The following is a 54,520-nucleotide window of genomic DNA, read 5'->3' on the forward strand; positions in this document are numbered from 1 at the left end:
GACCAGCGCGTAGCAAAGGCCCTAAAGACGTACGCCGACGCGGAGAGCATCGGCGGGTGGCCCCCCGGCCCTTCGTCCGACGTCCGCCGTCGGCTCACATCACGCTGCCGCCGAGCATCTTGCGGAGGGTCGGCCAGTCGGCGGTGCCGGTGGGCGTGAGGCCGACGGCCGTCTGGTACTGACGGATGTGGTCCTGGACGCTGCTGCCGTTCCGGGTGGCCGTCACCTTCCCGGTCCGGAGGTTGTCGATGCCTTGCTGGGCGCGGGTGCGCGCCTTGGCGAGGTCGTCGTCGGAGAAGCTGCGGTTGTACGCCCACCAGAAGGCCGCCATCAGCTGGGTGTTCTCCATGCTGCTGCTCCCCGGCTTCACCTCGTCGGGGGTGATCCCCTGCACCCAGAGGGAGGTGAGGGTGGCGCGCCCCAGGGTGCCCTCCGTGTCGACGTTCAGGATCTCGCCGGAGTTCTTGCCGTTCCCGGCGTCCTCGACGACGGCGCGCTGGTAGCAGGCGATCGCGTCACGGGTCGCCCTGTCGATGATCCCGCGGCTCCAGCTCCCCGTGAGCCTGCACGGGTTGGTGCTGCCCATGGCGGCGAGGCGCTCCTGGGCGTACTCGACGACGAGGTCCTTCGGGTCGCCCTGGACCCAGGGGGGAAGGGTCTTCGTGGAAGCGGGCGGGGGCGGCGGCTGGTTCCCGCCGTCGCCGGTGCCCGGCCCGGGGTCGGTCGGCACGGCGCCCCCGCCGGATCCGCCGCCGGTCGCCCCGCCGCCCGAGCCGTCACCGGTGTCCTCGCCCGCCCCGCCGTCTCCCCCGGCCGGCGGGGGTCCTCCGTCCACCGGCGGAGGCTCGTCGCCGGGCGGCTTCCCGCCGGGCGTGGGTCCGCCGGACGCGCCGGGCGGGGGCGCTTCGGGCAGCTCGTCCCCGTTGCCCTGCGCCGCGGGCCTGGGCGCGCCGGTGGCCTGGACCTCCTTGGCGGTGCTGACGACCTTCGGGGAGAAGCCGAACCAGAGCACGGCGAAGGCGATGGCGGCGGTCACCAGGAGTCCGCCGGCCACGACCAGCCAGTTCCCGAAGACGGGCCGCTGGTCGTACGTGGCCTCCAGGTCGAGGGCGGTGTCGTCGCCCGCGCGGCGGACGGCCACGGTGAACCGGTGCGACTCCTCGGCGCCGGTCCAGCGCACGGCCTGCGGCCGCACGACGAGTTCGCCGAAGGCGGCGCGGCCGGGGGCGATCTGCACGGCGTTCGGCCGTACGTCGAAGGTGAGCCGGCCGGCCTCGTCGCGGGCGATCAGGGACGCGGTCAGCGGGGTGTTGCCGAGGTTGTCGACGGCGATGCGGGCCCGGCCCCGGAAGCGGCCGGCGAGCGCGGGCGGCAGCAGCTCGGCGCGGGTCTCGGCGAAGGGCGTGACGGTCAGCCGGCCCTCCACCACGTCGCGGGCGGCGGCGTTCTCCCGGGGGTCGACGCGGACGCCGTACGCGTGGGGTCCGGCCTCCGCGTCCGAGGAGCGGGGCGGGGCGAAGGTGATCTCGGCGGTCCCCTCGCTGCCCGGGTAGAGGCGGAGGACGTCCGGCTCGACCCGGGACCAGCCCGAGGGTTTGCCGACGAGGGAGAGCCGGTACTCCTCGACGGTGTCCCCGGTGTTGCGCACCCGCAGCCGGGCGGAGGTCCGGGCCCCCGGCTCGACGGTGACGTCGGCCGGGTCCAGAGAGGTCCAGATGGTCATGACCGCAGGCTAGGGGGGCGGGGGCGGGTTCCGGCTGCCCGAAAGTGCCGGTGCGGGGGCAACACGGCCTGCCCCGACGCCCCTTGGGGCGGTGCGGGGCACGAGCCCGGAGCACGCCCCCGGTCGCGGCCGGGGGGGCCGTCTCCGGCCCTACCCTCGCACGCCGGGACGCCCTGTCAAGGGATGCGGGGAACCTCCCGTCGGCGTACGGCTCCGGAAGGCGTGACCGTACCGGCACCGGACTCGCGGTCCCGGGAGCGTGACCGTCGGGGCAGCCCCGACTGCCCTCGTGACCGCCCCTTCTTCCCTGGCCGGGCGGCCGGGGCTCGGCGAGAGTCGAAAGCGTTCGGCCGCCGTCCAGGAGCCCGGGAGAGGGGAAGCACGATGGAGTCGACACACCGCGACGAGCCGGGACCGGTCCGGGGCGACCGCCCGGTGCGCCGTCCCGCCCGGGAGCCCCTGCCGGAGGACACGGCGCGCCTCGCCGCCACCGGCGGGGCGGCAGGCCTGACCCCGGGAGCGGCGGCCGCGCTGCAACGGGCCGTGGGGAACGCGGCGTTCACGGCCGCGGTGCAGCGCGACACGCACGTCCACGGCGCGGGCTGCGGCCACGCCCCGGGGGACGGGCGGACCGTGCAGCGGTCCTCGGTCCCCGACGTGCTGCGCTCGGCGGGACGCCCGCTGGAGGACTCGGTCCGCGCGGACATGGAGTCCCGTCTCGGCGCGGACTTCTCCGACGTACGCGTGCACACGGACGCGGCGGCGAAGGCCTCGGCCGCCGAGGTGGGGGCCCGTGCGTACACCTCGGGTTCCCATGTGGTCATCGGCGAGGGCGGCGGCGACCGGCACACGCTCGCGCACGAACTGACGCACGTGATCCAGCAGCGCCGGGGCCCGGTGGCCGGCACGGACGACGGCTCCGGCCTGAAGGTCTCGGACCCCTCGGACCGCTTCGAGCGCGAGGCCGAGGCGAACGCGTCCCGGGCCATGTCCGGACGGCCCGGCCGGACGGGTCCCGTTCAGCGGGCCGTCCCCGCCGGACGGGCAGGAGAGCAGACCGTCCAGCGGTTCCACGACCCGGCCGGGGGCGCGGCCGACGCGCGGGACTACGTCGCCGCCAACTGGGCACGGATCCTCAGGTCGTACGCGGCCCTCCAGGAGGTCCGCGACTCCGTGGAGGGCTCCAACGGGCCCGTCAACAAACTCCTCGGCGCCCTCCTCACGGGCAACCCGGCCTGGGTCGAGAGCTTCGGGACCGGATCGGCCATGGCCCGGGGATTCAGACAGGTCGCGAACACCGAGACGGTCGGCGACCCCCAGGTGTCCGCCCTGGTCTCCTGTCTGAACGTCATGGAGCAGGAGGTCGCCACCCGGCAGACCTCGGCGCTCCAGGACCACGCGCAGCCCTTGCGCGAGACCCTGGTCGGCACGGAGTTCACGTTCACGGACGCCGTGCTCAACGGCACCGGCTCCACCACCGGCGCCCCTCTCCAGGTCGACACCACCGGCCTGAAGGGCGTGCCCCTCGCCAGGGCCCGCTCGACCATCACCTACGCGTTGACCAAGATGAACGCCTGGGCCGCCGCGGTGGTCGCGCGGCCCCTGCCGGGCACCAACCTCCAGGTCACCGTCTCCGACTTCGAGGTGAAGGGCCACCCGGCCAAGAGGTTCACCTACACGAACCCCGACGACAACGGCTTCTCGTGGTGGTGGGCCCTCAGCCTCGACGACGCGTGCCTGGAGACCCAGACCCGGCCCAGCCCGATCGGCGACTTCGCGAACGGCGGCGTCCTCAACCGGATCATCCACAACCACGTGTTCGGCATCGCCACCTCGGCGCCCCTCGATCTGTTCGTCGACAACTCCGTCCACGGAGGCGGCGGCCACATCTCCATGGACGCGTCCAGCGCGTTCGGCGGGAGCGTCGAACTCTTCCTCGAGTCCGTACGGGCCTGGGAGCAGGGCTGGGAGGCCTGGCAGACCCAGTTCGGCGGCACGCGCGGCGCCCCGGACCTCGAGAACGCCCCCTGGACGGGCTCCCTCCCCGACGGTGCGAACCTGCTCGCCGGACTGAACACGGAACTCGACGCGCTGAGCACACAGGCAGCGGCGGGCAGCACCGACCTGGCCGCCGCGGTGGCCCGGCTCCAGGAGCACGTCAAGGACTTCCCGCTCCACGCCACCGCCTCGCAGCGGCTGCGGGACAAGGTGGCCGCCCACCGCGACGACCGCCTGCACTACCAGGGGGTCAACCTGGAGCACATGGGCGCGGCCACCCCGGCTCACGAGCAGCGCATCGAGTTCCGCGACATCCAGGCCCAGCGCTCCTACGCCGACCTGATGGCCGACCTGATGTTCATCGGCGGCCTCGTCCAGGGAGTGCGCATGGACGTGGCCGTACGGCAGAACCAGCGCCTGACCGACCGGCACCCGCCCGCGGCCGCGTAGCGGCCCACGCCCCGCCCACGGGCTCCCGACCGGCCCTCCGGCACCAGAACCCACACCCCGGCACGCCCAAGGAGATCACCCTTCATGCCCACCTACCTGTCCCCCGGCGTCTACGTCGAGGAAGTCGCCAGTGGGTCCCGGCCCATCGAGGGCGTCGGGACCTCCGTCGCGGCCTTCGTCGGCCTGTCGCCGACCGGACCGCTGAACGAGCCGGTGCTCGTCACCAACTGGTCGCAGTACGTCGCGTCCTTCGGTGACTTCACGGACGGGTACTACCTCGCCCACTCCGTGTACGGCTTCTTCAACAACGGCGGCACCGCCGCGTACGTGGTGCGCGTGGGCGGCGGGGACGCCGAGGGCGCCGCGGAGCCCGTCGGGACGGCCGCCGCCGCCCCGCGCGAGCTCGTCGCCGGCGAGGCCGTCGCGCTCGGCACCTTCCGGGTCGCGGCCATCACCGCCGGGTCCGAGGCCGGCGGGGCGCTCACCGTCGAGGTGCAGGACGTCGAGGGCGAGGCCGAGCGGTTCAAGCTGGTCGTCAAGGACGGCGAGAAGGTCGTCGAGAGCTTCGACGCCTCCGCGAAGAAGAGCGCCCGCAACTACGTCGTCGCGCAGGTCAGGCAGCGCTCCAAGGCCATCGTCCTGGAGGAGGCCGCGGCCGGCGGGCAGCTCGCCAGGCCCGACGCCCAGACCGTCACCCTCGCCCCGCCCGCGCAGGTCCCGGCACCGGTCGCGGTGCGGGCCGACGCGCCCGCCGCGATGGAGCCGGGGCAGTTCATCGGCGACTCCGCCGACCGCACCGGCTTCGGCGGCCTGGAGGCCCTCGACGAGATCAACATGGTCGCCGTGCCGGACCTGATGGCGGCCTACCAGCAGGGGCTCGTCGACCTGGAGCAGGTCAAGGCCGTCCAGCTCGGCCTGATCGCGCACTGCGAGCTGATGGGCGACCGGATGGCGATCCTCGACCCGCCGCCGGGACTGGGCGCCCGGGACATCCGCAAGTGGCGCCAGGAGACCGCCGGTTACGACTCCCGGTACGCCGCGCTCTACTACCCGTGGATCAAGTCGTTCGACCCGGCCGGCGGCCAGACCCGCACGGTGCCGCCGTCCGGTCACATGGCCGGCGTCTGGGCCCGCAACGACGCGGAGCGCGGCGTCCACAAGGCGCCCGCCAACGAGATCGTGCGCGGCGCGGTCGACCTGGAGCTCCAGATCACGCGCGGCGAGCAGGACCTGCTCAACCCGGTCGGCGTCAACTGCATCCGCGCCTTCCAGGGCCGGGGCATCCGGGTGTGGGGCGCGCGGACGCTCGCCTCCGACCCGGCCTGGCGCTACCTGAACGTCCGCCGCTACTTCAACTACCTCGAGGAGTCGATCCTCGTCGGGACGCAGTGGGTGGTCTTCGAGCCCAACGACCCGTCGCTGTGGGCCCGCATCCGCCGCAACATCTCGGCGTTCCTGGTCAACGAGTGGCGCCAGGGCGCCCTGTTCGGCCAGCGCGCCGAGGACGCCTTCTACGTGAAGTGCGACGCGGAGACCAACCCCCCGGAGTCGGTCGACCTCGGCCGGGTGGTCTGCGAGATCGGCATCGCGCCCGTGAAGCCCGCGGAGTTCGTGGTCTTCCGCCTCGCGCAGTTCCAGGGGGGCGGCGGCGAGCTGGAGGAATGATCCCCCGCCCCGCCTCCCCCGTCCGTCCCCGACCCCCTCATGAACAGGAGTGACCCGCATGTCCCTCGACACCGGTGACGCCCTCACCACCCACAATTTCGGCCTGCAGATCGACGGCGTCATGGTCGAGACCCTGCAGGAGATCAGCGGCCTCACGATGGAGCAGGACGTCATCGAGTTCCAGCAGGTCTCGGCCGACGGCAAGCCCATCATCAAGAAGCTCCCCGGCGTGAAGAAGGCCGGCGAGTGCACGGTGACCCGCGGCGCCACGCAGTCCGCCGCCTTCACCGAGTGGATCTCCGCCTCCATCGCCGGCGACATGGGCTCCGCCCGCAAGGACGCGTCCATCATCTTCCTGGACTACCAGCTGACCGAGGTGAAGCGGTACAACCTCCGCAACGCCTGGTGCACGAAGGTCGAGCTGAGCTCCACCAAGGCCGGTGACGCGGCCGCCCTGACCGAGCAGGTCACCATCACCTTCGAAGAGCTGACGCTCGGCTGATGCGACGCGAAGGATCGGCGGGGCCGCAGCCCGACCGCCGGCAGGAGCCCCTGCGCACCGAGTTCGAGTTCGAGCTGCCCCGCGGCTTCGTCGACGAGGCGGGCACCGTGCACCGTCACGGGGCGATGCGGCTGGCCACGGCCCGGGACGAGCTGCTGCCGCTGCGGGACATCCGGGTCCGCGAGAACCCGGCGTACCTGTCCGTGGTGCTGCTCGGCCGGGTCATCACCCGGCTGGGCACGCTCCCGTCGGTCCACGACGGGACGGTGGAGAACATGTTCGCCTCCGACCTGGCGTTCCTCCAGGACTTCTACCGGCAGATCAACGCGGAGGGCCACACGCGGGCCGCCGTCGCCTGCCCCCACTGCGAGGAGTCCTTCGAGGTCGAGCTGGCCGGGAGCCGCCTGGGGGAATCGTGACGTACGCGGCCGACCGGATCGAGGAGGAGACCGCGTACCTCGCCTTCCACTTCCACTGGGGCGTGGACGACATCCTCGACCTGGAGCACGCGGACCGGCGCGGGTACGTGGCACAGGCGGCCTCGCTGGTGGAGCGGTCGCAGGCGTAAGCGAAGCACGGGGAAAGGAGGTTGGAGAAGATGGGCATGTTCGAGAGGTGGCGGACGCGGAAGCCGTCCGGAGCGGAGCCCGTCGCGCCCGCGACGGCGCCGGGGGACGCGTGGCGCGGGCTGCCGCCCGTGCGGCGAGTCCTTGACGAGGCTCCCCGCACCGTCACGGAGCACGGTTTCGCCGCGTCGCTCGCCACCCACTGGAACCCCTCCTTCCAGACCGACCTCGGCCACGGCGCGGTGCCGGACGCGCCCGGAGGCGTACTCCTCGACGCCGTGCGCCCCGTACGACGGCCGGCGGGCGCCCCCGCCGCGGAACTGCCGGGCCTGCGACTGCCGGTGGCGGTGACGGCCTCGCCGGGCCCCGAAGCCGCGGGCAGCACCGACGGGGCCGCGCCGCCGCCCAAGGCTGGGCCGAAGGAGACGGCTGCCCGGGTGGGCGCCCGACCCCGTGCCGCGGCTGCGGTACGGGCCGATGGCCCCGCGCGGGCACGGGGTGGGGCGACGGCTCCGCCGGAGGACGCGGCGACCACGCAGGCACGGGGCCACACGCCTGCTCCGGTACGGGGAGAAACACCTCTGCCGGTGCAACGGGCCACGACTTCCCCCGTACGGGCTGACGCACCCGCCCCGGTACCGGGCAAGGCGACCGCTCCGGCACAACGGACCGCGGCCTCCCCGGAACGAGCTGACACACCCACCCCCGTACGGAACCACGCGACCACGCCGGTACGGAGCAAGGCGGCCGCTCCGGCGCAACGGGCCACGACTTCCCCCGCACGAGCTGACACACCCACCCCGGTACGGAACGACGCGCCCACCCCGGTACGAGGCAAGGCAGCCGCCCCGGCGCAACGGACCACGACTTCCCCCGCCCAGGCCGACGCACCCACGCCGGTACAGGGCGAGGCGATCGCCCCGGTGCAAAGGGCCACGGCCTCGCCCGCCCAGGCCGACGCACCCGCGCCGGTACGAGGTACCGCGCCTGCTCCCGTACGGGGGGAAGCGGCCGCCCCGGTGAGGGGCGACGCGTCCGCTCCGGTACGCCGTACGCCGTCTGCTCCGGCACACGGCGGCCGCACCCTGCCCGTGGCCGTTCCCCCTCCTCGCGCGGTTCAGCGTGCCGTCGCGAGTGCCCAGGGACCGTCCCCCGAACCTGCCGGGCGCGCGGCCGTCGGCGCACCGCGCGCGGAGACGACGGCTGCGGGTGCCGCGTCCCCCGTGCCCGCCCGGCGCTCGCCCCTGGTCTCCGCCCGGCCCGTGCAGCCGCCGCGCCGGCTGGTTCCGGCCGGTGCCGCAAGGGCGGTCGGCGCGCCCGTGCCCGGCACCGCTGCCGTCCAGCGTGCGGCAGCTGCCCCTCGTACGACCGGGACGGCAGCCGTTCCGACGCCCACGGCCGCGTCCGACCACACCGCGCCGGAGCCCTCGCGCGCCGGGCGGCCCCAGAACGTCCCGGGCCCTGGTTCCCCCGCCAGGCCCGGGACTCCCGTCGGCGCGCCCGACGCGCCGGTGCAGCGCCGTCCCTCCGTACGGCGTTCACGGCGCGCCCCGGGCGGCGACTGGAGCACGGCGGCGGCCACGCCGTCGCCGGCCCAAGCTGCTCCGGGCGCTCCGGTCGCTCCCGCACCTGGAACGAATCCGGGACCCGGGAACCCCGTACCTCCGACTCCCCCGGCGCCCGAGCCGCCCCGGACCACGGCAACGCCCCCCGCCCGGCCGGGACTCGGCGCGCCCGTCCAGCGCTCCTCCACCGCCCCGCCCACGCCGCGCCCCGAGCCCGCACCGCGCCGGTCCCCGATCGGGGCGCCGATCACCCGTACCTCCGCTGCCGCACCCCGGCCGACGGCTTCCCTTCCTCCGGCCACCGCCCCGGCGCCCCGCACGGTCGAACCGGCCACCCCGCCGTCGGCTCCCGTACGGACCGAGCCGCGCGCCGGGAGCCCCACGGCCCCTGCGGCGGCGGCCGCAGGTGTCACCGCCGGACCGGCCGCCTCCGCGCCCCTCCCCGTGGTCACCGTCACCGACCTCCCCCGTGCCACCGCGCCTACCGTCCGGCGCCGTTCCGCCCGGCCGCTCGCCACCACCCGGCCGCTCACCCCGGGCCTCCCCGATGCCGCGAACGCGCCCGCCGGTCCGCGTACGGCTCCCGCGACTCCCCCGGCGGCCGTACCCGTCGTCACGCCCGCCACGCCCGGCGTCCCCACCGTCCAGCGCTCCGTCGCCGCACCGTCCACCGGCGCCGTCCGTCCCGTCGTCGTCCCCCTCGCTCCGCCGTCCGCCGCGCGGCCCGTCGCCCGCCCGGTGGTCGTGCAGCGCCAGAGCACCCCCGCTCCCCCGCCCGTCCCGGCCCCCGCAGTCCCTCTCCCTCCCCCTTCGGTGCTCCCCGTACCGATCCAGCCGACCGCCGCCGCCCCCGTCCCCCGCTCATCACGCGCCCCCGCAGCCCCCGTACAGCGCAGTGCCGCCACGGCAGCCGCCCCACCCTCCGCTCCCGTCCCCGCCCCCACCCCCGGATCCGAATCGCCCACCCAGCTCGACGAGTTGGCCCGTCGCCTCGTCACCCCGCTCTCGCGCCTCCTGCGCGCCGAGCTCCGTGCCGACCGCGAGCGGGTGGGCCGGCTCCGCGATCACGGCCACTGACCAGGGCCCACCCACCCGACACCCGCCCCGACACCGACCCCGCCTACCGAGAGACCCGCCTCATGCCCACGCAGTCGGACCCCGCTTCCACCGTCTTCTTCAAGCTCACGATCGACGGCCAGGACCTCGGCCTGTTCAACGGCTGCGACGGCCTGGCCTCCGAGGTGGAGGTGGAGCAGCGCCGGGAGGGCGGCAACAACGGTTTCGTCTGGCAGCTCCCCACCCGCGTCACGTTCTCCACCATCCGTCTCACCCGCCCCCTCACTCCGGACACGGCCAAGGTCGCCGCCTGGATCTCGTCGCTCGCGACGGGCATCACGCGCCCGACGGCGCAGATCGCGGCGCTGCGCGCGGACGGTTCGACGGTCGCGCAGTGGGGTCTCGTCGAGGTGCTGCCGGTGCGGTGGACGGGGCCGACGCTGGACCCGGCCAGTCCGGCCGTCGCCACCGAGACGCTGGAGATCGCGCACCACGGCTTCACCGACGCGGGGGGTGCCTGAGATGGCCGGCGTCATGGGCGCCCTGGCGGCCCGCGGTCTTTCCCGTGCCTCGCTCTCCATCCACCAGCCGCCGACGGACCTGGGCGGCTCGATGGGCGGCCGGATCGGCGAGGTGAGGTTCCAGTTCAACCCGGATCAGCTGCAGCTCAGCCGGTCCGCGAACTGGCACACCGAGCGGGCCGTGGCGTACACCCGTGGCGCGCCGCCGAAGTTCACCGGCAGCGAGCCCGCGCGGCTCCAGCTGGAGGTGTTCCTGGACCGGTCCGACGACCCGTCCTCGAACGACGTGCAGCAGCAGGTGGAGCTGCTGCTCTCCTGCTGTGAGGTGACCCGGCAGAGCATCGGCGCGAAGGCGCCGTCGCCGCCGTGGGTGGAGTTCTCGTGGGGGTCGTTCTCGACGGTGCGGTTCGTCGCGTACGTGACGTCCGTCTCCGCGACGTACACCCTGTTCAGTCCGAGCGGCACACCGATCCGTGCGACCTGCTCGCTCTCGCTCACCGAGGTCGCCACCGCGACGAAGAAGCAGAACCCGACGTCGGGCGCGCTGTCGGCCCGCAAGGCGCACCGCACGGTCGCCGGGGACTCGCTCGCCTCGCTCGCCTGGCGGGAGTACGGCGACGCGACGCGCTGGCGCGTGATCGCCGAGGCGAACGGGATCGACGATCCGATGCGGCTGCGCCCGGGCACGGAACTGCTGCTGCCGTCCACCACCGACATGCCGGAGACCGAGGGCGCCTCATGAGCGAGAAGACCTTCACCACCGTCCTCCACGTGCAGCTCGACGGCACGCCGCTCCCGGACCCGCTGGCGGTCCGGCTCACGGAGGGCTGGGTGGACGCCAGTGTCAACGTCCCGTCCGCGTTCCAGCTGACCTTCGGCGACAAGGACGGGACGCTCACCGAGAAGTTCCCCTTTCTGAAGGTGGGGGCCATGGCGGTGCTGTCCCCGTTCACCGACGGGCGGCTCGGGGAGCCCATGCTGACCGGCGAGGTGACCGCCGTGGAGGTGGACGCGGCTCCCGGACACGGGCGGTACCTGATCCTGCGCGGCTACGACCCCGGTCACCGCCTGCTGCGCAACCGGCGTGTCGAGGGCTATCCGAACATGACGGCGTCCGACATCGTCCGGAAGCTCGCCGCGCTCAACCGCATCCCTCTCGGCAGGGTCGAGGCGACGCCCACCGTCTACGAGCTGGCGACCCAGCCCAACATCACGGACTGGGACTTCCTGTCCCGGCTCGCCCGGGAGAACGACGTCCGGCTCTCCGTCGACGCGGCGGGCCGGCTCGTGTTCGCCGCTCTGCCGCCGGCCTCCTCGGCGCCCGCCGACACCACGCCGGCCGCGGCCAGCCCGTACGTCCTGGACTTCGGGGCGAACACGCTGCACAGCCGGGTGTCGGTGACGGCCGCCGGGCAGGTGGGGAGGGTCGACGTGCGGGGCTGGGATCCCCGTACCAAGCAGGCGCTGTCCTCGCCGACGCCCGCCGTGGCGAGCCGGGACATCGTCTCGGACATCACCCCGGCCCAGCTGTCTGCGCCCTTCGGCGCGGCCGAACTCGCCGCGACCGGCACGCCGTTCACGACGCAGTCGGAGGTGGCGCAGGCGGCGGCCGCGCTCGCCGACGACGTCACCGGCTCGTTCGCGGAGGTGGAGGTCGCCGTCACCGGCAATCCCTCGCTGAAGCCGGGGCAGCCGGTGGCGGTGAAGGGCGCGGGTTTCCCCTTCGAGGGCCGCTACACCGCCACGGGCGTGCGGCACGTCTTCGCGTCGGGGCAGCAGTTCACCACGTGGCTGACGGTGTCGGGCCGGCAGTTCCGTTCGCTGTACGGGACGGCCTCGGGCGGCGGGGAGCCGGCGCCGCCCATGCCGGGCGTCGCGGTCGCGCTGGTCACCAACACCAAGGACCCGCTGTCGCTGGGCCGGGTCAGGCTGCGTTTCCCGTGGCTGTCGGCGACGTACGAGAGCGGCTGGTGCCGGGTCGCCCAGCTCGGCGGGCGCGGCGGCGGCGGTCTCGTACTGCCGGAGGTGGACGACGAGGTGCTGTGCGCCTTCGACCGGGGCTCCCTCGAACATCCTTATGTCCTGGCGGGGTTGTACAACGGCGTCGACCGGCACACGCCGGCCACGGACCGGGTCGCGCCCGTCGATCCGACCAGCGGGCGGGTCCAGTGGCGTGCCCTGACCTCGCGCACCGGGCACACGGTGGAGCTGCGCGAGGAGGGCGGTCGGACGCGGGCCTCGCACGGCATTCGGCTGCGGACGTCGAAGGGCGGGCTGAGCGTCGAGCTGAACGAGGCCCGCACCACGCTGACCATCGACAGCGACGGCACGGTCACGATCAGCGGGGCCCGGGGGGTGACGGTCGAGTCGGGGGCCGATCTGACGCTCTCGGCGACGGGGCGGATCCGGTTGAACGCGGGCCTCGGCGTGGACATCAAGGCCGGGGCGAAGTTCAAGGTGTCGGCGCTGACCCAGGCCGTCGTCAACGCGCCCGCGTTCGTCACGTCGACCGTTCCGATGCCCAATCCCGTCGCGGCGAACCTGCCGTTCTGATCCCACCGTCCTGATCCGACCCTTCCGAGCCTTCCGAGCCTTCCGAGAGGAGGACCTTCCGTTGAGTGAGCACTTCGTCGGTGCGGGCTGGGCCTTTCCCCTGCGTACCGGGCCGAGCGGCTCCATCGCCCTGGTCCGTCGCGACCGCGAGATCGAGGAGTCGATGCGTCTGGTCCTGGCCACGGCGCCGGGCGAGCGGCCGATGCGGCCCGAGTTCGGCTGCGCGGTCCACGAGTTGGTGTTCGCTCCGGTCAACGACGCGACGATGGGCCGGGTCCGGTACGAGGTGATGTCCTCGCTCGACCGCTGGGAGCCGCGGATCGAGGTGGAGGACGTCACGGTCGCCCCCGCGCCCGGGGAGCCGACCACCCTCCACATCGACGTCCGCTACCGGGTGCGCGGCGCGAACAACCCGCGCAATCTCGTCTTCCCCTTCTACGTCATCCCCTCCGAGGACTGAAAGAGCCGCCATGGCCCTGCCCGCACCCCATCTCGACGACCGTCGCTTCCAGCAGTTCGTCGACGACGCCAAGCGCTACATCCAGCAGGCGTGCCCCGAGTGGACCGACCACAACGTCTCCGACCCGGGCGTCACCCTGGTCGAGGCCGTCGCGCACATGGCGGACCAGCTCGTCTACCGGCTCAACCGGGTCCCGGAGAAGAACCACCTGGCCTTCCTCGACCTGCTCGGCGTGACGCTCTTCCCGCCCGCCGCCGCCCGCGCCGACATCACCTTCCGGCTCTCCGCTCCGCAGCCCGAACCGGTGCTGCTGCCCGCCGGCACGGAGGTGTCGACCGGACGTACGGAGACGGAGGAGGCGGTCGTCTTCGCGACGACCGCCGATCTGACCGTCGTCCCCTGCGAGGTGACCCGGCTGCTGCGGCAGGAGGCCGGGGGCACGCCCGAGGACCGCTCGCAGGACGTGGTGGGCGGGGCGGACGTCCCCGTCTTCTCGGCCCTGCCGCGCGTCGGCGACACCCTGCTCATCGGTCTTTCGGCGGCCGTGCCGGACTGTGTGCTCGTCCTCGACCTGGACAGCAGGGTCGACGGCGTCGGCGTGGACCCGCGCCGACCGCCCCTGGTGTGGGAGGCGTGGTCGGCGGCCGAGGGCTGGGTCGTGTGCGAGGTCGACGAGGACTCCACGGGCGGGCTCAACCGGCCGGGCGAGGTGGTGCTGCACATGCCGTCCGGGCACGCGGTCTCGCGGCTCGGCGGGCACGAGGCGGGCTGGGTGCGCTGCCGGGTCGTGGAGCCGGTGGAGGGGCTGCCGTCCTACAGCGAGTCGCCGACCGTGCGGGCGGCGGGCGCGTTCACCATCGGCGGTACGGTGCGGGCGGCGCACGCCGAGGCCGTGCGGGACGAGCGTCTGGGCGAGTCCGAGGGCGTCCCCGGGCAGCGGATGCGGCTCGCGCACGCGCCGGTCGTGGACCGGCCGCCGCTGCTCCTCCAGGTCGCCGGGCGCGCGGACGGCGGCGGTGACGAGGAGGACCCGGAGGCCGGCTGGCAGGAGTGGACCCCCGTCCGCGACTTCGCCTCCTCGCGCCCCGGCGACCGGCACTACACCCTGGACGCGACGACCGGCGAGATCGCCTTCGGCCCCTCCGTGCGCCAACCGGACGGAACCTTGCGGCAGTTCGGGGCGGTGCCGCCGAAGGGCGCGGCGATCCGCGCGGTCCGCTACGGCACCGGGGGCGGCCGGGCGGGCAATGTGGCCCGCTCCACGATCACGGTGCTGCGCAGCTCCATCCCGTACGTCGCGCGCGTCGAGAACCGCGAGGCGGCGCGGGGCGGGGTGGACGGGGAGACCGTCGAGGAGGCCAAGTCCCGCGCACCGATCACCCTGCGGGCGCAGGAGCGGGCCGTCACGGCCCGCGACTACGAGGAGCTGGCCCGGCGGGCCGCGCCCGAGGCCGCGCGGATCTCCTGCCTGGCGGCGGACGCCGCCGAGGCCGGCGAGAACGCGGTCCGGGTCCTGGTGGTGCCGCAGGCGGTGCCGGACCGGGGCGGGCGGCTGCGCTTCGAGCAGCTGGTCCCGGGCGACGAACTCCTCGGCCGGGTGACGGGTTTCCTCGACGAGCGGCGGCCCCTGGGCACCCGGCTGGCCGTCGGTCCGCCGTTCTACCAGGGGGTGACGGTGGTCGCGACGCTGCACTCGTTCCGGGCGGCCGAGGCGGAGCGGGTGCGCGCCGTGGCGCTGGACACGCTGTACGCGTACCTGGACCCGCTGACGGGCGGGGCGCACGGCGAGGGGTGGCCGTTCGGGCGGCCGCTGCGCGCCGGGGAGGTCTTCGCGGCGCTCCAGCGGGTGCCGGGCGTGGAGCTGGTGGACGAGGTGCTGCTGCATCCGGCCGATCCGCTGACCGGCAGGCGGGGTGAGGCGACGGACCGGATCGAACTGGCGCCGTCCGCGCTGCTGTTCCCGTTCGACCACCGCGTCCGTGTGATCGAGGCGCGGTGAGCGGCTCCGCGCGGGGTACGGTTCCGGGGCTCGCGACCCCGTACCCGTTGGGGGCGGCGCTGCCGGCCGTCTACGCGGAGGACGACTTCGGGCAGCGGTTCGTGTCCGGCCTGGACGTCGTCCTCGCTCCGCTGTTCAACGTCCTCGACTCGCTGGAGGCGTACTTCTCGCCGGCGCTCGCTCCCGAGGACTTCGTGGACTACCTGGCGACCTGGGTGGGCGCGGAGCTGGACGGCGGCGAGCCGTTGCCGCTGCGGCGGCACGCGGTCGCCTCGGCCGTGGCGCTGCACCGGGTCCGCGGCACCCGGCAGGGGCTGGCGGCGGCGGTGCGGCTCGCTTTCGGCGTCGCCCCGGAGATCGCCGAGAGCGGCGGCGCGAGCTGGTCCGCCCGTCCGCTCGGTCCGTTCCCGGGGGCGCCCGTGGCCGGACTGCACGTCGTCCTCCGGGTCGCCGACCCGGCCGCCGTCGATCCGCACCGGCTGCGCTCGGTCGTGGCCGCGGCCCGCCCCGCGCACCTGCCGTTCACCGTCGCGGTGACCTCTTCCCGTACATCCGAAGGAGCCTGACCCCCATGAGTGACGCGCCCCAGTCCCGTCCCTGCCCGGACTGCGCGAGCCCGGTGCGGACGGCGGACCAGTCGTTCTGCGACGGTTGCGGAGCGTTCCTGCGCTGGGACACCCCGGCCGGAGCGGCCCCGGCCGCCGACCGGTCCGTCCCGGAACCGGCCCGCGTGCGGGAGCCGGGCGACTCGTCCGTCCCGGAGCGGGCCCGCGTGCCGGGACCGGCCGACGCGGCGGGGGAAGCGCCGGCGACGGCCGCCCGCGCCGACGCGCCGGAGCCCCCCGCCGGCTCCGAGGAGGTCACCGCCCCGCTGCCCGCCGTGGCCTCGTCCGCCGGGGAACCCCCGGCCGTGCCCGTACCGGGGGTGATCGCGGAGGCGGAGGAGGCGCCGGCCGGGCGCGCCGCGTCGGGGAGGCCCGCGCCCGGGGAAGCGGAGGAGACGCCGGCAGGGCGCTCCGCGTCCGAGGGGCCGGCGTCGGCCTCTCCCGGGGATCCCTCGGACACGGTCGTGCGCGCGCTCCTCGTCCCGGTGCCGGGGAACCGTCCGGTGGAGCCGGCCGTCGCCGCTCCCGTGCTCCCCGCGCGTCCGGAGGCGGCGCGCCCGGCGGTACGGGCGGCCGCGGCGCCCGCCCCCGTCGAGGGCGGCACGCCGTGCCCGGCCTGCTCGCTCGCCAACGCCCCGGGCCGTCACTTCTGCCGTTCCTGCGCGACGCCCATGGTCCCGGAGCGGCTCTCCACGGCCGAGGGCCCGTACGCCGGCCGGCGGCCCGGGCTCGCCCGCGACCGCAGCCGTGTGCTGGTCCGCGCCCTGATCGCCGCGGCGGTCGTGGCCGTGGTGGTCGGCGGCGTCTTCGGCGGTCCGCCGGCCGCCCGCGCGGTCCAGGACCATTTCGCGACCCGCGTCCCGGTGCACCCGGTCGCCTGGCTGGCCTCGCACTCCGCGCCGAGGCAGGACCCGAAGCTGGCGGGCGACGGCTACTCCAACACCTGGTGGGGCACGGGGTACGCGGGCGATTCGGCGGGCCAGTACCTGGAGGCGCGGTTCGCCGAGCCGACCGATCTGCTCAGCGTCCTCGTCACGCCCGGCAGTGCGAAGAACACGACCCAGGCGGACGGGCAGGCCACCCCGCGGACCTTCGACCTCGTGGTCAAGGACGCGGCGGGCGAACTCCACGTCTCGCACCACCGCGTCAACGACGGCGGCACGCAACGTGTCGACCTGCGGGTCCGGGACGCCCTGTCGGTCCGGTTGGTCCTGCGCACGGCCTGGCGCGCCGACCCCCGCAAGCAGGTGGCGGTCGCGGAGCTGGAGTTCTTCGGCAGGTCCGTCTCCTGAGCCGGGGCCTGACGGACGGACGAGTGCCGTCGGCGCGGAGGGCGCCGACGGCACTCGTCGAAGTGGGGGTCAGGGCTCAGGGGCAGCTGATGCGGGTGTCACCCGCGTCGGTGGTGCAGCTGTCGGTGCCGGCGCCGCCGTTGGCGATGTCGTTGCCGGAGACCCCGTCGGTGGTGGTGAGGCGGTCGTTGCCGTAGTAGCCGGTCAGGGTGTCGTTGCCCGGGCCGCCGTTCATGGTGTCGTCGCCGAAACCGCCGTCGAGGTTGTCGTTGCCGTAGTTGCCGTGGACGGTGTCGTTGCCGTAGCTGGCCCGGATGGTGTCGTTGCCGCCGAGGCCGCAGATGACGTCGTTGCCGTAGCCGCCGTTCAGGGTGTCCGCGCCGCTGGTGCCGATGATCGTGCAGCCGCGGGCGTTGTTCACCGAGGTGGTCGCGGTGGCCGTGTTGCCGGTGGTCACCGGGTCCGGCTGGGTGGCGCTGACGCCGGCCGTGTCGGTGAGGGTGCCGGTGGTCCGGGGTTCGGCCGTCACCGTGACCGTCGCGCTCGCGCCGGGGGCGAGGGAGCCGAGGGCGCAGTTGGCCGCCGTGGCGGTGGTCGTGCAGGTGCCCTGCGAGGGGACCGCCGAGATGAGGGTCGCTCCCCCGCCGGAGAGCGTGTCCGTGAGCGTGACCCCGGTCGCGGTGGCGGTGGAGGACGCCGCGTTGGTGACGGTCACGGTGTACGTGGCGCGGTCGCCGATGCTCACGGTCGTCGTACCGGACTTCGTCACCGACAGGTCGGCGTACGACGGGGGCGGGGTCGTGCCGTCGCCGCCCTGGTAGCGGGCGAGGGCGAACTCGTAACCCGCCCCGTAGCCGGCCGCGACGATCTTGCCGTCGGGCTGGACGAGCACCCCGCGGGCCTCGTCGAAGTCGTTGAAGCCGGTGACCACGAAGCCGTCGCCGCCGAAGCCGGTGTCGACGGTGCCGTCCGGCTGGAAGCGGACCAGGCCGAAGTCGTTGGCCTCGGAGCTGTTGGGGTCGTCGGCCTGGCCGGCGAGCACGATCTTGCCGTTCTGCTGGAGCGCCATGGCGTTCGCGAAGCCGCCGTCGCCCGGGAAGGCGACCGAGGTGCGTCCGTCGCCGCTGAAGGTGGTGTCGGGGCTGCCGTCGGCGTTGTAGCGGAGCAGGGCGTAACCGGCGCCGCCGGAGCCCGCGGCGAGGATCTTGCCGTCGGACTGCACCGCGGCGGCGTTGCCGAACTCGGTGCCGCCGAAGTCGGCGGTGACCATGCCGTCGCCGCTGAAGGTGGTGTCGAGGGTGCCGTTGGCGTTGTAGCGGACCACGCCGATGTCGAAGGCGGTGTTGCCCACGTAGCCGACGGAGACGATCTTGCCGTCCGGCTGGAGGGCCATGCTCCGGGCGATGCCGCCGGCGTCCTGGGGCGAGGTGGGCGTGAAGCCGGCGACCACGGCCCCGTCACCGCCGAGGGTGGGGTCGAGGTTTCCGCCGGTGGTGAGGCGGACCAGCGCGAATCCGCCGCCGGCGCCCTTGCCCACGGCGACGATCCGGCCGTCGGACTGCACGGCGACGTCGGCGCCGTCCGCCGAGCCGCCGAACTCGTCGACCCGCACCAGGCCGCCGTTGCCGAAGCCCGTGTCCAGGCTGCCGTCGGTGTTGTAACGGGCCACGGAGAAGAAGCAGCAGCCTCCGCCCTCCTCCGCGACGACCTCGGTGGTGCCCGCCACGACGATCTTGCCGTCCGAGGGCTGGATCGCCACCGCGTTGGCCGACTGGAAGCCGCCGTCGAAGTCGCTGGTGACCGTGCCGTCGCCGCCGAAGGTCGGGTCCAGGGCGCCGTTGGTGCCGTAGCGGGCGAGCGCGAAGCCCGCCTCGCTCATCCCCACCACGACCAGCTTGCCGTCGCCCTGCCGCGCGATGTCGTTGCCCTGCGCGGTGCCGGTGATGGGGGTCGTCACCCGGCCGCCGGACCCGAAGGTCGGGTCGAGGTCGCCGGGTGCCGCGAGGGCGGTGCCGGGCACGGCCAGGACGAGCGCGAGCCCGAGCCCGAGCGCGACCGGCACCCCGGCCTTCCCGCCCGGTCCGCGGCGCCGTGCCGCGGGTCTGAGAAGTGCGTGGGTCATGGGTGGACGAGCCTCCGTCTTCGCAGGTGAACAGGGAACGGGCGACAGCTTCGGGCCCGACCCCTCCGCACCGCGCGGACCGTGCCGCGCTGCGTCCCACTGGCCCCGGGGGAACCACCCCCTCGGGGGAGCGCGAGGGGGCGCGCGGGCCGAGAACATCCCCTGATACGACGTCAGGGAAGGTCCGGGGCGGGCTCCGGGTGGTCGCCGGGGCGCTCGGTCGCCGCCCGTGCCGGCTGACGGCGGCGGGGCCGGGCGCCCCCGGCTCGGGTCGTGTCCCGGCCACCGCGTACCCTCGCCACCGACGGTTGCGGGACGGACGGTGGGCAGGGTACGGACGATGGCTGAGGCGCCCGGGCGGGGTACGGAGTCCGGTGACGGCGACAGGGCGCGGACCGCGACCGTACGCGTGTTCGTCGCACTCGCCCCGCCCGACGACGCGAAGGACGAGCTGGCGCGCGAGCTGGGCCCCTCGTACGAGGCGTACCCGCGCATGCGGTGGAACCGGATCGAGGACTGGCACATCACCCTGGCGTTCCTCGGGGAACTCCCGGTGGAGACCGTCCCCCTGCTGCGGCCGCCGCTGGCGGAGATCGCGGCGGCGCGGCGCCCCGTGGAGCTGGCGCTGCGCGGCGGCGGACACTTCGACGACCGGGTGCTGTGGAGCGGGATCGACGGCGACCTCGACGGACTGCACCAGCTCGCCGCCGAGGTGCGGGCCGTCGTCAAGGAGTGCGGCATCCCCTTCGAGGACCGGCCGCTGCGTCCCCATCTGACGCTCGCCCGGGCCCGCCGCGACGATCCGACGTCGGTACTGGAGGCCGCGGCCGGCCTCGCCGGCTTCACCGGCCGCCGATGGGTGGCCGAGCGCCTCCATCTCGTCGGCAGCGACTACGGCCGCGGCCCGGGCCCGATCCGTTATCGCGACATCGAGGCGTGGGAGTTCGCACGGCGGTAACCGGACGGCAGGTGGTCAGGGCAGCGCGCGGTCAGCGGCCGTACAGACCGCGGCAGAGGTCGGCCGCGCCCATGGGGGCCTGGATGTCCTCGGCCTGGCGGCAGAGGCGGCGCATCTCGGGCGGCCGGGCGTCCGTCCGAGGCTGCGGGCGGGCCGGGGCGGGCCGGTTCTTGTGCGGGGGGCGGGGTGTGGTCCTGGTGCCGGTCCTCGTTCCGGAGCTCCTGTGCGCGGGCTTCCCGGGCTTGTCCGGCGTGGTGTACGGGCGGTGCGGGGCCGTCCCGTGAGCCGGCGGGCGGCGGGCGAGCGGTTCCCCGGCCGCGGGGACGGCGGCCTTCCGGGCGGGGGCCCGGGCCGGCGGAGGGGCCGGGCGGGGGTCGGTGGTGGTGAGGGCCTCGCGAGGGGCCGGCTCTGTGGGTGCGGGCCAGGCGGGGAGCGGGGCGGGGGGCCGGTCCGCGGCCGGTGCGAGGCCGCCGGGGCGGGCCGGTGGGCCCGGTGCGGAGCCGTGCGGGACGGCCACGCATCCGGTGGCGAGGAGCGCGATGAGCAGCAGGAAAGTGGTGCGGCGGGCGTGCATGGAGTCACGGTGCCCGAGCCCCGACGGACGCGGACGGCGGCTCGGCCCGAGTCCACCGTGACGAGTGAACCGCCGCCGTGCGTGGACGGAGCGGTGCCGTCACGTGCGACCCGGCCGCGTACCCGACGGACGACGGCACGCGGCACGGCTCCGGCATCGCGGTGACCGACCCGACCGTGCCCGGCACGTTCCCGGGTACAAGATCGAGGCCGTGGAGTGTCCGCCCGGCTCCGCCGACGCTCTCCTCGGCACCGACGACGAGAACCTGGGCGGGTACGTGCGGACCATGCCGTTCTGCGCGTCCTGATCCGGATCGCGTAGTCGTACGGCTGTGCGGTCGGTCCCTTCCCGGTCGGCGGCCGGACGGGGCGGGGCCGATCCGGAGCGCGAGCGGGCCGCGGCCGACGCCGCCCTCGCCGAGCACCCGGACCTGGGCGAGCGGCTCACGCGGGTGGGGGCGGGCCGTGCCCCGTCCCGGCTCCGGCGGCCGGACCGGGGTGCTCATCGGGCCGTGAGGACGCCCGCCAGCGCGTCGGCGGTGGCCGGATGGGCGGCGAGGAGTGCGGCGCCGGTTCCGGCCCGGGCCGCCGCGTCCGTCGTGGTCCAGCCGTCCGCGCCGCCCAGGAGCTCCGCGAGGGCGTCGCAGGCCGCCGGGTGGGCGGGAAGGAGTACCGCGCCCCGGGGGCCGGCGGCCGCCGGGAGGGCGCGCGGGCCGGCCGGCTGGTGGTGCCACGGCGGGACCCAGGTGTCCAGGGCCGCGAGCCGGGCCGGGAAGATCCGTCCCGCCTCGCGGATGAGCAGCGGGGCGAGTTCCGCGGCGTTCGAGCGGAGGGTCGTGATGAGGACCGGGAGCCACGGCAGCAGTACGGCGTCCGGTAGGCGCCCGAAGGCGTTCGACACGGCCTCCACCACCACGTCCGCGAGGCCCGGCACCGGCTCCAGGGCGTGCACGAAGCCGCTGAGGTGGCGCGGATAGGAGGGCACGGCCAGGGGGTCGGCGAGGAGCTCGTCGCAGCGTGCCCGCAGCTCGCTCCGGGAGAGCGTGCCCAGCTGGACCTGTGCCGCCCACAGCAGGGCCGTCTTCGCCGGGTCCCGCGGGTGCGCCTGGGCGACGGCCAGCTCCAGCTGGGTCCTGTCGCAGCCCAGCGAGAGCGCCAGGCTCTCCATGCCGAACAGGAAGCCCAGCATCGCCGCCACCTGCCCCACCGTGGCGTCCTCGTCGCGGAAGGCCGTCGGCAGCAGCGTGCAGTAGTGCGCGTACCCGGCCCTGACGAACGACTCGATCCACGGCGGGAGCACCGGTTCGCCGGTGCGGTAGTACGCGAGGAGCCCGCGCACCCGGCGCAGGACCTCCGGCGCCCCGTCGACCGTCCGCTCGCCCGCCAGGACCTCCAGGGCACGGGTGCCGAGCTCGTCGGCGAGACGCCGGCCGCCCAGGTACAGCGTGGCGTCCTCGACGGCCGCGAGGACCTCGGCGGTCGTCGCCCGCGGCCCGTACGCGGTGCGGCGCAGGCGCTGCTCCAGGACCTGTTCGAGGCTCACGCCCTCGTAGCCGAGCTCGATGAGCGCCCGCTGGTGGGTGCCGAGGGCGAGGTCCCAGGACTCCTGGATCGACCGCTCGCCGAGCCGCCGCTCCCCCATGACGGGCCGGGCGGCGCCGCCCGGCAGCAGCCGGCGCAGCATCCACAGGACGTCCGAGCAGGCCCTCAGCTCCGGCCGGGAGGTCATGTCGAGCAGGGCCCGGCGCACCCCGCGCTGCTGGAGGTTCAGCTCCAGGGGAGCCAGCCGGTCGTGGACGTCGCGGGCGAGCGGCGGCAGCGCCTCGTAGCCGACCTGGCCGATCCGGTCGCCGCCCATCATGATCTCGACGAGGCGGCGCACGTCCCGGCGCCCGGGCACGCTGTCCTTCTCGATGCAGGTGACCGCGGCGTCCTGGAAGTCGTACGGCGTGGGCCTGGCCCGGTCCCGCATCCCGGCGAGCAGGATCGACGTCTCGAAGACGGCGATCGCGTCGGCGGTGGAGGCCAGGTAGCCGTTGCGTCGGGCGGCGCGGACGATGTCCACGGACCAGCCGAGCAGTTCGGTCTCGTCCAGGGTGTCGAGGACCGGCGGCCGCCGGAGGAAGCCGGAGAGGCGGTCCTCGGCCGGTGCCGCGGCGGGGAGGGCGGCGGACGGCGCGGTGGTCTTCGTCGCCGTCTTCTTCGTGCCGGCCTGTCCTTCCAGGCGGTACGGCTTCACCCGGGTGCGCTTGAGGTTCTTCGTCCACTGCGCCGCGGCGATCGACACGGAGCCGGAGGCGAGGCCGAACTGGGCCTCGATGGCCGCGTTGCTGGAGGGGATCAGACCGTACTGCCAGGTCGTGGCGGTGCGCGGCGAGATCGCGAAGGTGTCGCTGCCGTGGACGCCGAACTCGTCGACGCGGCTGGCGGCGTGGAAGGCGCCGCAGACGTACAGGCAGTCCGCCGGGTCGGTGCCGGTCGCCGCCAGGTGCTCGCGCATCCGGGTCCACATGTAGCGCTCGCGGTCCTCGTCGACGCGGACGCGGTCGCCGTCCCCCGGCGCGAGCCGCCGGAACAGGCTTCCGATGAGGAACATGACCTGGCGGTAGGTGTCGTGGTCGCTGTCGCCGAGGGGCACCTCGACGTACTGGTGCCACCATTCCGACCAGTGCCGCACCTTGCCGTGGCGCAGCAGGTGCTCCTCCAGTTCGGCGAAGCGCGGCCGCAGGTCGCCGATCTCGACGCCGACGGCCTCGCCGTGGAGCGCGGTCTCGGCCTCGGTGCCGGTCGTCCCCCCGGTTTCGTTCGCGTCCTCTCGGACCGGGTCGTCCGTGCGGTCGTGCCGCGCGTCCCACTGGAAGACGTGGTCGGAGGAGCGGTCGACGAGGACCAGTTCGACGCCGGGGGTGTCGAGGGCGTAGGCGATGGCCTGGTACTCGGCGGAGGCCTCCGTGATCGGGGCCACGACCGACAGCGGCGCCCAGTCGGGCGGGAAGCCGTCGATGTCGCTCGCGAACGCCTGCACCGCCACCGGCAGCCGGCAGTTGCGCAGCTCGGTCAGGAGCGGCGCCATGTCCTCGCACAGCTCCAGGTACACGACCTTGGGCTGCTTCTCGCGCAGCCGGCGGGCCATGGCGAGGGCGGAGGCAGGCGAGTGGTGGCAGACGGGGAAGATCTCCAGCGGCTCCGCCACGGCGCGGTCGACGTCGTCGACCAGTCCGAGGAGGATGCCCTCCAGGGCGTCCGCCCCGCCGGCGAACTCCGCTGCTGCCTCGTGCAGTTGACCGCGCAGCGCGGTGAACGGGGCCCCGGTCACGACAGCTTCGCGATCGCTTCGCGGCCGCCCTCGAGGAACTCGGGCCAGGACCCGCCCTCCTCCTTGCCGCGCGGTTCGACGACGCCGTGCAGGTACTTGTTGAGGATGGCCAGGTCCTCCGGCTCGCGCCGGGCGAGCGTGCCGACCAGGGAGGCGGCGAGGGCGCGGGCGGTCAGGGTCCGCTCGCCGAAGAAGTTGCTGTGCAGGATCGAGTCCTCGAGGACGCCGATCTGTTCGGCGGTCGAGAGGGCGGACTCCAGCTTCTCGTCGTCGCTGCCGGCCGCGGCGGCGGAGGCCCGCAGATCGGCGAAGCTCTGGAGGAGGACGTCGAGGAGGGTGGGCGGCACGTCCAGTTCGATGGCGTGCCGGCGCAGCAGCTCCTCGGTGCGGAAGCGGACGATCTCGGCCTCGCTCTTCTTGTTCGTCACGACCGGGATGCGGACGAAGTTGAAGCGGCGCTTGAGCGCGGAGGAGAGGTCGTTGACGCCGCGGTCGCGGCTGTTGGCGGTGGCGATGACGGAGAAGCCGGGCTTGGCGAAGACGATGTTCTCGCCGTCGGCGCCGTCGAGCTCGGGGACCGAGATGTACTTCTCGGAGAGGATCGAGATGAGCGCGTCCTGGACGTCGCTGGTGGAGCGGGTCAGCTCCTCGAAGCGGCCGATGGTGCCGGTCTCCATCGCGGTCATGATCGGCGAGGGGATCATCGACTCGCGGGACTGGCCCTTGGCGATGACCATCGAGACGTTCCAGGAGTACTTGATGTGGTCCTCGGTCGTGCCGGCCGTGCCCTGGACCACCTGGGTGGAGTTGCGGCTGATCGCGGCCGCGAGGAGTTCGGCGAGCCAGCTCTTGCCGGTGCCGGGGTCGCCGATGAGGAGCAGGCCGCGGTCGGAGGCGAGGGTGACGATGGAGCGCTCGACGAAGCTGCGGTCGCCGAACCACTTCTGCGCCACCTCCCGGTCCAGGCCGTCGGCGCGCTCGGAGCCGAGGACGAACAGGCGGACCATCTTCGGGGACAGGCGCCAGGAGAAGGGCTTGGGGCTGTCGTCGATCGATTCCAGCCAGTCGAGTTCCTCGGCGTACTTGATCTCGGCGGGGGCGCGGAGCAGGTCGGACATGTGCGGAGCCTTTCGGTCTCGGGTCTCGGGTCTCAGGTGAGGAAGGTCTTGAGTTCGTGCACGAGCTTGTCGATGTGGCCGGAGATCACGGGGGTGCCGAGCGCCTTGAACCGCTCCCGGAACCAGGGGTTGACCTCCTGCCGTCCGGAGCTGGTCACCGAGCCGACGGGGATGAACCGCACCCCGGAGCGGTGGACCTCCTCGATGCCCTCGAACAGCGGCTGCGAGCGGTCGAACTCGTAGAAGTCGGAGATCCAGACCATCACGGTGTTCTTCGGCTCGGCGATCTTCGGCCGGGCCATGGCCATCGCCACGGGCCCGTCGTTGCCGCCGCCGAGGTTGGTGCGCAGGAGCACGTCGAAGGGGTCGCGCACCCAGGGCGTGAGGTCGATCGCGCGGGTGTCGTACGCGATGAGGTGGACGTCCACCTTGGGCAGCCCGGCGAAGATCGAGGCGAGGATGGTGCAGTTGACCATCGAGTCGACCATGGAGCCGGACTGGTCCACGACGACGATCAGCCGCTGGGGCGTGGTGCGGCGGACGGTGTGCCGGTAGTAGAGGCGGTCGACGTAGAGCCGCTCCTCCTCCGGGCTCCAGTTGGTCAGGTTCTTCCAGATGGTGCGGTCGAGGTCGAGGTTCCGGAAGACCCGCTTGGGCGGGACCGAGCGGTCCAGCTCGCCGGCGGTGGCCTTCTCGACCTGGGTGCGGAGCACTTCGGCGACCTCGTCGACGTACCGCCTGATCAGCGCCTTCGCGTTGGCCAGCGCCACTCCGGAGAGGTTGCCCTTGTCGCGCAGCAGCTGCTCGATCAGGGACATGCTGGGCGTGAGCCGGGCGGCCAGCGCGGGGTCGGCCAGCACTTCCCGCAGGTGCATGCGGTGGACGAGGTCGGCCTCGACGGCGCCGAGCTCGGCTCCGAGGCCGCCGCCGGTGAGGGCCGATCCCGCCGCCCGCCCGCCGCGCAGCCCGCCGGGCCGGGAGCCGAGTGCGCGCTCCAGCCAGCCCGCGTCCGACTGCCAGCGGGCCAGCTGCCCGGCGGAGACAGTGCCGGAGCCGGTGGCGAAGACGTTCAGCAGCAGCTTCGACGCGAGCGCGGCGCGCCGTACCTCGGCGGCCCGGTCGCGCGCGCCGTCCGGCTCGGGCTCCGGGGCCATCAGGCTGTCGAACTCCTCGGCCAGCTCCGGGTGGCGCTGGACGACGGAGTCCACGGAGGCGCCCGGGTCGAGCAGCGCGGACGGCAGGCCGATGTCCTCGACGACGGCGAGGCTGGCCGCCTCCAGGGCGGCCTGCTCCTCGGGGTCGAAGAGCCGGGCGAGCAGCCGCCAGTAGAGGACCTGGCGCCGGTTGTCGTCGGGGTCGGGGCCGACCGGCGCCGACGGCACGGGACCGGCCGAGGGGACGGGGGCGGGCGAGGCGGTGTGGTCGGACGGGACCGTGAGGTCGGACGGGACCGTGAGGTCGGACGGGACCGTGAGGTCGGACGGGACTGTGAGGTCGGGCGAGACCGTGGGGTCGGACGGGACGGTCGCTTCGGTCATGAGCGCAGCAGCCTTCCCGCTCGCTCGCGCAGGACGGCGACCGCGTCCGTGGCCGCCTTCTCCGCGCGCGCTCCGGCCTTGTCGGTGGTGCCGCCGGCCCACGCGCCCGCGTGGACGGCGACGGTCTTCTTCCGGACGGTCGTCTCGACGGCGAGCGGCTGGAGGAGGAACCGTCCGGAGTCCCAGCGGAGCAGGCCCAGGCACGCGCCGGACGCGGCGATCGCCTCCGGGGTGAGCGGGCCCGCGGCCGGTACGCGGTCGGTGTCGACGGCCAGCCGGCGGCCGGCGACGGTGAACGTCACCGATCCGTCGTCCTCGCGCTCCGCCGCGTACCCCTCCAGGAGGACGGGCACCGCGATCCGGACCGGGTGCCGGTCGAGCGGGGCGGTGACCGGATCGGTGGCGGTGGCGAGGGCGACCCGGGCCGTGGCGAAGGGGTCGGCGGGCTCCCCCGCGCGGGCGCGCTCGTCGTCCCAGACGAGGTCTCCCCCGGCGGTGACGGGCATGGCGTCGAGCTCCATGGCGCGGCCCTCGCTCACGGCGGTGAGGAGCGACATGCGCGGCCGCAGCAGCTGCCAGAGCCCGGCGCCGACGACGGTGTCCGGCTTGGGCGCGGACACCGCCGCCCGGACCAGGCGCGGTGGCGCCCCGTCGGCCGGTTCGAACACCGCGTGCACCTGGGCCTGTACGGCGGTCGCGTGCTCCTGGACGTCGACGCCGAGCGGCAGCAGACGACCGGTCGCGGTGGAACGGGCGGCCGTACGGGCCGCTCCGGGCAGGGTCAGCAGCAGGGCGCGCGACCACAGGTCGGCCCAGCGGCGCACCGGGATCCTCACCAGGGTGGCCCCGGGGCAGGATGCGGCGAGTTCGGCCGAGAAGCCGTCGAGCAGCGTCGCCTGCCGACGGAGCGCCGGGTCCCGCAGCATCGCGGAGACGACGGGCGCGGCGCCGCCGACGAGTTCGTGGTCGAGGCCCTGCCAACCCGTGCGGGCGAGGTCGCAGAGCCAGGCGCGGGCGGCGGCGAGCACGTTCGCGGCGGGTTCATCCCCCTCGGCGGGCGGCGCGGTCTCCTCCGCGGCCGGGCGGCCGGTGACGTCGGCGACGCGGGCCGTCAGGGCGTCGTGGACGGAGCCCATGAGCGCGGTGCGGGCGGCGGCGAGCGCGACGAAGTGGTCCTCGCCGGCGGCGCCGGCCGCGGTCTTGTCGGCGGCCTCGGCGACGAGGGAGGCGAGCGGTGTGCCGGCGAGGGCGTCCGCGAGCGCGGCGAGGCCGTCGGTCTGCGCGGGCTGCGGGCGGAGCAGGCCGGCGACGAGCGCGTCGTCGAAGGCGTCCACGGCGGCCAGCGCCTCGTCGAGTCCGTCGACGGGGTCGTCGAGCAGGTCCGTACGCATCAGGCGACCGCCCTCGTCGGCGGGAACCACTGCATCTCGGGCAGCGGCGCGGTGACCGGCTCCAGTTCGAGGTAGGCGAGGTGCCTGAGGAACCGGCTGAACACCGGGGCGGCGGCCGAGGTGTCGCCCTGCTCGGGGCGCGTGGCGGTCATCGCCGAGAGGAGCTCCTGGGCGTCGGGCTCCCCGGCGGGCGTGTCGGCCTTCAGATAGCGGGCGACGCGCTGCGCGCCGTACTGGAGGACGGCTTCGGTGACGAGGGCGCGGATGTGGTTGCAGAACGAGCCGCGCGCGCCGCCGCAGGGACGGTTGTTGTTGGTGCTGCACGCGAACGCGTACGTCCCGGCGGCGATCGAGGACACGTACACGCGCCCGATGTCGGACCCGCTGGACACCACGCCCTGCAGACGTCCGTCGGCCAGCTCGACGAACGGCACCTTGGCAAGTTTCCGCGGCCTCGCGGGCGGTACCACCCGCGCCGCGCTCGACCTCTCCCAGACCGGCAACGCACTTCTCCCATGCACGTCAAAGGGGATGTTCACGCCGGAGCGGCGGAACATCGACAACGTATCCCCGCCCACTGACAACGCCTCGGGGACGGCGTCGCGCGCGGCCTCTGGCGGACCGTCACGACCGGGCCCGGAGCCGGTTTCCGGACCGTCCGAGGCGGGCGGCGGGCAGGACGGGGGACGTGCTCCGCTCCGGAGAGGCGGGGCGGAGCGGAGCGGGGCGGGCGGCGTGCCCGAGGGCTTGGCACTCGGGTGCGGCCCGGCCCCTGGACGTCCTAGTAGGGCTTCACCAGGACGTGGGCGGCTCCCGGGATGCCGATCCCGAGGAGCTCGTCCTCCTCGGGGGTCGTCGGCGCGCCCATCTCCTGCTTGAGGACCGCCCGGGACATGGCCTGCACCCACAGGGCGCGGGGCCGGCGGCGCGCCTCCCAGGCCCGCAGGGCCTCGGGGACCGAGCCCGCGGCGTCCAGGGACTCGGCGAGGACGAGGGCGTCCTCGACGGCCATCGCCGCTCCCTGCGCGAGGTGCGGGGTGGAGGCGTGGGCGGCGTCGCCGGCCAGCACCACCCGGCCCACGTGCCACGGCTCCTCGACCGTCACCTGGGAGATGCGGGAGTACACCACGGCCGCGGGATCGGTGACCGCGCGGAGCGCCTCGGCGACGGGGCCGGAGAAGACCGCGAGCCGCTCGGCGAGCTCCTCGTGGGCGCGCCCGGGGTCCGGCCGGTGGTCCTCGGCCTCGGCGAACACGGCGCCCAGGTACATCAGTTCGTCCGTGATCGGGGTGAGCAGGGCCTTCGCCTCCTGGCCCGCCGTGGCCATGACCACGCCCCGGATGTCGGGGTGCCGGGGCACGGTCACGCGCCAGTTGGCGAATCCGGTGTACGCGGGCGCGTACCGGTCGCCGTAGAGGCGGGTCCGCAGCGGGGAGCCGATGCCGTCGAAGCCGACGACCAGGTCCCAGCGGTCGCCGGACCCGTCGGAGAGCGCGACGGTGACGCCCGTGCCGTCGTCGTCGAGTCCGGTGACGGTCACGCCGAAGCGGACCTTGGCTCCGGCGGCGACGGCGGCGTCGCCGAGCACCCTGGCGAGGGCGGGCCTCGGGATGCCGTTGGCGGCCGGCAGGTCGCCCATGCGGGGCTGGGGTATCCGCGCCAGCACGTTCCCCGCGGGGTCGGCGATCGTCAGGACCTCCCATGCGAACCCCGCCGCGAGGCAGTCGTCCAGCACCCCGAGCTCGCGCATCACGTGCAGGGCGTTGGACGGCTGGATGATGCCCACGCCGAGGGCGTCGAGCTCCTCGCGGAGCTCGGCCACCTCCACCGTGTGGCCGCGCCGGGCCAGAGCGGTGGCGAGGGCGAGGCCGCCGATGCCTCCGCCGTGTATCAGGACGCGCAGGGATGATGCCATCGCGGATGTCTCCAGAACGTGATCGAACAAGGCGGAGGAGTGTAACCCCCGGGTGTGCACCCGCGGTTGTGCCGCCGCACCGCCGTACCGCCGTGCCCCCGTGCCGCCGCACCGCCGCACCGCCGCACCGCCGTGCCCCCACACCCCCGCACCGCCGCACCGCCGCACCCCCGTGCCCCCGCACCCCCGTGCCCATGGACCGAGGCCGGGACCGCGCCGGGCGCCCCTCGGGGTCGTCGCCCGGTTCCGGTGCGTGTCCGGCACGCGGCTGCTCCTCGCCGCGCCGCCGCGGTGGGTACCCGCACCGCGCGTACGAAACGGTGGTCCCGCGAGGATTCACCGGGATCCCCGGCGCGCCGACGCGCCCTCACGGCGGGGCATCGCGATTCGATGGGCTCGGGGCGGGCAGGCGTCCACAGGTCCGCGACCACCGGAGGAGGAGTACGCCATGCCGCACCCGTGGCGCCGATGGAAGTGGTGGCAGCGCTGGGGACGGGACCCGGTGGTGGTGCAGACGCTGCGCTCCACCGCCGCCGCGACGCTCTCGTACGTCGTCGCGCTCCGGCTCAGTTCCGAGGCGGCACCGCTGACCGCCCCGCTCACCGCCCTGCTCGTCGTGCAGGTGACGCTCTACTCGACGCTCACGACGAGCCTGCGGCGGGTGAACTCCGTCGTCGTCGGCGTCCTCATCGCCATCGCGTTCAGCGTGCTCGTCGGACTCACCTGGTGGAGTCTCGCGCTGATCATCCTGGCGTCGCTGGTCGTGGGCCGGTTCGTCAAGGTGGAGGAGTTCGTTCCCGAGGTGGCCATCAGCGCGATGCTGGTCCTCGGCGTCACGCAGGTCACCGACACGGCGTGGGACCGCGTCCTCGAGACGCTGATCGGCGCGGTCGTGGGCCTGCTCTTCAATGTCGTGCTCGTGCCGCCCGTCTGGGTGGACACCGCCGGGGACTCGATCGTCGACCTGGCCCGGCGGATGCGCCGGCTGCTCCTGGACATCGGCGAGGAGCTCGCGGACCCGGACGCGCGGCCCGAGCCGGCACCGGTCCCGGAGGCCGTCTCCCCCGCTCTCTTCGAGCGGGCAGCGGCACGGCTGCACGAGGCGCGGCGCCTGGACAACGACGTCGCCGACGTCGACGCGGCGCTGCGGCAGGCGGAGGACAGCCTCCGGCTGAACCCGCGGGTGAAGGAGGGGCTGCTCCACCGCATCGTGCTGCGCACGGGCCTCGACACCCTGGAGATCTGCGCGGTCGTGCTGCGCGTCCTCGCCCGTTCCCTGACCGACCTCGCGAAGGAACGGGAGGGGGCCCCGCTCGTGCGCAGGGAGGCGGGCCTGGCCCTCCGGGAGACGCTGCGGCACCTCGCGGACACCCTGGTGAGCTTCGCCGACCTCGTCACCTCGCATTCGAGCGCCGGAGCGGAGACGGCCGAGGACCGCCTCGGCGAGGAGCTCGGGGCGGCCCGCGCCGCCCGTGACCACGCCGCCGGGCTGCTGAAGGACGAGGCGGCGCACGATCCGGAGCGCTGGCAGCTGTACGGCGCGCTGCTGGCCGAGATCGACCGGGTCCTCGACGAAATCGATCCGGATCACCGCGGCCGCCGGCTGATGGAGGAGCTGGACCGGCACACGCGCATGCGTGCGGAGCGACGCCGCCGCGTCACCTCCCTCGCGGCCCGGGCACGCCGTACGCCGTGACGGGCCGCGGGGCGCCCTCCTCCCGGGGGGCGCTCTCGCCGGCCCGGGCGGTCGGGTGAAACAGGGGTGCGGTGTCCGCCCGCTCCCGCGATCATGAGGGGATGACACGCACCTTCGAAGAGCTCGTCGCGGAAGCCTCCGAAGCCTCGGTCGACGGCTGGGACTTCTCCTGGCTCGACGGGCGGGCGAGCGAGGAGCGGCCCTCCTGGGGCTATCAGCGGCTCCTCGGCGAGCGGCTGGCGACCGCCTCGGCCGGGCTCGACATCCAGACGGGCGGCGGTGAGGTCCTGGGCGGGGTCCCGGTGCTGCCGCCGACGATGGCGGCGACCGAGTCGTGGCCGCCGAACGTCGCGCGGGCCACCGCGCTGCTCCATCCCCGGGGGGTGGTCGTCGTCGCCGATCCCGACGAGCCGCCGCTGCCGTTCGGCGACGCCGCCTTCGACCTCGTCACCAGCCGGCACCCGGCCACCGTGTGGTGGGCGGAGATCGCGCGCGTCCTGCGGCCGGGCGGGAGCTACTTCGCCCAGCACGTGGGCCCTGCCAGTGTGTGGGAGCTGGTCGAGTGGTTCCTCGGGCCGCAGCCCGAGGCGGCCCGGCACCGCCGTCCCGACGACGAGGCCGCCGGGGCGCGCGCCGCCGGGCTCGACGTCGTGGACGTGCGCTCGGAGCGGCTGCGCATGGAGTTCCACGACATCGGCGCCGTCGTCTGGTTCCTGCGGAAGGTCATCTGGATCGTGCCGGGGTTCACGGTGGAGGAGCAGCTGCCCCGGTTGCGTGAGCTCGACGCGCGGATCCGCGCGGAGGGGCCGTTCGTGGCGCACTCCGCGCGGACCCTGATCGAGGCGAGGAAGCCCTCCGTACCGGCCGCGTAGGGCCGTCAGCCGGAGGTGGGGGTCCAGCCGCCGAGCCAGTGCGCGGTGTCCTGGGCGGCGGCCTGGGCGTCCGTCAGGTGCGGCCGGTCGGTGCCGGCCGGTCCGGCGCCGGGGCCGGTGTTGCGGTACTCGGCGAAGCGGTCGGCCTTCCAGGAGAAGCCGCCCATGTCCGTCCACGGCGTGGCCCTGACGGCGGCGCTGAGGACGCTGTCGCGGACGGTGGTCTGCGGGTCGAGCGTCGCGTCGCCGCCCGCGTGCCAGGGGCGTCCGAGGAAGAAGCTGCCGGCGGTGACGTCGCCGTTCACGGTGGAGCGGGTGATGAGGAAGCCGTTGCGTCCGGCGGTGGTGCTCGGCGCCGTGACGTATCCGGCGGAGGTGCCGTCCCAGCGCTTCTTCAGGGTGAGGACGGACCGGTCGATCACGGCCGTGGCCCGGCCGAAGACGAAGTCGACGTTGCCGATGACGTACGAGTCGGTGACGTAGACGCGGCCGGTCCTGTCCTTGGCCGCGGTGTCGAGGAGGAGGGTGTCCTGGTCGCCGCTGACGATGACGCCGTCGAGGACGATCCGGTCGGCGGCGGTGCGCAGGGCGACCGCCTGGTGGCCGCTGATGTTCTGGTTGCGGGCCTCGTCGAAGTCGTTGGAGACGCTGAGGTTGCGGGCCTGGAAGTCGTCGGCCTCGACGGCGACGGTGGCGCTGCCGCCGGTGCCGTACGTGCCGGAGCCGTCCGGCTTGGGCGTGCCGGAGGCGTGGCCCTCGACGATGAGGGTGTCCTTGCGGCTGCGGCCGGTGCCTTCGATGGTGAGGTGGGGCTTGTTCGACGGGACCCTGACGGTCTCGCGGTAGACGCCGGGCTTGACGCGGATGACGACGCGGGAGGTGTTGCCGGCGGGTACGGCGTCGACGGCCTTCTGGACGCTCGTGTACTGGCCGCTGCCGTCCTTGGCGACGGTCAGGGTCGTGACCGCGGGGGCGGCCGCCGCGGTGGTTCCGATGGAACTGCGTGGTCCGGCGCCGGACTTGAGCAGGGCGGGCACGTCGGCCGCCGGGTCGGGGGTGTAGGGGTAGTACGTCCTCGGGTCGAAGGCCGTGCCGCCGCTCTCGTTGCGGCCGGTGGTGCCGGAGAAGATGTTGCCGCGCTGGACGAGGGCGGCGCCGGCGTCCTTGGTCACGGGGTTGTTCACGCCCTGGAAGTAGCTGTTCTCCAGGAGCATGCGGGTCTTTCCGCGGGCGTAGTTGCCGTAGGACGAGGTGACGGCGGTGCCCGGGTCGTCCTGGAGGTAGTTGTTGTAGAGGTGCGCGTGGGCGACGTTGTCGGTGGACGGGTTGCGCTGTTCGGTCTCGCGGAACCAGTTGTGGTGGAGGGTGAGGTCGGCGGTGACGTTCTCCGTCCAGCCGATGCCGAAGGTCTTGTTGTTGTTGCTCAGCCGGTTCCAGGAGACCGTGACGTACGTGGTGTCCTTGCGGCTGTCGACGAGGCCGTCGGCCATGTGCCGCAGGTCGTTGTGGTCGATCCACACGTGGTGGGCGCCGTCCATCTGGACGGCGTCGAAGTCGTGGTCCTTGTCGTTCCAGACGCCCTGGTACGCGTCCCGGATCGTCAGGTTCCGGATGATGACGTTGTGGACGCCGGGGCCGAGGAAGAATCCGCCGCCGACGATGTGTCCCGAGGTGCCCGAGCCGACGATCGTCTTGTCGGAGGCGACCTTGATCTCCTTGCCCACGGGGTTCATCGTGATCGTCCCGGCCACCACGATGACGTACGGCTCCGGCGCCGTGGCGTACTTCTCCAGGTCGGCGAGGTTCCGCACGGTGACGGTCGCGCCGTCGCGTCCGCCGTACGTGCCCTTCTGGCCGAGGGCGTCGACCGACGCGAAGCCGTCGGCGACCGCGCGGGCCCACTCGGGTGCGGTCGCGGCGCCGGCCCGGGGCCGGGCGTCCGCGCCGAACAGGCCGAAGGCCGTCCCGTAGGCCAGGACCCCGGCCGTCGCGAGGACGGCCGGGGCACCGATCGCCAGGGCCTTGCCGCGCCTGCGGTGCCTCGCCTTGCTGCGGGTCTCGCTCACGTCGTGCTTCCTTCCGTACGTGGGGGGTGTGCCGCCCGCGCCGGAACGGGCGGGCACCCCGTGGTCGCCGCCGGCCCCGGAAAGGTTGCCGTCGTGCGCCCCTATCCGGTCCGTCCGGGTGCGATGACCACGACCTGGTCGTCCGGATGCCAGTGACGGACGTGCGCTTTGGGCGGGTTGACGCGCAGGCCGTGGTCGGGGGCGGTCGTGGAGCGGTAGCCGATGGCGCAGGCGCCCTGGCGGGCGGCCGATTCGGCGACGGTGGCGAAGGACGTGGTGCGTCCGGTGCGGACGTAGTGGGCCGCCGGGCGGAGGTGGAGGGCGTTGCCGTCCGGGGCGAGGAGTTCCTCGAACACGGCGGTGAGGTGGGGGTTCTGGGAGATCTGGGTCATCAGGAGTCCGATGAGTCGGCCGCTGACGACGAAGTCGGCGCCGGGGAGTGGCGGTGCGATGAGCCGGTTGCGGTCGTCGGTCAGCTCGGTGACGACGGGGAGGGTCCGGCCGCTCGCCCGTCGCCCGGCCCGCAGGTGGAGGAGGGTGACGAGCGTCCGGTCGTCCGGGTCGGCGTGGCCGGGCCGGTGGTCGGGGCCGAGCACGATCACCGTGTCGTACCGGTCGGGGTCCGGCGCGTCCGTGGTCCCGCTCAGGGTGGGGTCGCCGGGCCGGTGGAGCACCCTCATGCGCCCGCCGACGGCTTCGGCGACGGTCCGGATGCCGGTGAGGGTGCCGGTGCGCGGTTCGGCCACGACGTCGAGGGACGAGCCGGGCGGTGTACGGCTCGCGAGCCGGGTGGCGATCAGGGGTGCCCGGCGGTTCCACCCGAGGAGGAGGACGCGCTCGGGGCGCCGGGAGGTCTCGGGCGGGGCGTGGGTGAGCGCGGTCGGGTCGTAGGGCACGGGGGTGGCCGACAGGCGGGTCGCGTGCTCGTCCTCGGCGATCACCAGGAGGGCGTCGTCGGCGAGCAGCGGGGTGGAGCGGGGCGGGTTGAGCTCGACGGTGCCGTCGCCGTGGACGATGCCGACGGCGGTCGACACCGGACAGGCGCGGGCGGCCTCGCCGAAGGTGCGGCCGGACAGCGCCGGTTCCCGGAGGGTGTGGAACTCGTGCCCGGCGAAGTCGAGGAGTTCCTGGTGGACGAGGGAGAGTCCGGGCTGTCGTACGCAGTCGACGAGGAGGCGCGCCGCGATGTCGTCCATGCCGAGGACGGTGGCGCCGGGCCCTGCGGCCAGGCGGGCGGCGCCGAGGTGGCGGTCGTCGCGTACGGCGGCGACGACGCGTACGGGGTCCGTCTTCCCCGCGGCCGCCGAGAGGGACAGCAGGGTCTTGACGACCTCGGCGTCGTCGCGGGGGTCGTCGCGGGGCAGGACGAGGACGCATTCCGCGGTCGCCGGGCTCACGCGCGCGAGTGCGGCGGGGTCGGTGGGCCGGCCGGTGCGGCAGAGGATCCGGGTGCGGCCCGTGGCGCCGACGGAGGCGCGGAGGTCCTCCTCCATGGCGGGTTTGTCGCGGTCGGCGAGGACCGCGATGATCCGGCGGCGCCGGTCGGTGCGGGCGGCGGCGAGTTCGGAGAGGACGGTGGGGATCTGTTCGGACCAGCCGAGCACGACGGTGTGTCCGCTCTCCAGAATTCTGGCGTGGCCTCGGTTGAGGGCGATGAGGCGGTCGGTGAGGCCGGTGGTGATGAGGCTGACGAGGGTGGAGACGTAGATGAGCGCGATGAGGGCGAGGAGCACGGACAGGGCGACGCGCAGCGGGGGGCCGACCTCGCCGCCCAGGCGCATGGTCTGTCCGGTGTTGCGCCACACCGCGGCGATCCTGGAGCCGAGGGAGGCGGGGGTGTGCCGGTCGGTCCAGACGAGGACGGTGCTGACGGGGACGACGAGGGCGAGGCAGACGAGGGCCAGCCAGCCGCAGAGCGCGGCGGTGCCACGGGTGAGGATGGTGTCCACCCAGTAGTGGAGGCGTTCCTCGGTGGAGTGGTCGCGGTGGGCGGACGGTGTCCGGCCGTCGGAGCGGCTTCGGGAGGCGGACCGGATCCGGGAGGCCGGCCGGATCCGGTCCGCGGGTCGGTCGTCGGCGGTACGGGGCTCCTCGGTCCGGCCGGGGCCGGCTCCCTGTGCGGCGCCCCGCTGCCGGGGTACGACCTTTTTGTCTTCTTTTCGCACGTCAGCAGGGTGCCGCCCCGCCGGTGGCGGCGGGGCGGCATCGGGGCATGTTCATCCCTTCGTGATCAGTCCGCGCCGCACGGGTGGGACCGGCCGGTCAGGCGTACGGATCGAAGGGGATGCCGGCCGGCTTCGCCTTGGCCAGGTGGGAGGCGAGGTTCCCGTCCTTGAGGCCGAAGACCGCGCTGCCGAAGTCGGCCTGGGTGAGCTTCTCGCGGATGCCCGCGGGGTAGCCGTTCCAGCCGACCAGGCTGGGGAACTGCCAGGTGTGCTGGTGGTTCTCGGGCGGTTCGTCGTTGGAGTTGGCCGGGCGGAAGCAGTGGGTGCCGATGCCGTCCTTGTGGTAGACGATCTTCGGGTGGGTGCCGTCCCAGCGGATCCGGTCGCGGCCGTAGACGTCGAAGTCGCCGTGGGCGGAGGTGGAGACGTACCGGGCCTGGTCGTTCTGCACCCAGACCACGACGTGCTCCCAGTCGTGGCGGTGTCCGCCGAGGCTGCTGCCGGCCACCGCCTGGTCCTTCTCGAAGTAGAGGCCGTAGATGATCGCGCACCAGCCGTTGTTGCACTTCGCGCGCGCGTACCCGTTGGTGTTGGTGAGGTCGGACGCGTCACGGCACTGGCCGTTGAGGGCGCCGGAGGGGTTGAGGCCGCCGTTGAGCGTCCCGTCGGGACCGATGGCCGGGGTGGGGTAGCAGCCGTCGGTGTCGTAGTCGTAGGCCGGCTGGAAGGTCTGCTCCAGGCCGTCGGCGTTGGCGGGCAGTGCGGTGGGCGGTGCGGCGAGCGCGCTGCCCGGCAGGGCGATGATCAGCGCGAGGGCGCCGGCGAGGGCGAGCGCGCCCCTGGTGGCATAGGCCTGGGTCTTCAACTGCGTCCCCCTGGGTCGGTGGGCAGGAACCGACCGCATCTTGACATGCACACCCCATAGAGGCGAGGGTGCCGGGCCCCTCGGAAAAGCCTTCACCGACCGGCCGCCCCGGGTTCACCCTCACCGCAGCGCGGCCGCCACCAGGCGGCGGACCTCCTCGACGGGGACGGTCCCGCCGTTGACCAGGCGATCGAAGACCAGGCCGTCCACGCAGGTGAGCAGGGTGATCGTGCGCTCGCGGGCGTCTTCGAGGCCCTGGGCCGCGAGGAACTCCTCGACGGAACGCCGGGCCGCGTTGTCGCGCGGGACGAGGATCTCCCGCAGCTCGGGGTGGTGCACGCTCTCCAGGGCGCACGCGTAGCGCGCGAGGGAGCGGCGGCGGCCCTCCCCGGTGAGCCGGAGCGTGGTGAACGCCGCGATCCCGGCGACGAGTTCCCCGGCGTCGCGGGGCGCTCCGGCACGGCGGCCCGCCTCCTGGATCTCGGCCTGGTCGCGCTCGACGAGGCGGCTCACGAGCGCGGTCAGGAGCGACTGGCGGGTGCGGTGGTACGCGGAGGTCGTCCCGGGCGGCAGGCCGGCGGCCCGGTCGACCGCGCGATGGGTGAGCCCGCGCATGCCGTGCTCGGCGAGGACGTCGATGGCGGTGTCGGCGAGGAGGGCGCGTCGGGCGGCGGCGGAGGCGGGCATCCCCCCTTTCTACACCTGTAGAGGGGAGGAGTACGGTTCTTCTACATCTGTAGAAGAACCGTGGAAGGGAGATCCGGCATGGACGGCGGTAACGCGGTGGTGGTCGGTGGCGGGATCGGCGGCCTCGCGGCGGCGATCGGGCTGCGGCGGATCGGCTGGGAGGTGACCGTCCTCGAACGCGCCGCCGCCCTCGGGGACGCCGGCGCGGGCATCTCCCTCCACGCCAACGGCATCCGCGCCCTGGACGCCCTCGGGGTCGGCGCGGGGGTGCGCGAGGCCGCCCGGCCCCAGTACACCGGCGGCACCCGCGTCCCGGGCGGCGGCTGGCTGGCCCGGATGGACGGGGCCGCCCTGGAGCGGGCGCTCGGCACGCCGATCGTCGGGATCCCGCGCGCCGTCCTGCACCGGCTGCTGCGCGAGGCGCTTCCCGCCGAGCGCCTGGTCGTCGGGGCGGAGGTGACCTCCCTGGACCTGACCGCTCCCGACCGGGTGGGGGTGGTCACCGGGGAGGGGGTGCGGGAAGCGGATCTGGTGGTGGCCGCCGACGGTGTGAACAGTGCGCTGCGCCGGCTGCTGTTCCCCGGCCACCCGGGGCCGGCGTACAGCGGGTCCACCGTCCTGCGCGCCGTCACCGACGCCCCGCTGCCGCTCGCGTCCGACTTCGAGCTGACCTGGGGCCGGGGCGCCGAGTTCGGGCACATCGCCTTCACCGACGGGCGGGCCGAGTGGCACGCCGTGCTCAACTCCCCGCCGGGCGTGCGCCATCCGGACCCCCTGGCCGTCCTGCGCCGGCGCTTCCGGGACTGGCACGAGCCGATCCCGGCCCTGCTCGCGGCGACCCGCCCCGAGGCCGTGCTGCACCACGACATCCACGAACTGGCCACTCCCCTGCCGGCCTTCACCGCCGGCCGGGTCGCCCTGCTCGGCGACGCCGCCCACGCCATGACCCCGAACCTCGGGCAGGGCGCCTGCCAGGCGCTGGAGGACGCGGTGTCACTGGCCGCGGCGCTCGCCACCGCGTCCGGCGTCGGCGCGGCGCTGGCCCGGTACGACGCCGAGCGGCGTCCGCGCAGCCAGTCCGTCGCCCGGGCCGCCCGCCAGGCCGGCCGGATGGGCCAGCAGCTCTCGCATCCGGTCGCCGTCTCCGTACGCAACGCGGCCCTGCGGGTGGCGCCGGACCGGGCGACCCTGCGCGCCATCCTGCGACATGCCGACTGGACGCCGCCCGCCCTCCACGCAAAGAAGTAGACGATACGTATCGTCTCGCTTATGGTGGTCGTCATGACCACCTCCCCCGCGCACATCGCCATGTTCTCCATCGCCGCCCACGGCCACGTGAACCCGAGCCTGGAGGTCATCCGCGAGCTCGTCGCCCGGGGCCACCGCGTCAGCTACGCCGTCCCCGCGTCCTTCGCCGAGAAGGTCGCGGAGACGGGGGCGACCCCCGTCGTCTACACCTCCACGCTGCCGACCGACGACGACCCGGATGCCTGGGGCACCGAGCTGATCGACCACCTCGAACCGTTCCTCGCCGACGCGACGCAGGCACTGCCGCAGCTCGCCGAGGCCTTCGACGGGGACCGGCCGGACCTCGTGCTCCACGACATCACCGCCTATCCGGCCCCCGTCCTCGCCCACGCCTGGGGCGTGCCCGCCGTCTCGCTGTGGCCGAACCTGGTGCCGTGGGAGGGGTACGAGGAAGAGGTCGCCGAGCCGATGTTCGCCGAGCTCAAGGCCTCGCCGCGCGGCAAGGCGTACTACGCGCGCTTCGAGGAGTGGCTCGGCGAGCACGGGATCGACACCCACCCCGACCGGTTCGTCGCCCGCCCGCGCCGCGCGATCGTCCTCATCCCCCGGGCCCTCCAGCCGCACGCCGACCGGGTCGACGAGTCCGTCTACACCTTCGTCGGCGCCTGCCAGGGCCCCCGTGCCGAACAGGGCGAGTGGCGGCGGCCGGAAGGGGCGGAGAGGGTCCTCCTCGTCTCCCTCGGCTCCTCCTTCACCAAGCAGCCCGGCTTCTACCGGGACTGCGTCGAGGCCTTCGCCGGCCTGCCGGGCTGGCACGTCGTCCTGCAGATCGGCAGGTTCGTCGATCCCGCCGAGCTCGGCGAGCTGCCGTCGAACGTGGAAGCGCACTCCTGGGTCCCCCAGTTGGCGATCCTGCGCCAGGCCGACGCGTTCATCACCCACGCGGGCGCGGGCGGCAGCCAGGAGGGGCTCGCCACCGGCACGCCCATGGTGGCCGTGCCGCAGGCCGTCGACCAGTTCGGGAACGCCGACATGCTCCGGTCCCTGGGCGTGGCACGGCATCTGCCCATGGAGGAGGTCACCCCCGGGCGGCTGCGGGAGGCCGTGCTCGCGCTCGTCGACGATCCCGAAGTGGCCCGCCGCGCGCGGGAGATCCAGGAGTCGATGGCCCGCGAGGGCGGTACGCCCCGCGCCGCCGACCTGATCGAGGCGGAGCTCGCCTGACGGCGACGCGCCGGGGGGCCGCCCCCCGGCGGCCGCTCCCCCTCGGCGGCGACACGGCGGAGCCCGTGGGGGCGGGTCGCGCCTCCTGCCGCCACCGTCACGGGTACGGTGCGTTCTGATCCCGACACGTACCGTCACGTCGGCGGTACGGAGGGCTGACCGCACGAAGGAGATCTCGATGGCGATTCTGGTGAAGACCGAGGTGCCGGGCGTGACGACCGACCAGTACGACACCCTGAACAGCAAGCTCCAGTCGCTGCCCGGCAACCCCTTCCAGGGCTGCCTGGCCCACGTCTGCGTGCCGACCGGCTCGGGTCTGGTGATCCACGACCTGTGGGAGTCGGAGCAGGACATGCGGAAGTTCATGGACCTCGTGATGCCGCTGGCCCAGGACATGGGACTGCCCCAGGGTCCCCAGCCGGAGGTCTCCCAGGTCCACAACTACTGGATGCCGTGACCGGAGTCGTCGGGGGCCGCCCGGCACGGCATAGGGTCATGTCATGTCCAAGACCGAAATTGACCGGGTGACCGCCGAGTTCTACGGCGCGTTCGACAACCGGGACGGCAAGGCCGCCGACGTGGACCGGATCCGGCGGCTCGTGCTGCCCCGGGGAGTCATCGTCTGCACCGCGCCCACGTTCACCGCGTACTCCGTGGAGGAGTTCATCGAGCCGCGCGAGCGGCTGCTCTCCGACGGACGGCTCGTCGAGTTCTCCGAGTGGGAGACCTCCGAGGAGACGCGGATCGAGGGAGACATCGCCTCCCGGTTCGGCACCTACCGCAAGTCCGGGGTCTTCGACGGGAAGCCCTACGAGGGCGAGGGCACCAAGACGCTCCAGTTCGTCCGGACGCCGGACGGCTGGCGGATCGCGGCCCTCTCCTGGTTCGACCACTCCTGACCGGTCGACGGCGGCCCGTCGCCCCTCCTCGTACGGGAGGGGCGACGGGCCACCGTCGTCAGACCGCCGTTCCCGCGCGGGTACGGAGGGGCCGGCCGGCGCGACCGCCCGGACGGAGTGCGGGGTGCGGTTGAGTACGGGGGCGCGCCCGGCAGTTGAGTACGAACGCTCATGTCCGGGCCGCGGGGCCCTTGGACAATGGTTCCGTCACCGTTCCGCCTCGGATCCAGGGGGCCTCCCGTGCTCAGTCGTCTCGCCGCCCACGTCGTCCCGTTCTTCGGGCGGCTGACCGTCACCTCGGACCCCGGGGCGCGTGTCGAGCCGGGCAGCATCCTCGTCGTGAACCACACGTCGCTCGCCGACCCGGCGCTCGTGCTCGCCGCGCTCCGCAGGCGGCTGGCCGTCGAGCCCGTCCTGCTCGCCACCTCGGGGCTCTGGCGGGTCCCGCTCCTCGGCCGGGCGCTGTCCCGCGAGGGGCACGTCCCCGTCCACCGCAGCTCGGCGCACGCCGCGGCGGCCCTGGACCACGCGGCGGTCGCGCTCGCCTCGGGGCGGCACGTGATGCTGTACGCGGAGGGGCGCATCCCGCCGCGCCGGGACGCGGCCGAGAACCCGCCGGAGACGTTCCGTACCGGCCTCGCGCGGCTCGCGCGGGCGACGGGGGCACCGGTCGTGCCGATCGGTCAGGCCGGGGCCCGGCGGATCACCTCGGGCGGTCGGGCGAAGCAGCTCGCCGGAGTGCTGACCGCGCCCGTCCGCAGGCCGGGCCTGCACGTCCACATCGGCACGCCGCTGCGGCTGCCCGACGACGTGGCCGCCGCGACGGAGCTCGCGCACGGGGCCGTGACCGAGGCCTGGCGGACGGCGGCCGGGGCCCTGGGCGAGCCCGCGGCCCTGAGGGGTGTCTGACGGTCCCTGCGGTTGGCGGCGGCGGTCGGCCCGGCGCCGGGGTCGAGGCTCCGGCCCTTCGCCGGCCGGTCCCGCCCCGGTCCGCCGACCGGTTTCGGCCTGGACCGTCCTTCGACCGGTCTCGGCCTGGACCGCCCCTCGACCGGTTTCGGCCTGGACCGTCCGTCAGCCGGTCTCAGCCCGGACCGTCCGTCAGCCGGCCTCGTTCCCGGTCCGCGGCGGGCGGGTCCCGGCCCGTGCGTTCGCCTCCTCGTCCGCGTCCGCCAGCCGGAACAGCAGTGGGGAGAGGGCGAGTTCGAGGGCAGCGAGCGCCAGCTGGAACCAGTGCGGCCGCCCTTCGACGGCGAGGGAGAGCAGCCTCCCGAGGGCTCCCAGCAGGAACACGGCGGTGAGCCCCCGCACGGCCGCGGCGGGGACGGGCGACTGTCGTACCGCCCAGAGCCAGGCGAGACCGTAACCGGCGAAGATCGCGCCCAGGAACCGGCCGAGGCTGTCGATCGTCGGGCCGGCGGCCGTGGCCCCCGGGATCGCGGCGTTGCCGAGCAGGACGTGGAGGAGTCCGATCGCCACGCAGGCGTACCCCATGGCCCGGGCGAGCCCCCGAAGCGCTGCGGCTCTGGTCATGTGCGCGACCCCCATCAAGTAGACACGCATCTAGTAGTGGTGCGCGTCAGCGTACGGCCGCTTACTGGACACATGTCAAGTAGCATGGCGGAGTGCCGCCCCGCAGACGCCTCGACCCCGCCGAACGCCGCGCCCAGCTCCTGGACGTCGCCGCACGGCTCTTCGCCGCGCTGCCGTACGACGAGGTGCTGATGGAGGAGGTCGCCGAGCGGGCCGGGGTCTCCCGGGCGCTGCTCTACCAGCACTTCCCCAGCAAGCGGGATCTGTTCGCCGCGCTCTACCGGGAGGTCTCCGCGCAGCTGCTCGCGAAGACGCGGCTCGACCCCGCCGACACCCTGGTCGAACAGCTGACGCAGGGCCTGGACGCGCACATCGAGTACTTCGCGGCGAACCGCAACACGGTTCTCGCGGCGAACCGCGTCCTGGCCGGCGACCTCCTCGTCCAGACGATCATCACCGGCGAACTGGACGCCCTGCGCGAGCGCCTGCTCGGTGTGCTGCCGCTCGCCGACGAGCGGACGCGGGCGGCCGTGTCGGGCGTCCTGAAGAGCTGGCTGGTCTTCGTACAGGTGCTGTGCGTGGACTGGCTGACCCACGAGACCTGTACGCGCACCGAGCTGCGCGACGTGTGCGTCGGCGCGGTCGTGGGCGCCCTCCGGCCCCTCCTCGACGAGGACCCGGCCCCCGACTGGCCCCGCTGACCCTGGAGGACCCGGCAGCCGACCGGCCCCGCTGACCCGCGAGGACCCCGTGCCCGGGCCCGCGGGCGGGTCAGAAGACCGACAGGCCCGTGATGGTCGTGAAGCGGTCGAGCGCGGCCACTCCCGCCACCGAGTTGCCCCGGCTGTCCAGGCCCGGGCTCCAGACGCACAGGGTGCAGCGGCCCGGGACGACAGCGACGACGGCTCCGCCGACGCCGCTCTTGCCGGGAAGTCCGACGCGGTAGGCGAAGTCGCCGGCCGCGTCGTAGGTGCCGCAGGTGAGCATGACGGCGTTGACCTGCTTGGCCTGACTGCGGGTCAGCAGACGGCTGCCGTCCGCGCGGAGTCCGTGCCGGGCCAGGAAGCCGGTGGCGAGGGCCAGGTCGGCGCAGGAGGCCTCCAGGGAGCACTGGCGGAAGTACTCGCGCAGCAGCTCGGGGACGGGGCCCGTGATGTTGCCGTAAGAGGCCATGAAGTGGGCGAGGGCCGCGTTGCGGTCGCCGTGGGCGGCTTCGGAGGCGGCGACGTCGGCGTCGAAGGCCAGGTCCGGGTTGCCGCTCTCGGCGCGGAGGAAGTCGAGCAGCGTTCCGGAGGCGTCGCCGGTCAGGCGGTGCAGCCGGTCGGTGACGACGAGGGCGCCGGCGTTGATGAACGGGTTGCGCGGGATGCCGTGCTCGTACTCCAGCTGGACGAGGGAGTTGAAGGGGTCGCCGGAGGGCTCCCTGCCGACGTGGGCCCAGAGCGCGTCGCCCTCCCCGGCGAGGGCGAGCGCGAGGGTGAAGACCTTGGTGACGGACTGCGTGGAGAAGGGGCGGCGCCAGTCCCCCACTCCGTAGACCGTGCCGTCGAGTTCCGCCACGGCCATGCCGAAGTCGCGCGGGTCGCCGGCCGCGAGGGCCGGGATGTAGTCGGCCGGGGTGCCCCGGTCCGTGAGTTCCGCGATCTCCTCGGCGATGCGGTCGAGGACGGGCTGGAAGGAGGTGTTCGCGGTCACGCGCCGCCCCGCGCCCCGCGGCCGGCGGTCGCGGCGGCCAGGCCGAGGTCGCCGTCGGCCGGCACGGCGAAGTAGCGGGCGACGTCGGCCTCCGTGACCTCGGCGAGGGTGGCCGGGGTCCAGTGGGGGTCGCGGTCCTTGTCGACGACCTGGGCGCGGATGCCCTCGACGAGGTCGGGGGTGGTGAGGGCCGCGCAGGAGACGCGGTACTCCAGGTCGAGGACCTCTTCGAGGGTGGCGAGGGCGCGGGAGCGGCGGAGCGTGGCCAGGGTCGCCTTGAGGGCGGCCGGGGAGCGCGTGAAGAGGGTCTCGGCCGCCTCCTTGGCGGCGGGCACGCCGGTGTCGAAGAGGCGCTCGACGATCTCCTCGACGGTCGGGGCGGCGTAGCAGGCGTCGATCCACTCCCGTTGCTCGGCGAGGACGCCGGCGGGCGGCGCGACGGCATGGCGGGCGACTGCCTCCTCGGCCGGCAGGTCCGTCAGGTCGCGGACCAGGGCGGGGAGTTCGGCGGAGGGCACGCAGGCGTCGGCGAGGCCCGTGAGGATCGCGTCGGCGGCGCCGACGTGGCCGCCGGTGAGGGCGAGGTGGGTGCCGAGTTCGCCGGGGGCGCGGCCGAGGAGGTGGGTGCCGCCGACGTCGGGGACGAAGCCGATGCCGGTCTCGGGCATGGCGACCCGGGAGCGTTCGGTGACGACGCGGACGGAGCCGTGCGCGGAGACGCCGACGCCGCCGCCCATCACGATGCCGTCCATGAGGGCGACGTAGGGCTTCGGGTAGCGGGAGATACGGGCGTTGAGCCGGTACTCGTCCCGCCAGAAGGCCGCGGAGGCGGAGCCGCCGGCGCGCGCGTCGTCATGGATGGCGCGGATGTCGCCGCCGGCGCAGAGGCCTCGCTCCCCGGCGCCCTCGATGACGACGGTGGTGACGGCCGGGTCGTGCTCCCAGGCGGTGAGCGCGCCGTCGACGGCGAGGACCATGGCGTGGGTGAGCGCGTTGATGGCGCGGGGCCGGTTCAGGGTGATGAATCCGGCCCGGCCCTCCGTCCGGAGGAGTACGTCGGGAGTTCCGGTCGGCACGGTCACTCGGTCCCTTCGGGTGGCACGACTCGCTGTCCCGGCCACCGTACCGGGGCGCGTCGCACCCCCTGGGACGGGGTGGAGCGGAGGGGCGGGAAGGACTCATCCGCTTCTCGCGGATCCTGATTGCACGGTGCGCGGTCCGGTGAGGGCCGCTACCCCGCGTCCTCACACCGAGTCCTTCCCGTCACCTCCATGGAACCACCGGCGGACCGGGGGCGCGAGCCCCGGTCAGCCGCGGGTGAGGCGGAAGCGGTGGCGTCCGACGGTGCTCTTGCCGGGGTCGGGGGTGACGGCCGTCACCGCGGCGGACGCGGTGGGCACGGGCGCCAGGAGGGTCCTGGCGCCCGTGACGGAGAGGGGCGGCGCATGGCACTGCCTCGCTGTCCACGGAACGTCTTCACGGTACGTGGTCACGAGGGCGCCATGCGCCACCGTCCGCTCGGGCGCCTCCGGGCGCTTCAGGCGGGCAGCAGGTCCTGGGGGACGCGCACCTGCCGGGGGGTGGAGAGGCGCAGTTCGATGATGTCCCGGACGGTGGGCCATTCCTCGTCGAGGATCGAGTAGAAGGCCGTGTCGCGGACGGCGCCGTCGAGTCCACGGGAGTGGGCGCGGCGGATGCCTTCGCAGGTCGCCCCGAGGCGTTCGATGGCGATTCTGGAGCGGGTGTTGCGGGCGTCGGCGCGCATGGTGATGCGGCGCACGCCCCAGGCCTCGAAGGCGTGCCGGAGCATGAGGTACTTGGCCTCGGTGTTGATTCCGGTGCCCCGGGCGTCGCCGGCGATCCAGGTGTTGCCGATCTCGGCGGCGTCCGGGACGGCGGTCAGCGGATCGCCGTGGGGCATGCCGGGCACCGGCGGCCACACCAGCGGGCCCCGCCAGTAGTCGAGTTCGAGGAAGCGGGTCGAGCCGATGACTCTCTCGTCGGCCGTACTGACCAGGGCGAAGGGCAGGCAACGGCCTGCCGCCTGATCGGCGAGGGCGCGGGCGATGTAGTCGAGGGCCGATTCGAGGCCATCGGGTACGGGGGTGAAGGCGTAGGCCGATCGGTCCGCCCCGCCGGCCCGGGCGAGGGCTTCGGCGTGCCGCATCGCCAGCGGCTCCAGGCGCACGGAACGCCCGGTCAGGAGAACAGGTACTGGCACGGAACCTCGGGTCTTTCACGGGCAGGGACGACTCCCGCCGCGGGGAGTCCGCGGCGGCAGCAGGAGGGGGTTCTCGCCCGGCGCCGAAAGTGTCGTGAGAACGACAAATGAGCAGGTAAAACGGTTCGCCACCGGGTGCGAGGAGGATCAGTATGCAGCCACAACCGCTCCGAGAACAGAACCCCGGGAGAACCCGCGTCCACGCGAGAGTGAAGCCTGCCGTGCGACCGGATCGAGCGGTCTCACGGGGCGGACGGGGCCGCCCGCCAGTCGGACGGCCCGTCGGTTCAGACGCAGGTGGGATGGCCCCAGCCGTCGGAGTTCTTCGCGATGCTCTCGCCCTTGTCGTAGGCACGACCACAGCGGCAACGGCCCGGGAATTTCGCGTTGAGGGTGCGGCCGGACGGGCGAGTCCCCCGGGCGGAACCCCCGCCGGAGCTCGCAGAGCCCTTACGGGGCGCAGAGGAGCGCGCCCGGGGCGTGGAGGTGCGCGTGGCGGGGTCGGCCGCGGGCAGTTCGGCTCCGTCGGCGGAGGCGAGGGGTTCCTGGGTGCGGGCGGAGTGGCTGGCCGCCCGGTCGGCGGCGTCGTTGAGGGGGTCGCCGTCGACCTGGTGCGCGGGGACGTACACGAAGTCGACGTCCCGGCCGGTGAGCAGCGCGTCGATCCGTACGACCAGGTCCTTGTTGGCGACCGGGGTGCCGGCGGCGGTCTTCCAGCCCTTGCGGCGCCAGCCGGGCAGCCAGGTCGTGACGGCCTTCATGGCGTACTGCGAGTCCATGCGGACCTCGGCGGGCAGCGCGGGGTCCAGGGCCTCCAGGAGGCGCTCCAGGGCCGTGAGTTCGGCCACGTTGTTGGTCGCCCGGCCGAGGGGGCCCGCCTCCCAGCGGTCGATCGCCCCGTCGGCGCGGCCGATGACCCATGCCCAGGCCGCGGGGCCGGGGTTTCCCTTCGACGCGCCGTCGCACGCCGCGATGATCTTCTCCAGCATCCCACGATCCTGACACGCCGAGGAGGGTGGGCGGTCCCACCCCCCTCGACGCCGGGCCGGGTCAGAAGGCGCCGTAGTTGACCTGCCAGGTGGGGAGGCCCATCCGGCGCCAGAGGGCGACGACGCGGTCGCGGTCGTCCAGGGAGACCCGGACCGCGTACCGGTGGCGCACATGGGCGTCGAAGAGCTCGGCCTTCACGAGGTCGTCGCCGCGGCCGTCACCGGAGGCGCGCATCCACAGCTCGTCGTACGGCACCTCGTGCCGGGCGAGCCAGCTCTCGGTGAGGGCGCGGTGGTCCTCGCTGCGCCCGGAGAGGAGGACGATCCGGTCCCGCTCGGAGTGCCGGAAGGCGCGCAGGGCGTCGCGGACGGAGGGGTTGACCAGGTCGCGGTCGCAGCGGCTGAAGTCGTACGGGCCCCGGTCGACGCGCAGCGCGAGGGTGCCGTCGATGTCGCACATGACGGCGGTGGGGAGGGCCGGGTCGGGGACGTAGGGCTCCCCGACGGTGGGGCGGTCGTTGAGCCAGTCCGCGGTGAGGCGCCAGCCGCCCCGGGTGGCCTTGGCGTGCTTGTCGGCGAGGATGCGGATGATCTCCTCGCCGACGGGCCGCTCGCGGGCGGCGTCGCGGCGGACGCACTCGTCGACGGGCACGCCGGTGAAGTCGTGGACGGCGAAGGTGGCCAGGCCGGCGACGGCCGCCTTGAGCCGCTTGGGGACGTGCGGGGTCAGGTGCGTGTTGTCGACGACGACGTCGAAGCCGTCGTCGACGGCGGCGCGGACCGCCGCGTCCTGGATGCCGAGCACCGTCTGCTCGTGCTTGTGGGACCGGCCGCGGTCCGGCGAGGGGACGTCGAGCATGGCGCGGAGGTCGTCGAGGTTGACGCGGCGCATCCGCCCCTCGGCCGCGGCCTGGAGGGCGCGGGCGGCCGTCGTCTTCCCGGAGGCCGGGAGGCCGGTCATGAGATGGACGACAGGCACGTCAGTTCTCCTCGTCGTGGGCGAAGGGGTCGGTGGCCTCGGGGCGCAGCTGACGCCAGACGAGGAGGTCGGTGGGGCGCCCGTCGAGGCGCAGGAAGAGGAGGGCGCGCAGGGCCCGGTCGCCGAGGTCCCCGGCGGCGCGGGCGAAGGCGGCCCGGTCGTCGGCGAGGTGGGCGAGGCGGGCGTACGCCTCGTCGACGGCCCGCTCGCGGTCCGCCGCGGCCGTCTCCAGCTTGGTGATCACCTCGCGCACCCAGGCGTCGAACTCGTCCGGGACCTGTTCGAGGAGGGCGTCGAGGGGCTTGCCGCCGGAGGCCTCGACGTCGGTGACGGCGCAGCCGAGGCCCTTGGCGAGCTCGCCTGCGGGGAGGGCGGAGAAGCGCTGGATGCCGTGGCTGCGCCAGATGTCCCGCTCGGTGACTCCGGTGAGCACCTTGTGCAGGCGCACGTACTCGCTGAGCTTGGCCTTGGCGCGCAGGCCGGAGGCGAAGCGCAGGACGAAGCCCTCGGCGTCGGTGCCGGTGGCCGGGCGGCCGCCGGGAAGGGTGTTGGACTCGGTCAGGGCGACGAGTTCGGCGACGTCCATGGCGGGCCAGGTGCGGACGACGGAGCCGATGGGCCGCCATGCCTCGGCGGCCTCGGCGAGGGGGAGTTCGGTGCCGTCCGCGCGGAAGGCGGCGAGCAGGACCAGGTCGCGGCGCTCGCCGTAGTTCACGACGATGCGGTTGCCCGGGTAGAGCATCTCGGCGAGGTAGGTGACGCCGGGGGTCAGGCCCGCGGTGTCGGCGGCGTCGAGGCGGCGCTGGGCCCAGGTGGCCTGACCGCTGGTGAAGGAGCCCTTGGAGGCGACGTGCCAGCGGTCGGCGTAGTGGAAGACGACGGCGAGGCTGCCGTCGACCTTGTCGTACACCTCGAAGGGCTCGTCGGGCAGCGGGGGCGCGTAGGGGCGGTCGCCGCTGTGCTCGGAGAGGTTGAAGAACTTGGGGAGGGGGAGCGCGACGATCCGCCCGGTGGCGTCGTCGGCGACGAGTCCGCGGCAGCGCGTGGTGGCCCGGTTCCAGTGCTGGGCGTACTGGCACGCGCGCGTGTACGTGTAGATCGACAGCGGCAGCTCGGGGTGGTGCTTGCGCGTGACGTGCCCGTTCGCGAGAGCGGCGGCGAGTTCGTCGGACGGCATCAGGTCGTGCAGAGTCAGGGTCGCCTGGCTCATGGGGTCCCTCCCGTGTGTTCGATGATCCATTCTCGGGGCGGGAAGGCCGGGGACGACACCGAATTTCGCGGTGGGGACGGGTCGGCGGGTGCGTCGGCCGGACTCCCCGTCCGGGGCGTGTCGGTGGTGCCCCGTAGACTCGCCGTCTGCCCGTCGGTGACGGAACCGGCCCAGACGAAGGAAGCGAGCCCCATGAACCACGCGGACGGCACGGCACCGATCTATGCCGAGCTCATACGGGAGCGGGGGGATGTTCCCGGTGACGTCCGCCAGACCGCGGAGGAGGTCATGCGGGATCTGAGCCGTGTGATCCAGATGCCTCCGCAGGGGATTCCCGGCCCGCAGGGCGCCGTCGTGCACGCCGGTGCGCCGCACCCCGGTGTCGGCGGGCAGATGGGCGTCGGCGGCCCCGGCGGCATGATGGGCCAGGGGGGCGTCGGAGGAGCCGGGGGCGTGATGGGTCAGGCGGGCGCCGTCGTCCCGCACCGGCCGATGCGCTGACCTCGCGGGACCTGCGCCCCGGGCCGTTGTCGGTGGCGTGCGTCATGCTGCCTCCCGAAGTGGCCCACGTCTCGACGCCAGTGGGCGGAGCGCGGTGCGTCCCACCCTGCGCCGGAGACGGCCCGCCGTGCGTCGAGCGGGTGTTGTGCTCCCTGGACGCCCTCAAGGCCTGCGCCTCGCGCGGCGGGGTCAACCGATCGGTGGACCCCGGGGTCGGCCGTCCCGCCGCCCGGGAGGGGACGGGCGGCGGACCTGACGGGGGCGGACGCGGGCGGAGGATCGGGGCAGGGCGCGGACACCCCGGCGGGGCCGTCCGCGCGGTCGCCGCACCGAGGAGTCCGTCATGCCGAAGTTCCGCCGTCCGTCCCGTGCCGCCCGGGTGCTCGTGCCCGGCGCGGTGGCCGCGGTCCTGCTCACGGGCTGCGCCCAGGGCTCCGGAGGGGCGGCTTCCGCAGGGGCGGCTTCCGCCGCCGGTGCGACGACGCCCGCCGGGGCCTCCCCCACGGCCGGGTCGGCTTCCCCCGGCTCCCCCGTCAGCGTGACGCCGGGCCCGGCCGGGACGGTCGCCCCGGGCACCCTGCTCGTCACCGACTTCGGCTCCGACACGGTCACCTTCGTCGACCCCGCGCGGGGCGCCACCGGCTCCGTGGAGGTCGGCACCGCACCGTACGGCCTGGCCGTCGGCGAGGACGGGCGCGCCTGGGTGGCGACCGCCGAGGGGGTGGCGGTCGTGGACACGGCGAGCCGCGAGCGCCTCGCACTGATCCCGTACCGCACGGACACCGGGCCGGTGACCACGGGCGAGTACCGGGGCGGTGGCATGGGCATCGCGCTCGCCCCGGACGGACGGCGGGCGTACGTGGGGGTCAACGTGCCCGGTGGGAACGGCACCCTGGAGGTCATCGACACGGCGGCGCTGAAGGTCACGGACACCGTCCCGGTCGGCCGGCGCCCGTTCGACGTGGACGTGTCGCGGGACGGCGCCGAGGTGTACGCGACGGACCACGACTCCTTCGACGTCACGGTCGTCACGGCGAGGACGCTGGAGCCGCGCCGGATCGAGGTCGCCCCGTACGGCACAGAGGGCGGGCTCGGCTCCTGGCTCAAGCCGCACTACACGGCCGTGCGGCCCTCGGACGGGAAGCTCCTGCTGCCCTTCGAGGGCGAGCGGCTCGCGGTGGTCGACCCCCGGACGGGCCGGACGACGATCGAGCCGATGACCGCGAACACCCATCAGCACGGCGCGACCGTGACCGCCGACGGAACACTGCTGGCGGTCGGCACCGGGCCGATCGACCCGGACGCGGACCGCGGCCCCTCCCTGACGGTGCGCACGCCCGACGGGTCCGAGCGGGTCCACCCCCTGGAGGGTCCGCACGAGAGCGTGGCCGTGTCGCGCGACGGCCGCACCGCCTATGTGACGGGCGGCTTCACCCGGGACGGGTACTGGGACGGTCTGACCGTCGTCGACCTCGGCACGGGCGACACCCGCCGTCTTCCGGCGGGTTCGCGACCGCTCGGGATCGTCGTCCTCTGAGGCGGTTCAGCGCTGGGGCGGCAGGACGGTGAGGACGCGCTCCACGAAGGCCTTGAAGTCAGCCATGAAGTCGCTCAGGAACTGCTGGGTCGTAGGGTCGGTGACCTCGCCGTCCTCGCCGAACAGCCCGGGGGTGAACTGGATGTACGCCTCCGGGGCGTTCATCTGCGGGGAGTTGCAGAAGCTGAGCACCGACCGGAGGCTCTGCTGCGCGACGGCCGTGCCGATCTTGCCGGGCGAGGCGCCGATGACGGCGGACGGCTTGTGGGTGAAGGAGTTCGTGCCCCAGGGGCGGCTGGCCCAGTCGATGGCGTTCTTGAGGGCGCCGGGAATGGACCGGTTGTACTCCGGTGTCACGAAGAGGACCGCGTCGACGGCCGCGATGGCCTCCTTGAGCGCCTTGCCCTCGGGCGGGTAGTCGGCGTCGAAGTCGTGGTTGTAGAGCGGGAGGTCCTTGATGGGGATCTCCCGGAACTCTAGGCCGGGGGGCGCGACACGGATCAGGGCCCGGGACAGGACCCGGTTGATGGACTTCGTCGAGAGGCTGCCGACGAAGTAGCCGACCTGGTAGGTGCTCATGCGCGCTGTCCGCCTTCCGCTGGGGGTGCTTCCAGAGGCCTTCCACGGGGCCTTCGTCGGGCCTTCCACGGAGCCTTACGCAACGTAACCCGATGAGCGGCATGTCACCAATCACGATAAAAAGGGGGAACCACGACTCATACGGAAAGGCGGACAGCGTGACGCGACCGAGGATCCTCGTGGTGGGCGCCGGTTTCGCCGGGGTGGGCTGCGTGCGGCGGCTCGAACGGCGCCTCGCCGAACGGGAGGCGGTGATCACGCTCCTCTCCCCGTTCTCGTACCAGCTGTACCTGCCGCTGCTTCCCCAGGTGGCCGCCGGCGTGCTGACCCCGCAGTCGGTCGCGCTGTCCCTGCGGCGCAGCCAGCGGCACCGGACCCGGATCGTCCCGGGCGGTGTGGTCGGCATCGACACGGCGGCGAAGGTCTGTGTGGTGCGGACGATCTCCGGCGAGTTCGTGACGGAGGAGTACGACCACCTCGTCCTCGCGCCCGGCAGCGTGACCCGCACCTTCGACATCCCGGGACTCGCCGAGCACGCGCGCGGGATGAAGACCCTCGCGGAGGCCGTCTACATCCGCGACCACGTCATCGCCCAGCTGGACCTGGCGGACGCGAGCGACGACGAGGAGGAGCGGGCCGCGCGGCTGCAGTTCGTCGTGGTGGGCGGCGGGTACGCGGGGACGGAGACGGCGGCCTGTCTCCAACTGCTCACGCACAACGCGGTCAAGCGGTATCCCCGGCTCGACCCCGCCCTCATCAAGTGGCATCTGGTGGACATCGCGCCGAAGCTGATGCCCGAGCTGGGCGACAAGCTGGGCGCCGCCGCCATGGACATCCTGACGAAGCGCGGCATCGAGGTGTCGCTCGGCGTGTCGGTGGGCTCGGTGGACGAGGAATCGGTGACGCTCACCGACGGTCGGGTGCTGCCGAGCCGGACGCTGATCTGGACGGCCGGCGTGGCCGCGAGTCCGCTGATCGGCACGCTCGGCGCGGAGACCCTCCGGGGCCGGCTCGTCGTCTCGGCCGAGATGAACGTGCCGGGCCTCGACGGGGTGTGGGCACTGGGCGACGCCGCGGCCGTCCCCGATCTCGCCAAGGGCGAGAAGGGCGCGATCTGCCCGCCGACCGCGCAGCACGCGATGCGGCAGGGCAAGGCCGTCGCCGACAACCTGGTCGCGACGCTCCGGGGCGAGCGGACCCACCCGTACACCCACAAGGACCTGGGGCTCGTGGTGGACCTGGGCGGCATGGACGGGGTGTCGAAGCCGCTCGGCGTGGAACTGCACGGGGCGCCGGCCCAGGCCGTGGCCCGCGGCTACCACTGGGCGGCGCTGCGGACCAATGTGGCCAAGACCCGGGTGATGACGAACTGGTTGCTCAACGCCGTCGCGGGCGACGACTACGTACGGACCGGGTTCCTGGCCTCGAAGGCGGGGACGCTGCGGGACTTCGAGTACACCGACGCGTATCTGACGCCGGAGCAGGTCCGCAAGCACACGGGTTCGTTCCGCGGGGCGGTGGGCTCGGGCGGCGGGCACTGACTCCGCGCGGCGGTCGACCCAGGCGGCCGGAACCGGCTCCGCGCGGCGCCCGCGGGTGAGGTCGTCCCAGAGGGGCAGCGGCGCCAGCATCGGGTCGGTGCCCGCGAGGATCCCGTCCTCGGCGTGC

General features: G+C 74.2%; 46 protein-coding genes. 25 read left to right on the top strand and 21 right to left on the bottom strand.

Translation table 11 applies throughout. The features are described from left to right. Positions 1-94 precede the first annotated feature (94 nt). Complete coding sequence (locus ABZ318_RS15250) at positions 95-1,723, bottom strand: hydrolase (protein WP_356902928.1); 1,629 nt, start codon at positions 1,721-1,723, stop codon at positions 95-97. Positions 1,724-2,107: 384 nt separating this feature from the next. Here ABZ318_RS15250 and ABZ318_RS15255 point away from each other — a divergent pair, with 384 nt between their 5' ends. The 13 genes from ABZ318_RS15255 to ABZ318_RS15315 all read left to right on the top strand — a co-directional run bounded on the left by ABZ318_RS15255 (position 2,108) and on the right by ABZ318_RS15315 (position 16,955). Further along, positions 2,108-4,171 carry a DUF4157 domain-containing protein gene (locus ABZ318_RS15255; protein ID WP_356902929.1) on the top strand — a complete coding sequence of 688 codons (2,064 nt, stop codon included), beginning with the start codon at positions 2,108-2,110 and terminating at the stop codon, positions 4,169-4,171. An 84-nt stretch (positions 4,172-4,255) separates the two neighbouring features. Further along, a complete protein-coding gene (locus ABZ318_RS15260) occupies positions 4,256-5,836 on the top strand; it encodes a phage tail sheath subtilisin-like domain-containing protein (RefSeq protein WP_356902930.1) in 1,581 nt (526 codons plus the stop codon). 58 nt (positions 5,837-5,894) lie between these two features. Further along, positions 5,895-6,338 (top strand): phage tail protein, encoded by a 444-nt coding sequence (locus ABZ318_RS15265; RefSeq protein WP_030693830.1) that lies wholly within the window; start codon positions 5,895-5,897, stop codon positions 6,336-6,338. Continuing rightward, entirely contained in the window at positions 6,338-6,757 is a 420-nt protein-coding gene (locus tag ABZ318_RS15270) for a hypothetical protein (RefSeq protein ID WP_356902931.1), read from the top strand. Before ABZ318_RS15265 ends, ABZ318_RS15270 begins: the two co-directional genes overlap by 1 nt. Then, entirely contained in the window at positions 6,754-6,906 is a 153-nt protein-coding gene (locus ABZ318_RS15275; RefSeq protein ID WP_356902932.1) for a DUF6760 family protein, read from the top strand. The genes ABZ318_RS15270 and ABZ318_RS15275 overlap by 4 nt, the downstream gene beginning before the upstream one ends. A gap of 2,007 nt (positions 6,907-8,913) precedes the next feature. Next, entirely contained in the window at positions 8,914-9,546 is a 633-nt protein-coding gene (locus tag ABZ318_RS15280) for an extensin (protein WP_356902933.1), read from the top strand. Positions 9,547-9,608: 62 nt separating this feature from the next. Continuing rightward, complete coding sequence (locus ABZ318_RS15285; protein WP_030689162.1) at positions 9,609-10,046, top strand: phage tail protein; 438 nt, start codon at positions 9,609-9,611, stop codon at positions 10,044-10,046. Between the two features lies 1 nt (position 10,047). Further along, the gene (locus tag ABZ318_RS15290; RefSeq protein ID WP_356902934.1) at positions 10,048-10,788 is read left to right on the top strand and encodes a LysM peptidoglycan-binding domain-containing protein; all 741 of its coding nucleotides are present in this window, start codon (positions 10,048-10,050) and stop codon (positions 10,786-10,788) included. Next, a complete protein-coding gene (locus tag ABZ318_RS15295) occupies positions 10,785-12,599 on the top strand; it encodes a VgrG-related protein (protein ID WP_356902935.1) in 1,815 nt (604 codons plus the stop codon). Before ABZ318_RS15290 ends, ABZ318_RS15295 begins: the two co-directional genes overlap by 4 nt. A gap of 61 nt (positions 12,600-12,660) precedes the next feature. Then, positions 12,661-13,059: a GPW/gp25 family protein gene (locus ABZ318_RS15300; RefSeq protein WP_030689157.1), complete on the top strand. Its 399-nt coding sequence runs from the start codon at positions 12,661-12,663 to the stop codon at positions 13,057-13,059. Between the two features lie 10 nt (positions 13,060-13,069). Further along, positions 13,070-15,058 (top strand): putative baseplate assembly protein, encoded by a 1,989-nt coding sequence (locus tag ABZ318_RS15305; protein WP_356902936.1) that lies wholly within the window; start codon positions 13,070-13,072, stop codon positions 15,056-15,058. After that, on the top strand, positions 15,055-15,624 hold the full coding sequence (locus tag ABZ318_RS15310; RefSeq protein WP_356902937.1) for a phage tail protein: 570 nt from the start codon (positions 15,055-15,057) through the stop codon (positions 15,622-15,624). The genes ABZ318_RS15305 and ABZ318_RS15310 overlap by 4 nt, the downstream gene beginning before the upstream one ends. Positions 15,625-15,629: 5 nt before the next feature. Then, a complete protein-coding gene (locus ABZ318_RS15315) occupies positions 15,630-16,955 on the top strand; it encodes a hypothetical protein (RefSeq protein WP_356902938.1) in 1,326 nt (441 codons plus the stop codon). A 76-nt stretch (positions 16,956-17,031) separates the two neighbouring features. Here ABZ318_RS15315 and ABZ318_RS15320 read toward each other — a convergent pair whose 3' ends face one another. Beyond that, the gene (locus ABZ318_RS15320; RefSeq protein ID WP_356902939.1) at positions 17,032-19,077 is read right to left on the bottom strand and encodes a calcium-binding protein; all 2,046 of its coding nucleotides are present in this window, start codon (positions 19,075-19,077) and stop codon (positions 17,032-17,034) included. Positions 19,078-19,417: 340 nt separating this feature from the next. On the opposite strand from ABZ318_RS15320, the gene thpR reads away from it, so the two are divergent. Continuing rightward, positions 19,418-20,035, top strand: a complete 618-nt coding sequence (thpR, locus tag ABZ318_RS15325) for an RNA 2',3'-cyclic phosphodiesterase (protein WP_356902940.1) — start codon at positions 19,418-19,420, stop codon at positions 20,033-20,035. Positions 20,036-20,066: 31 nt separating this feature from the next. Here thpR and ABZ318_RS15330 read toward each other — a convergent pair whose 3' ends face one another. The 7 genes from ABZ318_RS15330 to ABZ318_RS15360 form a co-directional block, all read right to left on the bottom strand. Further along, positions 20,067-20,609, bottom strand: coding sequence for a hypothetical protein (locus ABZ318_RS15330; protein ID WP_356902941.1), 543 nt, complete (start codon positions 20,607-20,609; stop codon positions 20,067-20,069). Between the two features lie 501 nt (positions 20,610-21,110). Further along, the gene (locus ABZ318_RS15335; protein WP_356902942.1) at positions 21,111-23,924 is read right to left on the bottom strand and encodes a hypothetical protein; all 2,814 of its coding nucleotides are present in this window, start codon (positions 23,922-23,924) and stop codon (positions 21,111-21,113) included. Next, complete coding sequence (locus tag ABZ318_RS15340) at positions 23,921-25,042, bottom strand: AAA family ATPase (RefSeq protein ID WP_356902943.1); 1,122 nt, start codon at positions 25,040-25,042, stop codon at positions 23,921-23,923. Before ABZ318_RS15340 ends, ABZ318_RS15335 begins: the two co-directional genes overlap by 4 nt. Positions 25,043-25,074: 32 nt before the next feature. Further along, complete coding sequence (locus ABZ318_RS15345; RefSeq protein WP_356902944.1) at positions 25,075-26,580, bottom strand: VWA domain-containing protein; 1,506 nt, start codon at positions 26,578-26,580, stop codon at positions 25,075-25,077. Further along, positions 26,577-27,971: a hypothetical protein gene (locus tag ABZ318_RS15350; protein WP_356902945.1), complete on the bottom strand. Its 1,395-nt coding sequence runs from the start codon at positions 27,969-27,971 to the stop codon at positions 26,577-26,579. The genes ABZ318_RS15345 and ABZ318_RS15350 overlap by 4 nt, the downstream gene beginning before the upstream one ends. Then, entirely contained in the window at positions 27,971-28,474 is a 504-nt protein-coding gene (locus ABZ318_RS15355; protein ID WP_356902946.1) for a hypothetical protein, read from the bottom strand. Before ABZ318_RS15355 ends, ABZ318_RS15350 begins: the two co-directional genes overlap by 1 nt. A 278-nt stretch (positions 28,475-28,752) precedes the next feature. Further along, entirely contained in the window at positions 28,753-29,886 is a 1,134-nt protein-coding gene (locus ABZ318_RS15360; RefSeq protein WP_356902947.1) for an FAD-dependent monooxygenase, read from the bottom strand. A 448-nt stretch (positions 29,887-30,334) separates the two neighbouring features. Here ABZ318_RS15360 and ABZ318_RS15365 point away from each other — a divergent pair, with 448 nt between their 5' ends. Beyond that, entirely contained in the window at positions 30,335-31,582 is a 1,248-nt protein-coding gene (locus ABZ318_RS15365; RefSeq protein WP_356902948.1) for an aromatic acid exporter family protein, read from the top strand. Positions 31,583-31,683: 101 nt separating this feature from the next. Then, the gene (locus ABZ318_RS15370; RefSeq protein ID WP_356902949.1) at positions 31,684-32,454 is read left to right on the top strand and encodes a class I SAM-dependent methyltransferase; all 771 of its coding nucleotides are present in this window, start codon (positions 31,684-31,686) and stop codon (positions 32,452-32,454) included. Positions 32,455-32,459: 5 nt separating this feature from the next. Here ABZ318_RS15370 and ABZ318_RS15375 read toward each other — a convergent pair whose 3' ends face one another. The 4 genes from ABZ318_RS15375 to ABZ318_RS15390 form a co-directional block, all read right to left on the bottom strand. Next, positions 32,460-34,520, bottom strand: coding sequence for a pectinesterase family protein (locus tag ABZ318_RS15375; protein ID WP_356902950.1), 2,061 nt, complete (start codon positions 34,518-34,520; stop codon positions 32,460-32,462). Positions 34,521-34,621: 101 nt separating this feature from the next. Continuing rightward, positions 34,622-36,685 carry an NAD-binding lipoprotein gene (locus tag ABZ318_RS15380; protein ID WP_356902951.1) on the bottom strand — a complete coding sequence of 688 codons (2,064 nt, stop codon included), beginning with the start codon at positions 36,683-36,685 and terminating at the stop codon, positions 34,622-34,624. Between the two features lie 97 nt (positions 36,686-36,782). Then, on the bottom strand, positions 36,783-37,550 hold the full coding sequence (locus ABZ318_RS15385) for an NPP1 family protein (protein WP_356902952.1): 768 nt from the start codon (positions 37,548-37,550) through the stop codon (positions 36,783-36,785). Between the two features lie 120 nt (positions 37,551-37,670). Continuing rightward, the gene (locus ABZ318_RS15390; protein ID WP_356902953.1) at positions 37,671-38,237 is read right to left on the bottom strand and encodes a TetR family transcriptional regulator C-terminal domain-containing protein; all 567 of its coding nucleotides are present in this window, start codon (positions 38,235-38,237) and stop codon (positions 37,671-37,673) included. A 78-nt stretch (positions 38,238-38,315) separates the two neighbouring features. Between ABZ318_RS15390 and ABZ318_RS15395 the strand changes: the two genes are divergently transcribed. The 5 genes from ABZ318_RS15395 (at position 38,316) to ABZ318_RS15415 (ending at position 42,517) form a co-directional block, all read left to right on the top strand. Next, a complete protein-coding gene (locus ABZ318_RS15395; protein ID WP_356902954.1) occupies positions 38,316-39,485 on the top strand; it encodes an FAD-dependent monooxygenase in 1,170 nt (389 codons plus the stop codon). Positions 39,486-39,518: 33 nt separating this feature from the next. Next, on the top strand, positions 39,519-40,709 hold the full coding sequence (gene mgt, locus ABZ318_RS15400) for a macrolide-inactivating glycosyltransferase (RefSeq protein ID WP_356902955.1): 1,191 nt from the start codon (positions 39,519-39,521) through the stop codon (positions 40,707-40,709). Between the two features lie 178 nt (positions 40,710-40,887). Then, entirely contained in the window at positions 40,888-41,166 is a 279-nt protein-coding gene (locus ABZ318_RS15405) for a hypothetical protein (protein WP_356902956.1), read from the top strand. A 43-nt stretch (positions 41,167-41,209) separates the two neighbouring features. After that, positions 41,210-41,608 (top strand): nuclear transport factor 2 family protein, encoded by a 399-nt coding sequence (locus ABZ318_RS15410; protein ID WP_356902957.1) that lies wholly within the window; start codon positions 41,210-41,212, stop codon positions 41,606-41,608. Between the two features lie 240 nt (positions 41,609-41,848). Further along, positions 41,849-42,517, top strand: coding sequence for a lysophospholipid acyltransferase family protein (locus ABZ318_RS15415; RefSeq protein ID WP_356902958.1), 669 nt, complete (start codon positions 41,849-41,851; stop codon positions 42,515-42,517). A 192-nt stretch (positions 42,518-42,709) separates the two neighbouring features. On the opposite strand, the gene ABZ318_RS15420 is transcribed toward ABZ318_RS15415, so the two are convergent. Further along, a complete protein-coding gene (locus tag ABZ318_RS15420; protein ID WP_356902959.1) occupies positions 42,710-43,141 on the bottom strand; it encodes a DUF4345 domain-containing protein in 432 nt (143 codons plus the stop codon). A 92-nt stretch (positions 43,142-43,233) separates the two neighbouring features. On the opposite strand from ABZ318_RS15420, the gene ABZ318_RS15425 reads away from it, so the two are divergent. After that, the gene (locus ABZ318_RS15425; RefSeq protein WP_356902960.1) at positions 43,234-43,842 is read left to right on the top strand and encodes a helix-turn-helix domain-containing protein; all 609 of its coding nucleotides are present in this window, start codon (positions 43,234-43,236) and stop codon (positions 43,840-43,842) included. Between the two features lie 70 nt (positions 43,843-43,912). On the opposite strand, the gene ABZ318_RS15430 is transcribed toward ABZ318_RS15425, so the two are convergent. The 6 genes from ABZ318_RS15430 to ABZ318_RS15455 all read right to left on the bottom strand — a co-directional run bounded on the left by ABZ318_RS15430 (position 43,913) and on the right by ABZ318_RS15455 (position 50,235). Continuing rightward, positions 43,913-44,836 carry a glutaminase gene (locus ABZ318_RS15430; protein ID WP_356902962.1) on the bottom strand — a complete coding sequence of 308 codons (924 nt, stop codon included), beginning with the start codon at positions 44,834-44,836 and terminating at the stop codon, positions 43,913-43,915. Next, entirely contained in the window at positions 44,833-45,918 is a 1,086-nt protein-coding gene (locus ABZ318_RS15435) for an enoyl-CoA hydratase/isomerase family protein (protein WP_356902963.1), read from the bottom strand. Before ABZ318_RS15435 ends, ABZ318_RS15430 begins: the two co-directional genes overlap by 4 nt. Before the next feature lie 455 nt (positions 45,919-46,373). Beyond that, a complete protein-coding gene (locus ABZ318_RS15440; RefSeq protein WP_093877685.1) occupies positions 46,374-47,057 on the bottom strand; it encodes a GNAT family protein in 684 nt (227 codons plus the stop codon). 287 nt (positions 47,058-47,344) lie between these two features. Continuing rightward, complete coding sequence (locus tag ABZ318_RS15445) at positions 47,345-48,046, bottom strand: ribonuclease H (RefSeq protein WP_356902964.1); 702 nt, start codon at positions 48,044-48,046, stop codon at positions 47,345-47,347. A 61-nt stretch (positions 48,047-48,107) separates the two neighbouring features. Further along, positions 48,108-49,025 carry an AAA family ATPase gene (locus ABZ318_RS15450; RefSeq protein WP_356902965.1) on the bottom strand — a complete coding sequence of 306 codons (918 nt, stop codon included), beginning with the start codon at positions 49,023-49,025 and terminating at the stop codon, positions 48,108-48,110. A 1-nt stretch (position 49,026) separates the two neighbouring features. Beyond that, positions 49,027-50,235 (bottom strand): RNA ligase, encoded by a 1,209-nt coding sequence (locus tag ABZ318_RS15455; RefSeq protein ID WP_356902966.1) that lies wholly within the window; start codon positions 50,233-50,235, stop codon positions 49,027-49,029. A gap of 192 nt (positions 50,236-50,427) precedes the next feature. On the opposite strand from ABZ318_RS15455, the gene ABZ318_RS15460 reads away from it, so the two are divergent. Continuing rightward, positions 50,428-50,736, top strand: coding sequence for a hypothetical protein (locus ABZ318_RS15460; protein WP_356902967.1), 309 nt, complete (start codon positions 50,428-50,430; stop codon positions 50,734-50,736). A 343-nt stretch (positions 50,737-51,079) separates the two neighbouring features. Next, on the top strand, positions 51,080-52,273 hold the full coding sequence (locus ABZ318_RS15465) for a hypothetical protein (protein ID WP_356902968.1): 1,194 nt from the start codon (positions 51,080-51,082) through the stop codon (positions 52,271-52,273). A 6-nt stretch (positions 52,274-52,279) separates the two neighbouring features. Here the strand turns inward: ABZ318_RS15465 and ABZ318_RS15470 are convergent, their stop codons facing one another. Further along, positions 52,280-52,852 (bottom strand): NADPH-dependent FMN reductase, encoded by a 573-nt coding sequence (locus ABZ318_RS15470; RefSeq protein WP_356902969.1) that lies wholly within the window; start codon positions 52,850-52,852, stop codon positions 52,280-52,282. Between the two features lie 158 nt (positions 52,853-53,010). On the opposite strand from ABZ318_RS15470, the gene ABZ318_RS15475 reads away from it, so the two are divergent. Then, positions 53,011-54,393, top strand: coding sequence for an NAD(P)/FAD-dependent oxidoreductase (locus ABZ318_RS15475; RefSeq protein WP_356902970.1), 1,383 nt, complete (start codon positions 53,011-53,013; stop codon positions 54,391-54,393). Positions 54,394-54,520 lie beyond the last annotated feature (127 nt).

This window comes from Streptomyces sp. NPDC006197, assembly GCF_040613865.1.
GTDB lineage: Bacteria > Actinomycetota > Actinomycetes > Streptomycetales > Streptomycetaceae > Streptomyces.

What these genes read in the sequence shown, in the direction of transcription:
- ABZ318_RS15255 (WP_356902929.1), top strand. Translation starts at nt 2,108, where the DNA reads ATGGAGTCGACACACCGCGACGAGCCGGGACCGGTCCGGGGCGACCGC.
- ABZ318_RS15265 (WP_030693830.1), top strand. Translation starts at nt 5,895, where the DNA reads ATGTCCCTCGACACCGGTGACGCCCTCACCACCCACAATTTCGGCCTG.
- ABZ318_RS15260 (WP_356902930.1), top strand. Translation starts at nt 4,256, where the DNA reads ATGCCCACCTACCTGTCCCCCGGCGTCTACGTCGAGGAAGTCGCCAGT.
- thpR (WP_356902940.1), top strand. Translation starts at nt 19,418, where the DNA reads ATGGCTGAGGCGCCCGGGCGGGGTACGGAGTCCGGTGACGGCGACAGG.
- ABZ318_RS15465 (WP_356902968.1), top strand. Translation starts at nt 51,080, where the DNA reads ATGCCGAAGTTCCGCCGTCCGTCCCGTGCCGCCCGGGTGCTCGTGCCC.
- ABZ318_RS15290 (WP_356902934.1), top strand. Translation starts at nt 10,048, where the DNA reads ATGGCCGGCGTCATGGGCGCCCTGGCGGCCCGCGGTCTTTCCCGTGCC.
- mgt (WP_356902955.1), top strand. Translation starts at nt 39,519, where the DNA reads ATGACCACCTCCCCCGCGCACATCGCCATGTTCTCCATCGCCGCCCAC.
- ABZ318_RS15460 (WP_356902967.1), top strand. Translation starts at nt 50,428, where the DNA reads ATGAACCACGCGGACGGCACGGCACCGATCTATGCCGAGCTCATACGG.
- ABZ318_RS15390 (WP_356902953.1), bottom strand. Translation starts at nt 38,237, where the DNA reads ATGCCCGCCTCCGCCGCCGCCCGACGCGCCCTCCTCGCCGACACCGCC.
- ABZ318_RS15285 (WP_030689162.1), top strand. Translation starts at nt 9,609, where the DNA reads ATGCCCACGCAGTCGGACCCCGCTTCCACCGTCTTCTTCAAGCTCACG.
- ABZ318_RS15370 (WP_356902949.1), top strand. Translation starts at nt 31,684, where the DNA reads ATGACACGCACCTTCGAAGAGCTCGTCGCGGAAGCCTCCGAAGCCTCG.
- ABZ318_RS15330 (WP_356902941.1), bottom strand. Translation starts at nt 20,609, where the DNA reads ATGCACGCCCGCCGCACCACTTTCCTGCTGCTCATCGCGCTCCTCGCC.
- ABZ318_RS15470 (WP_356902969.1), bottom strand. Translation starts at nt 52,852, where the DNA reads ATGAGCACCTACCAGGTCGGCTACTTCGTCGGCAGCCTCTCGACGAAG.
- ABZ318_RS15410 (WP_356902957.1), top strand. Translation starts at nt 41,210, where the DNA reads ATGTCCAAGACCGAAATTGACCGGGTGACCGCCGAGTTCTACGGCGCG.
- ABZ318_RS15455 (WP_356902966.1), bottom strand. Translation starts at nt 50,235, where the DNA reads ATGAGCCAGGCGACCCTGACTCTGCACGACCTGATGCCGTCCGACGAA.
- ABZ318_RS15395 (WP_356902954.1), top strand. Translation starts at nt 38,316, where the DNA reads ATGGACGGCGGTAACGCGGTGGTGGTCGGTGGCGGGATCGGCGGCCTC.
- ABZ318_RS15445 (WP_356902964.1), bottom strand. Translation starts at nt 48,046, where the DNA reads ATGCTGGAGAAGATCATCGCGGCGTGCGACGGCGCGTCGAAGGGAAAC.
- ABZ318_RS15250 (WP_356902928.1), bottom strand. Translation starts at nt 1,723, where the DNA reads ATGACCATCTGGACCTCTCTGGACCCGGCCGACGTCACCGTCGAGCCG.
- ABZ318_RS15350 (WP_356902945.1), bottom strand. Translation starts at nt 27,971, where the DNA reads ATGCGTACGGACCTGCTCGACGACCCCGTCGACGGACTCGACGAGGCG.
- ABZ318_RS15270 (WP_356902931.1), top strand. Translation starts at nt 6,338, where the DNA reads ATGCGACGCGAAGGATCGGCGGGGCCGCAGCCCGACCGCCGGCAGGAG.
- ABZ318_RS15295 (WP_356902935.1), top strand. Translation starts at nt 10,785, where the DNA reads ATGAGCGAGAAGACCTTCACCACCGTCCTCCACGTGCAGCTCGACGGC.
- ABZ318_RS15305 (WP_356902936.1), top strand. Translation starts at nt 13,070, where the DNA reads ATGGCCCTGCCCGCACCCCATCTCGACGACCGTCGCTTCCAGCAGTTC.
- ABZ318_RS15345 (WP_356902944.1), bottom strand. Translation starts at nt 26,580, where the DNA reads ATGACCGAAGCGACCGTCCCGTCCGACCCCACGGTCTCGCCCGACCTC.
- ABZ318_RS15405 (WP_356902956.1), top strand. Translation starts at nt 40,888, where the DNA reads ATGGCGATTCTGGTGAAGACCGAGGTGCCGGGCGTGACGACCGACCAG.
- ABZ318_RS15315 (WP_356902938.1), top strand. Translation starts at nt 15,630, where the DNA reads ATGAGTGACGCGCCCCAGTCCCGTCCCTGCCCGGACTGCGCGAGCCCG.
- ABZ318_RS15340 (WP_356902943.1), bottom strand. Translation starts at nt 25,042, where the DNA reads ATGTCCGACCTGCTCCGCGCCCCCGCCGAGATCAAGTACGCCGAGGAA.
- ABZ318_RS15320 (WP_356902939.1), bottom strand. Translation starts at nt 19,077, where the DNA reads ATGACCCACGCACTTCTCAGACCCGCGGCACGGCGCCGCGGACCGGGC.
- ABZ318_RS15365 (WP_356902948.1), top strand. Translation starts at nt 30,335, where the DNA reads ATGCCGCACCCGTGGCGCCGATGGAAGTGGTGGCAGCGCTGGGGACGG.
- ABZ318_RS15360 (WP_356902947.1), bottom strand. Translation starts at nt 29,886, where the DNA reads ATGGCATCATCCCTGCGCGTCCTGATACACGGCGGAGGCATCGGCGGC.
- ABZ318_RS15420 (WP_356902959.1), bottom strand. Translation starts at nt 43,141, where the DNA reads ATGACCAGAGCCGCAGCGCTTCGGGGGCTCGCCCGGGCCATGGGGTAC.